This is a genomic window from Paracoccus sp. PAMC 22219 (genome assembly GCF_000787695.1).
Lineage (GTDB): Bacteria > Pseudomonadota > Alphaproteobacteria > Rhodobacterales > Rhodobacteraceae > Paracoccus.
Genome location: NZ_BBPH01000094.1, coordinates 1 through 54,393 on the forward strand (window position 1 = coordinate 1; position 54,393 = coordinate 54,393).

The window sequence follows — 54,393 nt, forward strand, 5'->3', positions numbered from 1 at the left end:
CCGATCTGGCCGACCATCTGTGGCGGACCGAACGGGCGAACCTGGCCCATGCGCGCCATGTGATGGTGCCCAGCCCGCATACGCGCGACATGCTGATCGACCGCTATGGCGTGCCGGCCGACCGGATCACCGTCGCCCGGCCCGGCACCGACCGCCCGGCGCAGGGCGCCACGCCGCAGGACCCGCCGCTGATCCTGTCGGTCGGCATCCTGCACCCGCGCAAGGGCCATGACGTGCTGATCGCCGCGCTGGCGGCGCTGGCCGATCTGGACTGGCGGGCGGTGATCGTCGGCAACCCCTGGGACGCGGCCCATGTCGCCGACCTGCAGGCGCAGATTGCCGCCAGCGGGCTGGACGGGCGCCTGGAACTGGCCGGGCGGGTCGAGGCGGATCGTCTGGCGGACCTGTACGCCCAGGCGTCGATCTTTGCGCTGGCCACCCGGTACGAGGGCTATGGCATCGTCTTCGACGAGGCGCTGTCCCACGGGCTGCCCATCGTCAGCACGCGCGCCGGCGCGGTTCCGGGCACGGTCCCGGCCGATGCGGGCCTGCTGGTCGCGCCCGACGACGCGCCCGCGCTGTCGCAGGCGCTGCGGCAGATGCTGACCGATCCGGCCGACCGTGCCGCACGGGCCGCCGCCGCCGCACGGGCCGGCGTTGCACTGCCCGCCTGGTCGGACACCGCGCGGCTGGCGGGTGCGGTGCTGGACGCGCTGGACTGACCTTGCGGGGCGCGCGATGCGCGTGCATCACTGCCCCGCAACCACGGAGGCCGCGATGAAATCCCTGTTCCACCTTGCCATCCACGTCACCGACCTGGACGCGGCCCGTCGCTTTTACGGCGACATCCTGGGCTGTGCCGAGGGGCGGTCCACCGACACCTGGGTCGATTTCGACTTTTTCGGCCACCAGCTGTCGCTGCATCTGGGCACGCCCTTTCCCACCACCCGCACAGGCAAGGTGGGCGATCACATGGTGATGATGCCGCATCTGGGGGTCGTGCTGCCGCTGGCCGACTGGCTGGCGCTGGCCGACCGGCTGGCCGCGGCGGGCGTGCCCTTCGACATCCCGCCCCAGATCCGCTTCGAGGGCCAGCCCGGAGAGCAGCGGACGATGTTCTTCTTCGACCCCTCGGGCAACCCGATCGAGGTCAAGGGATTCGCTGATTTCGAGGGGCTGTTCGCGGCCTGACCCTCAGTCGGGGTGGCGCGGCAGGTGCAGTTCGGCAGACAGGCCGGGCGCGGTGTTGGTCAGCACCAGGCGCCCGCCCGCCGCCTCGGCGATGTCGGTGACGATGGCCAGACCGATGCCGTGACCGTCGCCGCCCTGGTCCAGCCGCACGCCGCGCTGCGCCAGCCGCGCCAGTTCCGCGTCGGGCACGCCCGGCCCATCGTCGCGAATGATGATGGCCACCCGATCGCCATCTGCGCGCATCCCGACCTGCACCCGCGACCGTGCATGGCGCGCGGCGTTTTCCAGCAGCGCGCCCAAGGCCTCGGTCAGGTCATCGGGATCGATGCGCAGCGCGACCGCCTGCGGCAGGTCGACCTGCCAGTCCAGCCCCGCCCCCGCGGGCGTTCGCCGCAACACCTGCACCAGCCGCGCCACGACCGGCGCGGGATGCGCGCGGGCCTGCGCGGCGTCGGTGCGGATGCGCGCGCGCGCCAGTTCGCGGTCGACATGACGGCGCATGACGGTGACGACATGTTCGATGCTGTCGGCCTGTTCGGTCCGCCCCTGATCGCGCAGCGCCTCGGCATCGCCCAGCAGCGCCTGCAGCGGCGTCTTGAACCCGTGCGCCAGATCGCCGGCCCGGTGGCGCGCGCGGTCGAGTTCGCGGTCGCGATCGTCCAGCAGATGGTCCAGCTGGCGTGCCAGGGGCGCAACCTCGGCCGGCAGATCGTCGCCCAGACGCCGCCTGCGCCCCTGTGCAAGCCCGCGCAGATGCGCGCCGACCTGTGCCAGCGGGCGCAGGCCAAGCGTCACCTGCACGAACGACGCCGCCAGCAGCAACGCCGCCAGACCCGCCAGCCACGGCACCAGATCGCGCAGAAAGGCCGCGCGGGCCTGCGCTGCGTCCTCCATGTCCTCTGCCACCAGCAGACGGATGGGGACCGCGGTCGCGCCCTGCCCGATCAGGACCTGCTGATCCAGCGCCAACAGGCTTTGATTCGCCGGCCCCGCCAGGCGCAGGACCCGCCCTTCGCCCGGCGGTGGCGGATCGGGCGGCACCGGCAGCGTCACGTCCCACAGCGACCGCGACCGCAGCGGCTGGCCATCCAGCCATACCTGCCAGTAATGCCCCGAGAACGGCCGCTGCCAGGACGGGTTGCGGGGCTGGTCGCGCATCTGCGGGGGCGTGCCCGGTTCGATCACCGACAGCAGGACCAGCGCCCGGTCGCGCAGGTCGGACACGGCGACGCGCTGGACGTGGCGGTCGAACAGCACCGCCAGCATGGTCACCGACAGCGCCATCACCAGCAGGATCGTCGCCCCGCCCAGCAGCATCAGCCGCAGGCGCAGCGACAAGGGCCTCATGCACAGCCCTCCAGCAGATAGCCAAAGCCGCGGCGGGTGGCGACGATGCCCGGACCCAGCTTGCGCCGCATGCGGGCGACGACCGCCTCCAGCGCGTTGGCCTCGCGGGCGTCGTCGTCGCCGTACAGGTGCTCCAGCAGTTCGGTGGGCGACACGACGCGGTCGCGATGGACCGCCAGATGCGCGATCAGCCGGAATTCCAGCGGGGTCAGCGCGACCGGCACCCCGTCGACCAGCGCCGACATGCGGTTCAGATCGACGGTCAGGCGGCCCGCCTCGATCCGCGGCTCGGCGCGCCCCCCGGCGCGGCGCACAAGGGCGCGGGCGCGGGCCACCAGTTCCTCCATGCGGAACGGCTTGGGCAGGTAATCGTCGGCGCCGGCCTCGATCCCCTCGACCCGTTCGGTCCAGGCCCCGCGTGCGGTCAGGATCAGCACGGGCGAATCGCACCCCTCGGCCCGCCAGCGTTTCAGCACGGTCAGCCCGTCCAGGTCGGGCAGGCCCAGGTCCAGCACGATCAGGTCGTACCCCTCGGTCCCGCCGCGGAACCACGCGTCCTGCCCCGACGCAGTGCCGTCCACACGAAACCCGGCCGCGGTCAGCGCCCGTCCCAGATCGGCGGCGATCCGGCTGTCATCCTCGACCACAAGGGCGCGCATCAGTCGTCGTCTTCCTCGTATCCCAGGATCGCGCCGGTGCGGGCGTCCAGCTCCAGCTCGATGAGGCGACCCTCGGGGGTCAGCACCTCGATCTCATACAGCCACAGGCCGTTCTCGTCTTCCAGTTCGACCTCGACGATGCGGCCGGGATGGCGCGCCTCGATCCGGGCCAGGATCTGCTCCAGCGGCATCATGTCGCCACGGCCGACGGCTTGGCGGGCGGTTTCATAGTCTGGGGCCACAGGCTGGGCTGCCAGCGTCAGCGGCAGCAGGATCAACATCAGGCCAGCGGTGCATGCGTTCATGGTCCGCGTCCTAGCACCGCCCCGCTGACAGCCCGCTGACAGTGCGCGTCAGTCGGCTGTCAGCGGGCCTGTGGTATCGCGATTCGCACAGGGCCGCCGGATGGGTGGCCGACATCACGAAAGGATCGCTTGAATGGCACGTTACAACGGCACCTCGGGTGCGGACCGGATCAACGGCAGCCCGCTCGCAGACCTGATCTATGGCCGCGACGGCAACGACGTCCTGAACGGCAACCGCGGCTCCGACCGCATCTGGGGCGAGAACGGCAACGACGTGCTGAACGGCGGCATGGGCAATGACAGCCTGTGGGGCGGTGCGGGCAACGACTTGCTGCGCGGCGATGACGGCGATGACGACCTGTGGGGCGGCTTCGGCTCTGACACGCTGTTCGGCGGCCGCGGCGACGATGACCTGGAGGGGAATCAGGGCAACGACGTGCTGCACGGGGGCCTGGGCAATGACGACCTGGAAGGCGACGGCGGCAACGACCGCCTGTTCGGCAACGAGGGCAATGACGAGCTCGAGGGCGACGACGGCAGCGACACCCTGCAGGGAAACCAGGGCAACGACACGCTGGACGGCGGGCGCGGCAACGACATCCTGTCGGGCGGCATCGGCGCGGACCGGTTCGAATTCGACCTGGGCGACGGGCGTGACCGCATCGTCGATTTCCAGAACGGCCTCGACCGGATCGAGATCGACGACCTGGACCGCGGTCAGGTCCAGCGCGCCATCAACGGCGCCGTGCAGCAGGGCGGCGACACGATCCTGACGATCAACCCGTCGACTGTGATCGTGCTGGAGGATTTCAACCGCGCGAACCTGGACCTGAACGACTTCACGTTCTGAACCGGGACGGGGGCGCGTGACGCGCCCCCAGTTTCAGCCCCAGACCGCCTGGAACTCGCGCCATTCGCGGGCGCCCATGCCGGCGTTCTCCTGTGTCACGACCTCGCCGGCCAGACGGCGCCGCAGCGCATCGGCAGCCTGCGCCGAGAGGTTCACGGCATTCATCCGGTAATCCTGGAACGCGCCGAACGCCGCGGGCACCCAGTCGCGGGTGATGTCGCACATGATGTCGGCATAGGCCCGGATTTCGAACTGGGCGTGGCTGTCGGCGCGCAGGCGCAGGAAATGCAGCAGATTGTGCAGATCCACCTTCCAGTACCACTGGGTATAGATGTTGGCGGGCAGGTTCATGCGCGCCAGTTCGCGCGCCAGACCCTTCTGACCGTCCTGGCTCAGCATGGATTCATAGCTGTCATAGCTGCGCATTGCATCCTCGCGCAGCAGGTCCAGCACGCGCTGCGCCTCGTCGCCCTGCAGCACCTCGCCCCGACCCTGGTTGTTCTGCGACGACTGCGCGGCCAGATGTTCCGGCGCGGGGATATAGAACTCCCGGTCCAGGATCGAATAGCGGCCCGAATATTCGTTCACGTTGGCGGTGCGGTGGCGGATCCACTGGCGGGCCACGAAGACCGGCAGCTTGACGTGGAACTTGACCTCGCACATCTCGAACGGGGTCGAGTGCCAGTGCCGCATCAGATAGCGGATCAGCCCCTCGTCGTTCTGGACCGACTTGGTGCCCTTGCCATAGCTGACGCGTGCCGCCTGACAGATCGCCGCATCGTCGCCCATATAGTCGATGACCCGCACCAGCCCGTGATCCAGGACCTGATGGGCCACGTACAGGTGGTTCTCCATCCCCTCGGACACGGCGCGCAGCGTCTGGCGGGGCGTCGCGCGCTGGCTGTCGATCTCGGCCTGCTGTTCGGGTGTCAGGGGCATGGCAGAGTCCTCTCGGGCAGTTCGGTGGCCTTTCTCCTAAGTCAAGATCGCGCCTGCGGCAACCGCCCACCGTGGGTGGCGTTGCACAGTGGGAATGACCATGTCACCCTCGCCGCAACCGTTAAAGGAGACCCCATGAACATCCGCTATCTGCACACGATGGTCCGCGTGAAGGACCTGGACAAGACGATGGACTTCTTCCGCCTGCTGGGGCTGGAGGAAACGCGCCGCATCGACAATGACAAGGGCCGCTTCAGCCTGGTGTTCATGGCGCCCCCGGGCCAGCCGGAATGCCCGGTCGAACTGACCCATAACTGGGACGGCGATGACGGCCTTCCTTCGGACAGCCGCCATTTCGGCCACCTCGCCTACCGTGTCGGAAACATCTACGAGATGTGCCAGAAGCTGCAAGACGCCGGCGTCACGATCAACCGCCCCCCGCGCGACGGGCACATGGCCTTCGTGCGCAGCCCCGACAACGTGTCGATCGAACTGCTGCAGGAAGGCGACCACCTGCCCCCGCAGGAGCCGTGGGCCAGCATGGAAAACACCGGCAGCTGGTAAGGCGCCACGAAAAGGAACACCCGGCCCCGCAGGGCCGGGTTCAATTCAATAGATATAGCGGATCTGCTCGGTCCAGAACCGCTCTATGCGCCGGCATTGCAGGTTCACCTGATCCAGCGGCGGATCCTCCAGCACGCCTGACATGGCCAGGCCTTCGGCGTGGCGGATGAACAGGCGTTGCACCAGATCGCGCACCGCCTGACCTTCGGCCGTCAGGCGCACCCGGACCGACCGGCGGTCCATGTCGCAGCGCTCGTGGTGGACATAGCCCATCGCAACCAGCTTCTTGAGGTTATAGCTGACGTTCGAGCCCTGATACATGCCGCGGGACCGCAGCTCTCCGGCGGACACCTCGGCCTCGCCCAAGTTGTACAGGATCATGGCCTGGACCGGGGTCAGATCGCCCCGGTGCAGGCGTTCGAATTCGTCCTTGACCAGATCCAGCATCAGCCGGTGCATCCGCTCCAGCAGTTGCAGGGATTCCAGATAGGCGTCGGTCATCTCCGACAGGGGCACGTCCAGGGCCGTGGGATCGACTGTCGGATGCTGTTCGCGGGGTGCAGGGGCAAGCATGGGTTCGGGATGTCCTGTCCTGTTCGTCATGAAGACTAAATGACAGACAAAAGACAATCTTCGGTTAATTGCCGCCCGTTCCCGCGCCAGGAATGCCGAAATTTTTAGCGATCGGCCGCGAACCGGGTCGCGGCGTGCTGCGCGATTCGATCCAGCATCGGCACCAGCATCTGCGGCGCCTCGCGCGCGGGGCCGTCGCCGATGCGCGCGGTGACCCACAGGTACAGGTCCTGATCGTTCTCGGCCAACATGCGTTCGTACAGGTCCAGATCGGGGCCTGACAGCGCCGTCAGGCAGTCGTCGGCAAAGCGGCCCAGAATCAGGTCCATCTCCTTCATGCCGCGACGCCAGCTGCGCATGTGCAGGCGCTTCAGGCGGTGTTCGGGGGTTTCCAGCGTTTCAGCCATGCGACAGTGCCTCTTCCAGACGGTCCACGCGGGCGGCGGCCTCGGCCAGCAGGCGGCGCAGGTCGGCCAGCTCGGCGCGCAGGGCCGCCCCCGCGCTTGCGTCTTGCGGTCCCGCACCCTGCCCCGTCAACAGCCAAACCGGCGAGACACCGGTGACCGTGGCGATCCGTCCCATCAGGCTGGCCGTCGGCTCGGCCTGATCGACCTCCCACCCCTCCAGCGTCTCGGGGCGCAGGCCAAGGGCGTCGGCCATCGCGGCAATGTCCAGACCCGCGCCCTCGCGCGCGGCTGTCAGGCGGTCGCCAAGGGTCGCCACCGGTTCGGCATAGCTGTCGATCATCTCTCTCGTCCTTGTGAGGCCGTGCGGCGCAGCGTATGCCATGCGGGCCGACAGTTCAAACCGACAGCAGCAAGGTGTCTCATGGCGTTCATCTCGGACCGGCTGGCCCGCATCAAACCCTCGCCCACCATCGCGATGACGACCCGCGCGGCGGATCTGCGCGCGCAGGGGCGCGACATCATCAGCCTGTCCGCCGGAGAACCCGATTTCGACACGCCGCTGAACGTGCGCGACGCGGCAAAGGCCGCGATCGACGCGGGCCATACCCGCTATACAGCCGTGGACGGCACGCCGTCGCTGAAACGCGCCATCGCCGACAAGTTCGCGCGCGAGAACGGGCTGGATTACGCCACGACCCAGATCACCGTCGGCACCGGCGGCAAGCAGATCCTGTACAACGCGCTGATGGCCACGCTGGACGACGGCGACGAGGTGATCGTGCCGGCCCCCTACTGGGTCAGCTATCCCGACATGGTCCTGCTGGCGGGCGGCCGCCCGGTCGTCGTCGAATGCGACCAGGCGGCCGGGTTCCGCCTGACCCCCGACGCGCTGGAGGCCGCGATCACCCCGCGGACGAAGTGGCTGATCCTGAACTCGCCGTCGAACCCCTCGGGCGCGGGCTATGACCGGGCGCAGATGGCGGCGCTGTGCGATGTGCTGCTGCGCCATCCGCAGGTCTGGGTTCTGGCCGACGACATCTATGAACATCTGGTCTTCGACGGGTTCGAATTCTGCACCCCCGCGCAGGTCGAACCCCGGCTGAAGGACCGCGTGCTGACCATGAACGGGGTCAGCAAGTCCTATGCCATGACCGGCTGGCGCATCGGATATGGGGCCGGTCCCGAACCGCTGATCAAGGCGATGGCCAAGCTGCAGTCGCAATCCACCTCGAACCCCTGCTCGATCAGCCAATACGCCGCCGAGGCCGCGCTGACCGGGCCGCAGGATTACATCACCGACAGCCGCGCGGTGTTCCAGCGGCGGCGCGACCTGGTCGTGGCGGGGCTGAACGAATGTCCGGGGCTGGACTGCCCGGTGCCGCAGGGCGCGTTCTATGTCTATCCGTCGATGGCGGGGCTGATCGGCCGGACCAGCGCCGCCGGCACCCTGATCGACAGCGACGAGGCATTCGCGAATGCCCTGCTGGACGAAACCGGGGTCGCGGTGGTCTTTGGCGCGGCGTTCGGGCTGTCGCCGCATTTCCGCATCTCGTACGCCACCGGCGACGACGTGCTGTCGGACGCGGTGGCACGCATCCGCCGCTTTTGCGAGGGCTGCAACTGACACGACCCGCCTTGCGTTGACCTTGGTAAAGCGAACGCAAGAAGGAGCTGAACATGCTGCCCCACAATGCCCTGGTCGTCGTTGCCGACGGCCATTCCGCGACCCTGTTCCGCAACACCGCCAAATCCGGGCTGGAGCTGTCGGAAACCAACAAGGTCACCCAGGAAAGCCTGGCAGGCGACGGCGCGCAGATCGACGAAGGCTCTCCCAAGGATGACGAAGAGGCGACGTTCGCGGCGCAGCTGGCGCGTCATCTGAACGCGCTGGTGCTCAAGAACAAGTTCGATGACATCGCGATCATCGCCGACCCCTCGACCCTTGGCGTGATGCGCAAGCATTATCACAAGGAGCTGCAGCTGCGCCTGCGCAAGGAGGTCGCCAAGACGCTGACGAATTCCGACCTTCAGACGATCCAGAACAGCCTGTCCTGATCCTGCCGGATAGACAAAGGGCGCCCCGCGTCGCGGGGCGCCCTTTTGCATCAGAAGATGCCAAGCACATACAGGATCACGATCACCACGACCGGAACCCCTAGAAACCACGCCACAAGACCCTTCATCACACTCTCCTCACGTTTGCTTGAGGGGAACGGTCCGGGTCGCGGTGCGGTTCCGCGATCAAAGCGCGGTCCAGCCTCCGTCGACGCTGATGGTCGTCCCGGTGATCTGGGACGCCGCATCGCTGCACAGGAAGACGGCAGTGTCGCCCAGCTGCTCGGTGGTTGCAAATTCCTTGGACGGCTGGCGTTCCAGCAGGACCTTTTCGATCACTTCGTCCCGGCCCATGCCGTACTTCTCCATCGTGTCGGGGATCTGGCTTTCGACCAGCGGCGTCAGCACATAGCCCGGACAGATGGCGTTGGCGGTGATCGCCTCGCGCGCTGTCTCCAGACCCGTCACCTTGGTCAGCCCGACAATACCGTGCTTGGCCGCGACATAGGCGGACTTGTAGGGACTGGCGGTCAGCCCGTGCGCGGAGGCGATGTTGATCACCCTGCCCCATCCCGCCGCCCGCATCATCGGCAATGCCGCCGCGGTCGTGTGAAAGGCCGATGACAGGTTGATCGCAATGATCGCGTCCCATTTCGCGGCCGGAAAATCGGGGATCGCCGCGACATGCTGGATGCCCGCGTTGTTCACCAGGATGTCGCAGGCGCCCGCCTTTTCGATCAGCGCGCGACAGTCGTCGCCCTTGGACATGTCGGCCTGGATGTAACGGACCGTCACCCCATGCTCGCGGGCCATCCTGTCGGCCAGCGCGTGATCCTCGGCCGTGTCGCTGAAGCTGTTCAGCACCACGTCGGCCCCTGCCCGGGCCAGTCGGTCGGCCACGCCCAGCCCGATGCCGGAATTGGACCCGGTGACGACGGCGGTCTTGCCCTTGAGGAATTTCTCGAACATCGGCTGCTCCTTGACGGCCCACGGGGGGCGGTTTGCAGGTGCAGCATGGGCAAAAAAACGCCCGCACAAGGCGGGCGCAAGTTATGAGGCAGGTTTCATACAGGCAAGAAACCTATCGAGCAGTGATTTATTTATACGCGAGGAACAGCCCGAGTCCAACAGCGATCTTGCCACCTTGGTTGACGCCCGCCGGCCAAGCCTGTTGATAATGCGGCCAAACAAGAAACGACGGGGCGGCGGGCAATGCGAATCTTCAAAAACCTTAACAAATCCGCGATCAGGGGGGCCGCCTTGGGTGTGCTGACCCTGACGGGCGGTGTTGCATCTATGCCGCTGGCAACCCTTGCCGAACCCGCCCATGGCATTGCAATCTATGGAGAACCTGCCCTGCAACAGGGGTTTGCACACTTGCCCTATGCCAACCCCGATGCGCCCAAGGGCGGCACGATTCGGATGGCGGAACCGGGCGGGTTCGACAGCCTGAAACCTTGGGTCCTGAAGGGCAACGCGGCATGGGGCGTGGGCGTCCACGTGACGGAGTCGCTGATGATGCGGTCCATCGACGAGCCGTTCAGCCTGTACGGCCTCTTGGCCGAGACGATCGAGGTCGCGCCCGACCGGGCTTGGGTCGAATTCACCCTGCGCGAGGAGGCACGGTTTTCGGACGGCAGCCCGGTGACCGTCGACGATGTGATCTGGTCCTATGAAACGCTTGGGACGCAGGGCCATCCCCGCTATCTGGCCGCCTGGTCGCGGGTCGACCGGATCGAGGCCACGGGTCCGCGCAGCGTGCGGCTGACCTTCACCGAACCCGACCGAGAGCTGCCTTTGTTGATGGGCCTGCGCCCGATCCTGAAGAAGGCCCAGTGGGAGGGGCAGGATTTCACCACATCCTCGCTGGAGGCACCGATCGGCAGCGGCGCCTATGTCGTCGATCAGGTCGAGCCGGGGCGGTCGATCAGCTTTCGCCGCAATCCCGACTATTGGGGTCGCGACCTGCCGCTGATGGCGGGGGTGAACAATTTCGACGTCATCCGCTATGACTATTTCGCCGATGCCAATGCCATGTTCGAGGCGTTCAAGGCCGGCGCGGTGACCGTGTGGCGGGAACTGTCGGCGCAGAAATGGGCCGGCGAATACGGGTTTCCGCTGATGACCGACGGCCGCGCGGTGCAGGCCGAAATCCCCAACGAACGCCCCTCCGGGATCGTTGGCCTGGTAATGAACAGCCGAAACCCGGCATTCGCCGACTGGCGCGTGCGCCAGGCCCTGATCGAGATGTTCAATTTCCGCTTCATCAACCAGACCTTGAACGGCGGTGCCGATCCGCGGATCACGTCCTATTTCTCGAACTCGGTGCTGGCGATGGAGGACGGGCCCGCGACGGGCCGCGTCGCCGACCTGCTGGCGCCTTTCGCCGCCGATCTGCCGCCCGGCACGATGGACGGCTATGCCCTTCCCGAAGGTCGGACCGCGCCATGGACCGCGCCGGCGTGCGCAGGGCGATGGCCTTGATGGAGGAGGCCGGCTGGACGGTGCAGGACGGTCAGCTGCGGAACGCGCAGGGCCAGCCCTTCGCCTTCGAGATTCTGCTGAACCAGAACGGCACTGCAATGCGCAGCGGCTCCGAGGTTCAGCAGATCGTGAACATCTATGTCGAGGCGCTGCGCCCCTTGGGCATCACGCCGCGCATCACCCTGCTGGATTCGGCGCAGTACATCGAACGCACGAACAACTATCAGTTCGACATGACGTGGTACGAACGCGGGCTGTCGCTGTCGCCGGGCAGCGAACAGCGGCTGTACTGGGGCCGCGACGGCGTGACCACGCCCGGCAGCCGCAACTGGATGGGCATCGACAGCCCCGCCGCCGAGGCGATGATCGACGCGATGGTCGCCGCCGACACGGCCGAGGACTTTACCGCGGCCGTTCAGGCGCTGGACCGGGTGCTGACCGCGGGGCGTTACGTGATCCCGGTCAGTTTTTCGCCGATCTCGCGGCTGGCCCATGCCGCGGATCTGAAATACCCTGAGGAAATACCCATGTACGGGGACTGGCCGGGCTTTCTGCCCGAAGTCTGGTGGCAGGAGACGAACTGATGCGGATGTTTTGGGTTACAGTAGCGGCTTGCACGATGCTGGCCGGTTGCAACACCGTCGCCGGTGTCGGCGAGGACATTACAGGGACGGCGCGCTGGTTCCAGGGCAGCCTTCCGACAGGAGGTTATTGATGAAGTGGCACCATGTTCAGGAAAACTGGGCGGCCTTCTATGAAGCGATCATCGACAAGTGGCCCGAGGCCGAGGACACCGAGCTGGACGAGATCGACGGCGACCAGCGCGCCTTCGTCGCCTATCTGGTCGAGGTGACCGGCCAGGAGCCCGCCGAGATCCGCGAGGAGCTGCGCGAATGGCTGGTCGGAGAGATTCCGTCGGACGTCGTGATGGACCCGATCCATGACAACCACTCGATCGCGCTGTCCTCCAAGTTCGTGAACGAGGGCGAGGACGAGTTTTCCGACGACGCCCGGTTCGGCGACGACGACAGCGACAAGAACGACTGAGGGGGCGTCAGCCCCCCTGTCCGGCGGCAGGGCGGCCGATGCCGCCCAGCTTGCCGATGTGCCGCGCCAGCAGCACATAGATCGCCCCGTACAGCCCGGCGACGATCAGCCCGACCCACTGGATCTCGAACGGGGTGAAGACATAGGCCCCGACCAGCCCCAGTTGCAGCAGGAAATGCAGCGGGTAATAGCGGCGATCGCCCAGGGTCTCCCTCGACCAGTTCAGGTTCGTCGAATACAGCCGGATCAAGCTGTCGAGCGAGTTCACGACGAACACCACGCCCACCGCGATCATGAACCAGTTAAGCCAGCCCGGGATCACGATCCCGCCCTGATGATAGACGAACAGCACGCTGAACCACAGCCCCAGGGGAATGGCGGGCAACGCCACCATCGCCAATGCCAGCTGCCAGACCTGCAGCCCGCCGACAAAGCGCGCGACGAACTGGCCGATCATGATCGACCAGGCGAACCACCAGAACAGGTAGAATTCGTGATAATCCGCGATGGGCGTGGCAAAGCGCGGCAGATGCGCGAAATACCCGCCCAACAGGCCCACGCTGTCAAAGAAATCGCCCATCCCCACCCGGCTGTAGACAAAGGCGATCATCGCCAGCGCGGTAAAGGCCAGCATGCCGAACCCATAGCTGGACAGGATCGCCAGCCATTTCATCACCGCCATGTTGCCGCTGGACACGACCGCGGTGGCGATCACCACCACGACCAGTGCCCAGACCGCGCCCTGCGGCAGGTCCGGGGCATAGGTGGGCAGGTTCGACATGAACAGATAGCAGGTGAAGGAACAGGTCGCGATGACCGTCAGGTTGTAGATCCATTTGACCACGGGGATCTGGAACAACTGCAGCCGCGGCTCGATCGCGATGAAATAGAACGTGGCCACGAAATACATCAGCCAGACCAGCGGCCCCCACATGCCGAATTCCACGGCCAAGGCGTTGGTAAAGCCGAAGGCCGGGTCCTCCTCATAGATCGGGAATTCCGCCAGCGGCAGCATGACCAGACCCATGTCCAGTCCGGCGGTGAACAGCAGGGCGATCAGGGTGAACAGGCCGACGGGCTCTTCGCCCTGCAGCCGCAGGCGGGGCCAGCGGATCAGGACGAACAGCGCGCAGGCCAGCACGCTGAGATAGGCGACAGTGATGATCGGCGTCATTCGCGCAATCCTCCTTCGTCTGGTAAATCATCAGGTCGGTTCGGCAGCCGGGAAAAATACCGGCTGCCCGCAGTGATCGCAGCCTGGGGCTGCATGTTTGTTTGATCCCCTAAGGATGCTTTATATTGAGTGACCGGTCAATCAAGAATTACCCCAAACGATATTCCGGCACCGGAACGCCTATTGCGTGCAAATGGCTGCAACCGTGGCTTGAGATTTCAGGACGCATCTGCGACATGCTGCCCCACATACCCATCCCGTCCATGGCCAAGGGGACGACCTGATGTCCAGCAGCCTGAAAATCGCCGTCGGCAGCATCTTTGTCGGCGTGATCGTGCTTGGGCTGAAGGCCCTTGCCTGGCACGTGACCGGATCGGTGGCGCTGCTGTCCGACGCGCTGGAAAGCATCGTCAACGTGGCGACGGCGGTCGCGGCGCTGGTGGCCATTTCCGTGGCACAGCGTCCGGCGGACCAGGCGCATCCCTATGGCCACCACAAGGCCGAGTTCCTCAGCGCCGTGCTGGAGGGGGTGCTGATCATCGTCGCCGCCCTGCTGATCCTGCGCGAGGCGTGGCACGCCTTCCAGAACCCGCGAGAGATCCAGGCCGCCGGCCTGGGCATGGCCATCAACGCGGGCGCCGGGGTGCTGAACGCGATCTGGTGCAGCGTCCTGATCCGTCAGGGACGGCGGCTGCGGTCGCCCGCCTTGGTCGCGGATGGCAAGCACCTGCTGACCGACGTGATTTCGTCGGGCGGCGTCCTGCTGGGTGTGGGCCTGGCGGTCGCGACCGGCTGGTCGATCCTGGACCCGGCGCTGGCGATGCTGGTGGGCGTCAACATCCTGTGGTCGGGCTGGAAGGTCATGGCCTCATCCGTGTCCGGCCTGCTGGACGAGGCGGTGCCCGAAAAGACCTTGGTGACGATCCGCGACATCATTTCGGACAAGGCCAGCGGCGCCCTAGAGGCTCATGACCTACGCACGCGTCATGCGGGGGCGGTGACCTTCATCGATTTCCATCTGGTGGTGGACGGCCGGACGACGGTGTCGGACGCCCACGAGATCTGCGACCGGATCGAGGCCAGCATCAAGGCCACCCTGCCCGAATCGCAGGTGACCATCCATGTCGAACCGGAACACAAGGCCAAGCATTCCGGCGTGCTGGTGATCTAGGCGGCCCGACCTCAGGCTGCCAGCCGCACCCAGACCGGGACATGGTCGCTTGGCTTTTCGCCGGCCCGCGCGTCGCGGTCCACGCCCGTCTCGATCATCAGGTCGGCCGCCTGCGGCGACAGCAGCAGGTGATCGATGCGGATGCCGTTGTCACGCTCCCACGCCCCTGCCTGATAGTCCCAGAAGGTGAACGGTCCCCGCGTGGCCCACGGGTCGCGAATGCGCACCGCGTCTGTCCAGCCCTGGTTCACGATGGCCCGGAACGCCGCCCGGCTTTGCGGCAGGAACAGCGCGTCCTCGGTCCAGCGGTCGGGATGGGCGGCGTCGCGGGGTTCGGGAATGATGTTGTAGTCGCCCAGCATCACGACCGGCATCTCCGACGCCAGCAACTCCGCCGCGCGCAGGCGCAGGCGCTCCATCCAAGCCAGCTTGTAGTCGTATTTCGGCCCCGGCGCGGGGTTGCCGTTGGGCAGGTACAGCCCGGCGATGCGCACCGCATGGGTGCCGACCACCGTCGCCTCGATATAGCGGGCCTGTTCGTCGGCATCGTCGCCGGGCAGGCCGCGGGTCACGTCCTCCAGCGGAAGCCGCGACAGGATCGCCACGCCGTTGAAGCCCTTCTGGCCGTGGGTTTCCACCTGCCAGCCCAGGTCCTGGAAATGCTCGCGCGGGAAACCCTCGTCCACGGACTTGATTTCCTGCAGCACGACCAGATCGGCGTCGGTCGCGGCCAGCCAGTCGGTCAGCGCCTGCACGCGGGCCTTGACGCCATTGATGTTGAAGCTTGCGATTTTCATGGCCGGCATCTTTAGCGCCGCCCGCGCGTTTGGCAACACGAACCGCAAGGGGCCGTGATGATCCGACTGCTGATCCTGCTGATGTTTCTGCCCGCGGCCGCCACCGCGCGCCCGGTCACGGGCCTGCTGGAAAAGACCAGCCCCCTGCCCGCGACGATCCCCTTACAGGTGCGGGCGCGTCAGAGATGGATCACGCGGTCATCCTGATGGATGCGGATGGCGCGCCGGTCATCAGCGCCTATCTGCGTGGCGGGACGGTGCTGGGGCTGCTGGTGCCGCCGGGCGATCATCGCCTGACGGTGGCCAGCGGGGCGGGGCAGGACTGGCAGGGCCTGCCAGACATGTTCGGAACGCCAGCCATTGCCCTGCCCGAACCCCTGCGCTTTCGCATCGACGGCGCGCGGCGCGAGGGGCAGTCGATCACGCTGGAACCGGACGGGGACGGATTGCGCATCACGGACCGGCAGAACCGGGTGATCTGTCAACTGGCAGATCGGGACAGCACGCGGGTGGTCGAGACGCTGCCGTCGGGAACGCAATTCCGCTATCTGGAACAGCGGCTGGATCCCCGCAGCATTCCCTGCGACTAGATCGAGAAGCTGGTTCCGCAGCCGCAGCTGGCGGTGGCGTTCGGGTTCTCGATCACGAAGCGGGCGCCGATCAGCTCGTCGGTGAAATCGATCACCGCGCCGGCCAGATAGGGCAGCGAGACCGGGTCCACGACCACGGACTGTCCCGACTTTTCAAGGATCAGGTCGTCGGATTCCGGCGCGTCCAGACGGATGTCGTACTGGAACCCGGAACATCCTCCGCCCAGCACGGCGACGCGCAGCGGCACCGGGTCCTTGCCCGCATTGATCTGGGACAGGCGGTCATAGGCGCGGTCGGTCACTTTGGGCGGCAGGTTCATGGGGCGTTCCCGTTTTCGTCTGGTTGCTTCAAATATAGGGTCCGCCGGGTGAACCCGCAAGGAAGGCTGACCCCGTGACCGCACTCGCGCCCTATGCCTGCCAGCCGCAAGACAGCCGCGGGCGTCTGCACGACGAAAGTCTGTCCACCTTCCGGTCGCCCTGGCAACGCGACCGCGACCGGATCATCCATTCCAGCGCCTTCCGCCGGTTGAAGCACAAGACGCAGGTCTTTGTCGAACATGACGGTGAGGGCTATCGCGGCGACTATTTCCGCACCCGCCTGACCCACACGATCGAAGTGGCACAGGTCGCGCGCACCATCGCCGGGGCGCTGAACCTGAACACCGACCTGGCCGAGACCGTGGCCTTGGCCCACGACTTGGGCCACCCCCCCTTCGGCCATACCGGAGAGGACGCGCTGTCGGCGCTGATGGCGCCCTATGGCGGGTTCGACCACAACGCCCAGGCATTGCGCATCGTCACGCGTCTGGAACGACACTATGCCGATTTCGACGGGCTGAACCTGACTTGGGAAAGCTTGGAGGGCATCGCCAAGCACAACGGTCCGGTGACGGGCGACCTGCCCTATGCGCTGCGCGACGTGAATGCGCTGTGGGACCTGGAACTGCACACCAATGCCAGTGCCGAGGCGCAGGTGGCGGCCGTTGCCGACGACGTGGCCTATAACCACCACGACCTGCATGACGGGTTGCGCGCGGGGCTGTTCACCGAGGCCGATCTGGCCGAACTGCCCGTGATCGGCCCGGCCTTTGCCGAGGTCGACCGCCTGTATCCCGACCTGGACCCGACCCGTCGCCGCTACGAGGCGTTGCGCCGCGTCTTTGGCGTCATGGTCGAGGACGTGATCGCCGTCGCCCAGAACCGGCTGGCCGGTCTGCAGCCGCGGTCGGCCGACGACATCCGCGCGATGGACGGGGCGATCATCCGGTTCTCCAAGCCGCTGTATCAGAACATCAAGGCCATCAAGTCCTTCCTGTTCCAGCGCATGTATCGTGCGCCGTCAGTGGTGGTGGAACGCCACCATGTCACCCAGATGCTGAATGATCTGTTCCCGCTGTATCTGGATCACCCCGACCGCCTGCCCGACCAGTGGCGCGATGCCGCGGTGCAGTTGAACGACCCGACCGAACGCGCGCGGCTGGTGCTTGATTACGTTGCAGGCATGACCGACCGCTATGCGATTGCTGAACATCAACGCCTGATTATGCCGCAATCCTGAACCTTGGATGGTGTTGCCGCGTTGAGCGCGCAACACTGAACCAAAGAAAAGGATTGATCTCATGATTACCCGCACCGGATCGGCTGAATGGACTGGCGGCCTGAAAGAGGGCAAGGGCCAGGTCTCGACCAAGTCGGGCGCGCTGTCGGCGCAGCCCTATGGCTTCAACACCCGTTTCGAGGACAAGCCCGGCACCAACCCCGAAGAGCTGGTGGGCGCGGCCCATGCGTCCTGCTTTTCGATGGCGCTGGCGATGATGCTGGAACAGGAAGGCATTTCGGGTGTGTCGATCCAGACCAAGTCCGACATCTCGATGGACAAGGAGGGTGACGGCTTTGCGGTCAAGAAGGCGCACCTGACCACGACGATCACCGCCGACGCGGACCAGGCCAAGATCCTTGAGGTTGCCGAGAAGGCCAAGGCAGGCTGCCCGATCAGCAAGCTGCTGAACGCGGAAATCACCATGGACGCTTCGGTTTCCTGATGCGCGTCCGGGTCGGTCACGAGTTCCGTATCAAGGTCGAACAGCCGACCCCCCTGATCTGCCTTGTCGCCCCCGAGGCGGCACGGCACACCGATTTCGTGGCCCCCGAACAGGTCACCACGGAACCGCATGTCGACGTGCATGAGTATCGCGACCTGTTCGACAACATCTGTCGCCGCATGGTCGCCCCCGCCGGAGAGTTCATCCTGCGCGGCGATGTGACCCTGCACGACGACGAGATGTGGGACGATGTCGACTTCGCGGCCCAGGAGACGCGGGTCGAGGATCTGCCCGACGATGCCCTGATCTATCTGATGGCATCACGCTATGTCGAAAGCGACGTGCTGTCGCAGCAGGCGTGGGACCTGTTCGGGCACCTGCAGCCGGGCTGGGGCCGGGTTCAAGCGGTGATGGATCACGGACACAAGGTCCTGCAATTCGACTATGGCACGGCGTCGGTGTTCCGCACTGCCAATGACGCCAGCAAGGGCGGCATGGCCGTCTGTCGCGATTTTGCCCACCTGTCGCTGGCCTATCTGCGGGCGCTGAACATCCCGGCGCGCTATGTGAACGGTTATGTCGGCGACATCGGCGTGCCCAAGGTCGACGCGCCGATGGATTTTGCCGCCTGGATCGAGGTCTATCTGTCCGGCCGCTGGTGGACGTTCGACCCGCGCAACAACGAACGCCGCCTTGGCCGCGTCGTCGTCGCACGGGGTCGCGACGCGGCCGATGTGGCGATGCTGGCCAGCTTTGGCCCGCATCAGCTGGTCGGCTTCACCGTCTGGTGCCACCCGGTGGACGAGAACGGGCAGGAGCTGGACGGTATGGCCTTTGGTCAGGCCACCTAGGTTTTAGACCATCATCTCCTTGGTCGCGGTCAGCCTTAGTTCAGGGTGATCGCGACCGATGCGGTCGATGTCCCATTGCAGGCGGGTCAGATAGACCAGATCGCCGTCATGGTCATGCGCCAGGTGACCCTTGTTCGTCTCCGCGAATGCATCGACGACCGGCTTGGACCCGCTGACCCAACGCGCGCTGGTGAACTGGCTGCCCTCGAACCGCACAGGGATGCCGTATTCTAGCTCGATCCGGCTGGCCAGCACCTCGAATTGCAGCGCACCCACGACGCCGACGATGAAACCCGACCCGATGGCGGGCTTGAAGACCTTGGCGGCCCCCTCCTCGGCGAACTGCATCAGCGCCTTTTCCAGGTGCTTGGCCTTCATCGGATCGGTCGCGCGCACGGTCTGCAACAGTTCGGGCGCAAATGACGGGATGCCGGTGAACCGCAGCGTCTCCCCCTCGGTCAGGGCGTCGCCGATGCGCAGCTGGCCGTGGTTCGGAATGCCGATGATGTCGCCCGCCCAGGCCTCCTCGGCCAGTTCGCGGTCAGCAGCCAGGAACAGAACCGGGTTCGACACCGCCATCGGCTTTTTCGTGCGCACGTGGACCATCTTCATGCCACGTTCGAAATGCCCCGACGCCAGCCGGACAAAGGCCACGCGGTCGCGGTGCTTGGGGTCCATGTTGGCCTGCACCTTGAACACAAAGCCGGTCACGGTCTTTTCCTCCGGCGAAATCTCGCGTTCGGCGCTGTTCTGGGGCTGCGGCGGCGGGCCATAGGTGCTGATGCCCTGCATCAGCTCCTGCACGCCGAAACTGTTGATCGCGCTGCCGAACCAGATCGGCGTCATGTGGCCTTCCAGGAACGACTGGTGGTCAAAGGTCGGCAGCAGCTCGCGCGCCATCTCGACCTCCTCGCGCAGCTTGGCCAGCAGGTCGGCGGGAACATGTTCCGCCAGCTGCGGGTCGTCCAGCCCCTTCATCGAGATCGACTGCGCGACCTTGTTGCGGTCGGCCCGGTCCATCAGCTCCAGCCGATCGCCCAGCATGTCATAGCAGCCGATGAATTCGCGCCCGACCCCGATCGGCCAGGATGCCGGGGCCACGTCGATCGCCAGGTTCTCTTGGATCTCGTCGATGATCTCGAACGTGTCGCGGGATTCGCGGTCCATCTTGTTGCAGAACGTCAGGATCGGCAGGTCGCGCAGGCGGCAGACCTCGAACAGCTTGCGGGTCTGCGATTCGACGCCCTTGGCGCCGTCGATGACCATGATCGCCGCATCCACCGCCGTCAGCGTGCGATAGGTATCTTCCGAAAAATCGCTGTGGCCCGGCGTGTCCACCAGGTTGAAGCGATGTCCGTCAAAATCGAACGACATTGCCGACGCGGACACTGAAATGCCGCGATCCTGTTCCATCTTCATGAAATCCGACCGCGTGCGCCGCGCCTCGCCCTTGGCACGCACCTGTCCGGCCATCTGGATGGCGCCACCGTACAGCAGGAACTTCTCGGTCAGCGTTGTCTTGCCGGCATCGGGATGCGAGATGATCGCAAAGGTCCGGCGGCGGGCGATTTCGGGCGGAAGCTGGGGGCGGTTTGTCATGCCGCGGCTTTAGCGCGCCCGCGCGCCCGACGCAATTCCCGGCATCATGCCGCCAATGGCGCGAATTGTCTGCATCCGGTTCTTGAACATGCGCGTCCTTGACGCATGATCATCACGAAACGGACGAGGGCACAGATGGATGGATCACTGGACCAATTGATGCGGCTGCTGTCCAATCGCGGCCTGGAATGGCTGCGCCAACGCATCATGGCACTGCCCGATCCCTGTCCCGTGGACCATCCCGACATCGGCGCGCTGGCGCTGGTGGGACAGGTCGCGCCGGTGCTGTCGGGCCTGCGCGGACGGATCTCGCCGATCGAGGTCATCGTGCTGCGGCGGCTGACGCCGGACCTGATCCGCCAAGGCGCCCTGCGCGTCCTGGACGGCGCGCGGGACGACGCGATGGTGCGGCTGATGCTGGCGGGAGGCTGGTCGCCCAGACCGACCCCCTGTGGCAATTGGCGTGCGAGGCGCTGGCCGACGATCCCGCCTGCCCTTGCCGCACAGGCTGGCCCTGTGCGACGACCCTGCCCTGCTGGAGCAGGCCGAGACCGCGCTGACCACGCCCCCGGCCCTGATCACCCCCAATCACGTGGCCCAGGTGGCGCAGCTGCTGATGCAGCTTTATCACCACGGCGCCCGGCGCCCCCGCCTGTCGCATCCGCGCGCCTACACGCTGATCTTCGATCACCTGCGGATGCTGGCGGACTGGGCGCAGGGGGCGGGATGCACGGGGTCGGTCGCCCGGATCGCGTTCTGCCTGCGGCTGCTGGACAACGACCATCCGGTGGCCGACATGATGTCGGACCTGATCCAGGTCCAGCGCCCCGATGGATCATTTCCTATCAGGCTGGGCTTTGGCACGGCGGACCAGGCGTTCGCGGACGCGGTCCAGCCGACGGTCCAAGTGGCGATGGCCCTGCACATGGCCGCGTGGAAGCGTTGGCACGGGCCCGCGCCCGTCTGGCTGCAGCCCCACCCCGTCCAGACCGCAGCCCGCCAGCTGGCCGACCGGATCGCGGCGATGGATATTCCCGCCGGCATGGCCCTGTCCGTGGCGACCAGCCTGTCCCGCGCAACCGGAGAGAACTGGTTTCCCCGGCTGGCCCCCCCGCGCCACGTGGCACCCGACGATCTGGCGCGCTTGGGGCGGGTCTGCTTTCGGGATCCGTTCTCGGCCCGGCATCTGCGGGGATGGCTGGGTCTGACCCGCCAGGCGCGCGCCCGACATGCGTCGACGATCAGGAAGCGGCGTGGCTGGCAGGCCGCACCGTGGCCATCGCGACACCCCTGCCCGATGCGTTGGTCCGGATGTGGGACCGCGCCGCCGTGGCGGGCGATGTCGTGTCGTTCATCGATTGCGCGCGGGTGGCACAACACCACATGGACGGCCCGGCCACCCCCGCCATCCGCGCCATGACCCGGCACCTGTGCGTCGCGGCGCTGACGCAGGACGCACCCCTGCCCCAGATGCTGGAGAGCCTCGATCGCCTGACCCTGCTGTCCCGCCTGTTCGAGCCCGAAGCAATGGCTGCAGCGGCCGCCTGATTACGTCAGAACAGCCCTTCGACCTGCCCCAGGTCGTCCAGCCGGATGACCTCGGCCGCGGGATGGCGCGGCAGGCCCGGCATGGTCATGATCTGCCCGCAGATGGCCACGACGAACCCCGCGCCTGCGTTCAGCCGCACCTCTCGCACCGGGATGACATGCCCGGTGGGCGCACCGCGCAAATCGGGGTCGGTCGAAAAGCTGTACTGCGTCTTGGCGATGCAGACGGGCATGTGGCCATGCCCCGCCGCCTGCCACGCCGCCAGCTGATCCAGCACCCCGGGTCCGGGTTCCACCCGTGCGGCGCGGTGAATATGGGTGCAGATCGTCTGGATCTTGTCCCACAGCGGCATCGCATCCGGGTACAGCGTCGCGAATTGTGCGGGCTGATCCGCCAAGGCCACGACCGCGCGGGCCAGATCCTCGGCCCCCGCGCCGCCCATGGCCCAGTGCCGCGCCAAAATCGCCTGCACGCCCTGATCGGCGCAATAGGCCTGAAGGGCCGCGATCTCGGCCGGTGTGTCGCCGTCGAAATGGTTCAGCGCCACGACGACGGGCAGGCCAAAGCTGCGGATGTTCTCGATATGGCGGCCCAGATTGGCGCAACCCGCGGTGACGGCGGCAACATCCTCGGCCCCGAGATCGGCCTTGGCCACGCCACCGTTCATCTTCAGCGCCCGCACGGTCGCGACCAGCACCACGGCCGCCGGCGACAGCCCCGCCAGGCGGCACTTGATGTTCAGGAACTTCTCGGCGCCCAGATCGGCGCCAAATCCCGCTTCGGTCACCACGTAATCGGACAGGCGCAGCGCGGCGCGCGTCGCGATGACGCTGTTGCAGCCGTGGGCGATATTGGCGAACGGCCCGCCGTGGACCAAGGCCGGGTTGTTCTCCAACGTCTGGACCAGGTTCGGCTGCAGCGCGTCCTTGAGCAGGACGGTCATCGCGCCGTCCGCCTGCAGGTCGCGTGCGGTGACCGGCTGACGGTCGCGGTCATAGCCTACGACGATGCGGCCAAGACGGTCCTGCAGATCGGCCAGATCGCGCGACAGGCACAGGATCGCCATCACCTCGGACGCAACGGTGATGTCGAAACCGGTCTGGCGCGAAAACCCGTTCGCCGGACCGCCAAGGCCCACCACGACATCGCGCAGTGCGCGGTCGTTCATGTCCATGACCCGCCGCCAGGTGATGCGTCGCGTGTCGATGTCCAGCGCGTTGCCCCAGTGGATGTGGTTGTCGATCATCGCGGCCAGCAGGTTGTGGGCCGATGTGATGGCGTGGAAATCGCCGGTGAAGTGAAGGTTCATCTCCTCCATCGGCACGATCTGGGCACGCCCGCCCCCGGCCGCCCCGCCCTTCATGCCGAAGTTCGGGCCAAGGCTGGCTTCGCGGATGCAGATGGTGGCGCGGTGGCCGATCCGGTTCAGTGCATCGCCCAGGCCCACCGTCGTCGTGGTCTTGCCCTCTCCCGCAGGGGTAGGGTTGATGGCGGTGACCAGGATCAGCCGGCCTTCGGGCCCGGTCAGACCGGCCAGCGCGTCATGGGTGATCTTGGCCTTGTCATGGCCATAGGGCAGGATCTGGTCGGGCGTCAGGCCAAGACGGGCGGCGATGTCGTTGATCGGGCGCTTGGTCGCCTCGCGCGCGATCTGAAGGTCGGTCTGCATGTTTCAGCGCACCACCATGACCGAGACCGGCGAATGGCGCACGACCGCGTTCGCATCGCGGCTGACCAGGATGCTGCGCAGCTCGTCCGGCTTGTCGCTGGCCATCACGATCAGGTCGGCCTTGTGGCGGGCCGCGGCGCGCAGAATCGTTTCCGCCACGTGCCCGTGGCCCACATGGACCTGCACCCGCGACTGGTCGGGGAAATGCTGGCTGGCGAAATCGTCCAACGCGCCCTTCATCTTCTGAAGGGCCTTCTGCTCGTATCCCTTGGGCAGGAAGGTCGCCACCATCGAGCTGCCAAAGTCGTGCACGATCCCCAGCAGGTGGATCACGCCATGCTCGCCCGCCAGCCGCATCGCGGCAGGCAGGGCCTTTTCCCAGCTTTCGGGATGCTGAAGGTCGATCGGCAACAGCACGACGTCATGCATGGCGCGGTCCTTTCACGGGCTGGGGGCGCGTCTCGCGCCGACGCTGCGACCAGATCACCAGACCCATCAGCAGGAAGGCCGGGATATAGATCCAGTACCGCGACGGTGCGGCCGCCGGGGCATTCACGGCAAGCACGGTCTGATCCCAGTCCAGCCCCGCCGCCTGCGCCGGGCTGTCGAAGGCCACGTTGTCGATCAGCGTGCGGTCGCCATCCTGGATCAGGGTGATTCCCGTGGCCTCCAGCCGCTCCTCGCCGGTTGCGCCTTCTGGGACGGCCAGCAGGGCAGTGAATTCGACCGGGTTGCCGATATCGTTCAGCCCGGCGATGCGCAGGCGCAGGCCGTCGCCGACCTCGCTGGCGTCAAGGGCCTGCACCAGCTCCGACCCGGGACGTTCCTCGAACGGCGGGAAGACATAGCCCCAGAAGAAGCCGGGCCGGAAGATCGTGAACGCGATCAGCAGCAGCATCGCCGTCTCCCACAGCTTGCTGCGGACCAGGAACCACCCCTGCGTCGCCGCCGCGAACAGCAGCATCGCGATGGTCGCGGTGATGAAGACAAAGATCCCCTGCCCCCAGCCCACATCGATCAGCAGCAGGTCGGTGTTGAAGATGAACAGGAACGGCAGCACCGCCGTCCGCATGCTGTAGCCGAAGGCGATGACACCGGTCTTGATCGGATCGCCCCCCGACACGGCCGCGGCGGCGAAGGACGCCAGGCCCACGGGCGGGGTCACATCGGCCATGATGCCAAAATAGAACACGAACAGGTGCACCGCGATCAGCGGCACGATCAGCCCGTTCTGCTGGCCAAGCGTCACGATGACCGGCGCCAGCAGCGCCGAGACGACGATATAGTTCGCCGTGGTCGGCAGCCCCATCCCCAAGATCAGCGACAGGACCGCGGTCAGGCCCAGGATGGCCAGCAGGTTGCCGCCCGACAGGACCTCGACGACCTCGGCCAGGGCCGATCCCACGCCGGTCTGGCTGACCGCGCCCACGATGATGCCCGCGGTCGCCGTGGCGATGCCGATGCCGATCATGTTGCGCGCGCCGGAAATCAGGCCATCCACCAGGTCGTCGAACCCGGCCCGCAGCGCGCGCCCGGTGCGGGCGTTTCCGGTGCGGTCCGATCCGCGCAGCATCACCATCAGCGGCCGCTGCGTCAGCAGGATAAAGATCATGTAGGCCGTCGCCCAGAAGGCCGACAGGCCCGGCGACAGACGGTCCACCATCAGCGCCCAGACAAGCACGACGACGGGCAGGATGAAATGCAGCCCCGACCGGACCGTCGGCCCAGGCAGCGGCAGTTCCGTCACCGGCGCGTTGGGATCGTCGATCTGCAGCGGTTCCTCGCGCGAGGCGACCCACAGCAGGCCCACATAGGCCGCGGTCAGGATGCCGAAGACGACATAGGGCGCGGCGGACCCAAAGGCCGGACGGATCCAGCCCATCAGGTAATAGACCGCCAGCGACAGCGCGCAGATGCCCGCGATCAGAAAGGCCGTGAACATCAGCCGGCGCAGCAGCGGCGGCGGCGTATAGGCACGCGGCAGGCCCTGCATCCCGGCCTTCATCGCCTCCAGGTGCACGATATAGACCAGCGCGATATAGCTGATCGTGGCGGGCAGGAAGGCGTGCTTGACCACGTCGAAATAGGGGATGCCCACGTATTCGACCATCAGGAAGGCCGCGGCGCCCATGACCGGTGGCATGATTTGACCGTTGACCGATGACGCGGTTTCCACCGCACCTGCCTTTTCGCTGGAAAAGCCCACCTTCTTCATCAGCGGGATGGTGAAGGTGCCCGTGGTCACCACGTTGGCGATGGAGGACCCGGAAATCAGCCCGGTCATGGCGCTGCTGACGACGGCGGCCTTGGCCGGTCCGCCCCGCAGGTGACCCATCAGCGAAAAGGCGACCTGGATGAAATAGTTGCCGGCCCCGGCCTTGTCCAACAGGGCGCCGAACAGCACGAACAGGAAGACGAAGCTGGTCGATACGCCCAGGGCGATACCGAAGATGCCCTCGGTCGTGACCCATTGGTGGTTGGCGACCTCGGCCAGCGAATTGCCGCGATGCGCGATGATCGACGGCATGTAGGGACCCAGGAAGGTATAGGCCAGGAACACCGTGGCCACGATCATCAGGGCCGGGCCAAGGCTGCGACGCGTGGCCTCCAGCAGCAGCAGGATGCCCACCACGGCCACGATCAGGTCGATGGTGATCGGCGCGCCGACCCGGCGGCCAAGCGCGTCGCTGTTGACAAAGACGTACATGGTGACGGCCACGCCCAGCAGCGCCAGCGCCCATTCCCAGGGCGGAACGCGGCTCTTGGGACTGCCCAGCAGCACCGCCGCAACGATGCCCCCACCGGCCAGCGCCAGCCACCAGATCGGCATGGTCGCGGGCGCGCCATAGATGAACAGGCCCGACAGGATCACCGGAACCGACACCCCAAGGGCCAGCTGGAACGGTGATTTTTCAGCGGGGTAGGCCATGAAAGCCAGAAACAGCGCGAAGGCCAGGTGGACCGCGCGGGCATCCGTGGCGCTGATGATGGCAAAGTTCAGCATGAAGGGCAGCGGAGAGGCGATCCACAGCTGGAACAGCGACCAGCACAGGGCCACGCCCAGGATCAGCTTGCCCACCACACCCGGCGGCGTGCGCGCGCCGGTATCCGCGGAGGCGACGAGTTCGTCCAGTTCTTCCTGGGTCAGGGCACCGCGGCCCGCGGCCTGCATCTCGACCGCGCTGGCCTGCTGCTGGCGCTCCCTGGTCTTGTTGTCGTCGCTCATCACGGCACCCCCTGCGATGCGTCTTGTTGTTCGTTGATCATGATGAAGGGCGGCCCGTTGGGGCCGCCCCGGTCAGGCGTGGATCACTCGACCCAGCCCTGTTCGCGATAGTAGCGCTCGGCACCGGGGTGCAGGGGCGCGCTGTTGCCGTCGGCGATCATCTCCTCGGGGGTCAGCGAGGCGAATGCCGGGTGCAGGCCCTTGAAGCGGTCGAAGTTGTCGAAGACCGCCTTGACCACCTGGTACACCGTCTCGTCCGGAATCGCGGCCGAGGTTACGAAGGTCGCCTTGACGCCGAAGGTCTCGGTATCCTCGTCGTTGCCGGCATACATGCCGCCGGGAATCACCACCTTGGAGTAGAACGGGTTGTCCGCGATCAGCGTGTCGATCGCCTCTCCGGACACGTCGACCAGGGTCGCGGCCACGGTCGAGGTCGCCTCCTGGATCGAGCCGTTGGGATGGCCCACGGTATAGCTGATCGCATCGACCTGGTTGTCGCCCAGGGCGGCCGACTGTTCGGCGGGGCGCAGTTCCGACGACAGCGCGAAGTCGTCCATGCTCATGCCCATGGCGTCCAGAACGACCTCGAACGTGCCGCGCGATCCGGAACCGGGGTTGCCGACATTCACGCGCTTGCCCGCCAGATCGGTGAAAGTCTCGACCCCGCTGTCGGCGCGGGCGACGACGGTAAAGGGCTCGGGGTGGACGGCGAACACGGCGCGCAGGTCGGTGAAGGCGTCGCCTTCATAGTCCGAGCTGCCGTTATAGGCGTGGAACTGCCAGTCGGACTGGGCCACGCCCATGGTCATCCCGCCGGACTTGATCTGGTTGATGTTGTCGATCGACCCGCCCGTGGCGGGCGCGGTGCAGCGCAGGCCCGTGGTGGCCGTGTCGCGGTTTACCAGGCGGCAGATCGACTGACCCACGACGTAATAGACGCCGGTCTGGCCGCCCGTGCCGATGGTGATGAACTGTTCTTCCTGCGCCATCAGCGGCGTGGCGCCCAGCACCATGACGGTGCTCAGCAGGATCGGTTTCAATTTGACCATGTCGGCTTCTCCCTAATCTTGTTTGGCAGGCAAGCGCGATCGGCGCGTCCCCGCTGGATGATCTTATCGTCACGGATGCGTGTGTGAAACACAAGCCCGGCGCGCGGTCAAACCGGGTTTAGAACGCCTCATCAGCCCAGAAGGGTCGCAACCCGGTCCCGCAACACCGGCAGCAGGTCGGACGCGAACCACGGATTGGCCCGCAGCCATCCGGTGTTGCGCCAGCTGGGATGGGGCAGCGGAAAGACCGCAGGCGCATGGGTGCGCCAGTCCCGCACGGTCTGCGTGACATTGCGCGCGCCCAGATGCCAGCGCATCGCGTGCCCGCCGACCAGCAGGGTCAGTTGCGGATCAAGCTGGTCCATGACCTGCTGCCGCCAGGTCGCCGCGCAGATCGGCGGGGGCGGCAGGTCCGACCCCTTGGCGTCGTATCCCGGAAAGCAGAAGGCCATCGGCACGATGGCGATGCGGTCGCGGTCGTAGAAGGTCGCGGGGTCCACCCCCATCCATTCGCGCAGCCTGTCACCGGATCGGTCGGTGAACGGCTGCCCGCTGTCATGGACCCGTGCACCCGGTGCCTGCCCCACGATCAGGATACGCGCCCCGGGTCAGAACCAGACCACGGGACGCGGCGCATGGCGCGTGGCGGTCACGGCAAAGCGGTCCGCGCACAGCCGGCAGGCACCGATACGGTCGGCCAACGGGGCGTCTGAATGCGACATGCATCGCATTTATGGCGAAATTGCGGTGATATAAGGCTGGTCAGATCACAAATTATCGGGCCCGATGGCAAGGCTGGACACCCTGTCCGGCCCACCCTAAGGTCGCCTTGGCAGTCGAGGCACCCGGCATGGCACGCCTCGTGCCGAAATTCGTTGGTAAAGCAAGGCCATGCTTGAATTTGACAATGTGTCCAAGTCTTTCTGGACCGGCAAGCAGCACAAGATCATCCTCGAGCAGGCCTCGTTCCGGGTGGAGCTGGGCCAGTCGCTTGGCATCCTTGCCCCCAACGGCACCGGCAAGACCACTCTTGTGAACATGATGTGCGGCCTGGAAAAGCCCGACGAGGGCAAGATCCGCCGCGAATGCCGCATCTCGTTTCCTCTGGGATTCATGGGCGGCCTGGTCACGCGCCATACCGGCAACGAGAACGCCCGCTATATCGCGCGCATCTATGGGCTGGACCCGGATTACGTGTCGGCCTTCACGCGCTGGCTGTGCGACATCCACGAATATTTCGACATGCCGGTGGGGACGTATTCGACGGGCATGAAGCAGCGTTTCAACTTTTCCCTGCTGCTGGCGCTGGATTTCGACATCTACCTGATCGACGAGGGCATGCCCCAGACCACCGACGTGGAATTCAACCGCAAGGCCGGTCGCGTGCTGTTCGAGCGGCTGCAGACCGCGACCACGGTGATCGTGTCCCACCAGCCCAGCACGATCGAGAAATTCTGCAACCGTGCCGCGATCCTGCGTGATGGCAGGCTGTATCTGTTCGAGACCCTCGACGAGGCCAAGCAATATTATGACTACACCTCCTAAAGCGCGCCGGTACAACACGCAGGCGATGGCCTCGGTCACGCCGCAGACGCCCCCGCCGGGGGATCAGCCTGCGGCGGACACCCCCGCCCCACCCCGGCTGGAGGTCGCACGCCGCAGCGACGCACCGCCGTCGGACACGTCCGAACGCCAGGCCCGGCTGGAACGGTTCCTGTCGACGGAACCAATCGACGACGGTCTTGGCGATTTTCGCCTGACCCCGCCCGCCCCCGCCAAGGACACCCCTGCCGCACCTGCTGCGGAGACTGGCGATATCGAGGCTCAGCTGGCGGCCATCCGTGCCGAAAAGCTGTCCGAGCGCCAGCTGCGCATCGCCAAGCGCATCGCCGCCCTCCACCAGATCGAGGTTTCCTCAGCAGAGGAAGCCGTGCTGCGCCTGCGCGAACGCGGGATCGACCCGTCGCACCGCAGCGCCGTCGGCAGCATCCTGTCATCCGAGGGCACGCGCGCACAGGCGGCACCCTCGCCCAACGCGCCGGCCGTGCGGCAGGCCCCTGTTCCGTCGATCCTGCCCAACCGCAGCCCGGCACCCCCCGGCCGCCCCGCTTTGCCGTCGCGAGAGGAGCTGACCGAAGAAAAGCGCTCCGCCGAGATCTATCGCATCCAGCGCGACCTGGCCCGCCGCCGCCGCCGCCGCATGGCGATGCTGGCGATGCGGCTGGCGCTGTTCGTGTTCCTGCCGACCGCGCTGGTGGGCATCTATTACGGGCGCTATGCCTCTCCACTGTTCGCCACGGTGTCGCAGTTCCAGATCCAGTCGGCCGAAAGCGGGTCCAGTGCCGGCGGTCTGGGCGGGATGCTGGGCGGGTCCGGCCTGGGCACGAACCAGGATGCGGTCGCGGTGCAAAGCTATCTGACCTCGCGCGATGCGATGCTGCGCCTGGACGAGGATCTGGGGTTCCGCCGCGCGTTCCAGGACCCTTCCGTGGACGCGATCAAGCGCCTGCCCGCGGATGCCACGAACGAGGCGACGTTCAGCCTGTACAAGGATTCCGTCAAGATCGGCTATGACCCGACCGAAGGCGTGTTGAACATGGAAGTCATCGCCCCCGATCCGCAGCTGTCCGAACAGTTTTCCCGCGCGCTGATTTCCTATGCCGAACAATTAGTTGACGCCCTGACCTCGCGCATGCGGGCCGACCAGATGGACGGCGCGCGTGAGACCTATCAGGATGCCGAGGAAAAGATGCTGGCAGCCCAGGTCCGCGTCCAGGAGCTGCAGGAGAGGCTGGGCGTGCTGGACCCGGTCGCCGAAAGCGGTGTGGTGATGGCGCAGGTCAGCATGCTGGAAGGCCAACTGGCCGAAAAGCAGCTGGAACTGGGCCAGCTGCAGGCCAATGCCCGCCCGCTGCAAAGCCGCGTCGCCACCGTCGAGGGTGACATCACCCGCCTACGCGACCTGATCGCCCAGACCCGCCAGCAGCTGACGCAAGGGAACGATACCCGCAGCTCGCTTGCCGCCATCGGCGGAGAGCTGCGCGTGGCCGAGGCCGAGATGCTGACCCGCCAGGAAATGCTGGCCGCCGCCGCCGCCCAGATGGAGACCGCGCGCATCGAGGCGAACAAGCAGGTCCGCTATCTGTCGCTGTCCATCGCGCCCATCCCGCCGGACGAGGCCACCTATCCCCGCGCCTTCCAGAACACCCTGGTGGCATTCCTGGTGTTTTCGGGTATCTATCTGATGCTGTCGCTGACGGCCTCCATCCTACGCGAACAGGTATCGACATGACGACTGCCAAGCATATCCCCATCGGCTCGATCACCTGCGGCAACGACCTGCCGCTGACGGTGATCGCCGGACCCTGCCAGCTGGAAAGCCTGGATCACGCGCTGATGATCGCCGAGGTCATGGCCAAGGCCTGCGCCGATGCGGGTGCGTCCTTCGTGTTCAAGGCCAGCTACGACAAGGCGAACCGCACATCGCTGTCGGGCCGCCGGGGCCTGGGCATCGACGAGGGGCTGGAGATCCTGGCCGCGGTCCGCGACCGGTTCGGCTGTCCGGTGCTGACCGACATCCACGACGCCGACCAGGCGGTGCGCGCCGCACAGGTGGTGGACGTGATCCAGATCCCGGCGTTTCTGTGCCGCCAGACCGACCTGCTGCTGACGGCGGGACGCACCGGCGCGGTGGTCAACATCAAGAAGGGTCAGTTCCTGGCGCCGTGGGACATGCCCAATGTCGCCGACAAGGTCGCGTCGACCGGCAACGACAACATCCTGCTGACCGAACGCGGGGCCAGCTTCGGCTACAACACCTTGGTGGCCGACATGCGGTCGCTGCCGATCATGGCACGCACCGGGTATCCGGTGATCATGGACGCGACCCATTCGGTCCAGCAGCCCGGCGGCCAGGGCGGCAGTTCCGGCGGACAGCGCGAATTCGCGCCGGTCATGGCTCGCGCCGCGGTGGCCCTGGGCGTCGCCGGCGTCTTCATCGAGACGCACGAGGCTCCCGACACCGCCCCATCGGACGGGCCGAACATGATCCCGCTGGACCAGATGCCGGCATTGATCGCGTCGCTGATGGCCTTCGACCGGCTGGCAAAGGCCGACCCGCTGTCCGCATGATCCGCATTCTGCTGATCCTGCTGGCGCTGGCGGGACCCGCTGTCGCGCAGGTGCCCGACCCTTCCGCGCCGCAGTCGCCAAGCGGCGCGATCTCGACCCAGGACAATCGCGCGACGGATCTGGCGATCCTGTCGCGCATTTCCAGCATTTTGGCACAGGTCCCTGAATTCGATGGCGTTCGCGCGCGCGTCGATGCCGGGATCGTCACGCTGATCGGCGAGGTGACGGAACAACAGACCATTGCCCGCCTGGAATCGCTTCTGGCCCGCGTCGAGGGCGTCGTGGCGATCGAGGATCAGGTGATCCTGTCCACCGACTTGGGCACACGCCTGGTTTCCGTCCGCGACCGCTTTCAGTCGCGCATGACGGCGGTGATCGCCGGCCTGCCCTTCATGGCGCTTGGCTTGGCCGTTGGGGCTCTGATCGTGCTGGCGGGCGGCTGGCTGTCGCGGCGGGAACGGACCCTGTCGGGCATCGCGCCCAACCCGTTCATCGCCGGATTTCTGGCGCAGACGATCCGGCTGACTGCGTGGATCGTGGCGCTGGTGGTGGCGCTGGACCTGATGGGGGCACGGGCGCTGTTGGGGACGCTGCTGGGCGCGGCGGGTATCTTTGGCCTGTCGCTTTCGTTTGCGGCCCGCGACACGATCGAGGGGTTCGTCGCCACGATGCTGCTGTCGCTGCGTCAGCCCTTCAACCCCAACGACCTGATCGAAGTCAACGGTCTGCGCGGTCGGGTGATCCGCCTGACCAGCCGTGGCACGACCCTGCTGACGCTGGACGGCAACCACATCCACATCCCGAACCAGATCATCTACAAAGCCGTCCTGACCAATTACACGCGCAACCCGGAACGCCGTTTCATGGTCGATCTGACCATCGATCCGGCCGCCGATCTGGGGCGCGCCCGCGATGTGGTGCTCAAGGCGCTGGCAGGGATGGATTTCGTGCTGAAACGCCCCGAACCCGTCGCCTGGCTGGACGCACAGGGGCCGGATCATGTGATGATCCGCGCCGGCGGATGGGTGTCCCAGGACGGCACCGATTTCGACCTGGCCCGGGGAGAGGCGTTCCGGCTGCTGCGCCATGCGTTGGACACCAAGGGTTATCTGGTGCCGGAACCGGTCCACCGTATCCGCCTGGAACAGCCCGAGGCCGAGCCCGCCCGACCCCTGCCCGCCCCTCGCGTCCCGCGGATGCGCGTCTGTCAGACCTGAATTCCGACGCCGCCTTCGAGGAGATGGTCGAACGTGGCCGCATCGACGACGGTCGCGACCTGCTCAGCCCGACGCCGCGGGCCTAGGCCGCGCGCCCGGCGGCATCCGCCGACGCCCAGGCCCACTGGAAGTTGTAACCACCCAGCCAGCCCGTCACGTCGACGCATTCCCCGATGAAGGCCAGCCCCGGCACCTGCCGCGCCTGCATGGTCCGCGCATCCAGATCGCGCGTGTCCACGCCGCCAAGCGTGACTTCGGCGGTGCGATAGCCTTCGGTGCCCACCGGCCGGACCTGCCAGCGGTTTACGCGCGCTCCAAGCGCATCCAGCCGGGCGTTCGGCTGATCGGCCAGCCGCGCCTGCGCCAGCCCTGCGTCCGCAGCGACGGATTGCGCCAGCCGTTCCGGCAGCATCTGGGCCAGGACCGTCGCCACCTGCGCCTTGCCGCCGCGTGCGGCCTTCAGCTCGGCAGCGATGTCACGGTCAGGGGCCAGATCGACAGTCAACACCTCTCCGGCCTGCCAAAAGCTGGAGATCTGCAGGATCACCGGCCCGCTGAGCCCGCGATGCGTGAACAGAAGCGCATCGCGAAAGCTGCCCTTGCCGTGGGTGATCCGCGCCTCGACCGACAGACCGGCCAAAGGGCGACACAGCGCCAGATCCTGTTCCGCGAAGGTCAGTGGCACCAGCGCGGGGCGCGTGTCGATCAGGCGCAACCCGAACTGGCGGGCAAGGTCATAGCCCAGCCCCGTCGCCCCGATCTTGGGGATCGATTTGCCGCCTGTCGCGACCACGACCCGCCCCGCGGTGATTGGCCCGCCCGCGGTCGCGACCACGAAACGGTCACCATCCTGCGCGACCCCGTCGATGCGCGTGCCAAGGCGCAGCTCCGCCCCGGCCATGCGATCCAGCAGCATCTCGGTGATCTGGGTGGCCTTGCCGTCGCAGAACAGCTGTCCCTGGGTCTTTTCGTGCCAAGCGATTCCCGCGCGGTCGACCAGATCGACAAACGCCTGCGGGCGATAGCGCGCGAGGGCGCTGGCCGCAAAGCGAGGGTTGTCCGACAGGAATCGGTCCGGCCCCGTCGCAAGGTTGGTGAAATTGCACCGCCCTCCGCCCGAAATACGAATTTTTTCGGCGGGCGTGGGCGCATGATCCAGCACGATGATCTGCCTGCCCTGCGCAAGGGCAGAGCCCGCGCAGAACAATCCGGCCGCCCCGGCCCCCAGAATGACGATATCGGCGTGTTCCATGGCGCGTCGATACCGGGGCTTTCGGACGGGGGCAAGATTTCTGCATTTTTCGTCTTGCACCCATCTGCGGGCTTGGGTAATCACCCTCCACAGTTGGGGCGTGGCCAAGTGGTAAGGCATCGGTTTTTGGTACCGTGTACCGTAGGTTCGAATCCTACCGCCCCAGCCAACATCGTCTAAGATATTGGAAGATAAGCAGGAAGCAGCCGCCAGGCACGCTATTGGACCGATGTCCTCCATGCCTGTCTTCCAGACCTACCGCGCCCCAGCTTCGAGGGCCACGAATGGGCATCGCAAACTTCGTCTTTCGCCGGGCCGCTATCTACACATGGCGCCGTCGCATTCCCACACGTATCGGTTGCGAAAGCCTCCACCTTCAGGTCAGTCTGGGAACGGCCTGTCCGGCAACCGCACGGCGCCTCGCGGGCATCCTGACGCATGAAAGTGACGAGGTCTTCGAAGCGATGGCACTGGACGGACTTTCCAAAGAAGCGGCCAGGCAATGGCTGGAGCAGGTTGTCCGGGACGAGATGGCCCGCATCGAACGCCGCAAGCGGGCACAGTCAGACAGTCGCGAAACCGGCTATGCCCGTATGAATGCAGAAGAGGACCGGGCCATGGGGCACGCACTCAGGCTTTTGGCGCGGGATGGGGTCAGCGCCGAACTCGGCGATGAGGAAAAGCAGGAACTGGTCTCCGAAGGCGTGCCAAAGTCTTCCTTCGAGCGGGTCGAGGCCTACCTTTCGCAGGCGGCAGGTGAGGTGCTGGCTCCGAGCGTGGAAAGCAAGATCCAGAACGGGATCTCAGCGATCACAGGAGATGCCCTCCCGAGCGCTCACGATTTCCTCGACGCGCGGACCATCTATCTTCGGGGTCGCGCCGCTGTCTATCTGAACGCGTCGCAGCGCCGGGACCCAGCCCTTGCCGAGGCGCTGAAGGTCGCGGAGGCCCTTGAGCAAGGAGGCTCCGAGCCTACCACCCCAGTCACCCAGGAGACTGAGCCGGCCTTTGATCCCGCGATTGCTGCCATCGCAGATCGCTTGACAACCAAGAAAATGAAACTCGGGCGAGCGACGGAGAAGACGGCCTACCAGATCCGCAACACTGCCGCGCTTCTGGTCGAGGCCACCGGGGTGACCGATATCAGGCGCCTGAAACAGTCGGACATTGCCGTTTTTTGCGACGTGATGTCCCGGCTTCCTCCAGCCTATCGAAAAAGCCCCAAAGAAAAGTTGGTGCCGCTGGCTGACATCATTGCGGCTGCGGCCGAAACGTCTGCCAAAGTCGGTTTGTCGCCCGCGACGGTCAATAGGAACCTTGGCTTCGTTGCCCAGATCGTCAAGCATGCAAATGCCGAAGGACTTCCGACGCAGGGGACCATCGACGTCAAGGACCTTCGAGAGTCCGATGTAGAGGATGATCAGGACAAGGTTCCCCCATTTGAGCGTTCTGATATCCGCAAGCTGTTCGAAGGATCCATCTGGTCAGGATGCCGCAGTTCGGCCCGACGCACATCGCCTGGAGCCTTGGTTATCAAGGATGGTCTCTACTGGATCCCGATGATCGCGGCATATACCGGCGCGCGCAGGGAGGAAATTGCCGGGCTGTGCAGATCGGACATTATCAATGAAGACGGGGTATGGGCGTTCGAATTCGCCTTTACTGAGGTTCGCCGTCTCAAGAACCTGCAATCGAAAAGAAAGGTGCCTATCCACGAACACCTGATTGAACTCGGTTTCCTGAAACATATTGCCCAAGTCGAAACCGGCAGAATTTTCCCTGAACTCAAGCGAAAGTCGGCACGGGCAAATCTCGGCGACGACATCCACTACAACTTTAGAGCAATGCTGGACAAGCAGCTTGGGCCAACCGCCAGAGATAAAAGGTTTCACTCTTTCAGGCACTACGTGATCGATGAATTGAGATTTAAGCAAAGAGTTGAAAAGCTGACCCGCCACCACATTCTGGGCCATTTGGTAGACTTGACGGAGGATCGCATCTACGGAAAGCGAACCCCGCTCCCGATCATGAAGGAGGCGGTAGATGCTTTGCCGCGTGTGTTTTAGCACTCATTGGGCCCCAGCCGTCGAGACGTGTTCCCTTCCGGCGAAGCCGCTGCCTTCCGGGTCGATTACGGCGCGGTTCGACAGTCGGCGGCACAGCATCAGCTTTCCACTTCGTGACATATTTTCGCCGGTGCATTCGGCCCGAAGCCGACGTCCATCTATTGTTGGGGCTGGAGTGCTGCATCGCGAGGTTAAACGGTGGTGCAACGCGCAGCGACATCTTTATGCTGTTTCCGCCGCTTGAGAAACGGGCAAAGCGGCTCCGCGGCTGGTCGCCGCCACCATCCACGGCTGCACGGACTGTCCGCCGAAGATCACCTCGCGCGGCAATTGGAAAATTGAGTAGGGGTTCAGCGCCGGCAGAGCGCCGGCCTCGTGCAGTCGGACCTTCTGTTCCGGCGACAAAGTGATCTCCAGCGCCTTGATATTGGCCATTACCTGCCCCGGCCGGCTGACGCCCATCAGCAGTGTGCCGACGCCCGGCCGCGACATGACCCACGCCAGGGCCGCCTGCGCCATCGGGACGTCCAATTCTGCCGCTACGTCGCGCAGGGATTCCACGACCCCGAAGTTGCGCTCGGTGAACAGCATGCCGCCATAGGGGTTGTCGCCGCTCAGCCGGTCGCTCCTGCCCGCTTCGGCATCCATGGCGCGATCCGGCACCGCGGAGGTGCGGCCGGCCTCGGCCAGCATCTCGCGGCCATACTTGCCGGTCAGCAGGCCGCCGGCCAGCGGGCTCCAGGGCATGATCCCCAGCCCGAAATGCTCGGCCACCGGCGCGAGGTCCAGCTCGACCCCGCGCTTGATCAGCGACCAGGCGTTCTGCAACCCGATCGGCCCCGGCAGACCATGCGCCGCGGCCAGCGTGGCCACCTTGGCGACATACCAGGCCGGCGTGTTCGAGAAGCCGTAATAAAGGATCTCGCCGCGCGCGACCGCGGCGGCCAGCGTCCGCAGCACCTCTTCCGGCGGGGTCGTTCGGTCCCAGACATGCATCCAGTAGAGGTCGATCCGATCGGTCCCGAGACGCCGCAGCGAGCCCTCGATCCCCAGACGGATGTTGATCGCGCCGTTTCCGCCATGCAGCGGATGGCCCTGCGACCGGGCAAAGCCGGACTTGGTGGACAGCACCAGACGGTCGCGCAGCCCGCTCTCCGCCACGAACTGGCCCAGCATCCTTTCACTCTCGCCGCCGCTATAGACGTCGGCCGTGTCGATGACATTGCCGCCCGCCGCCACATAGGCGTCGAAGATGCTACGCGCCTCGGCCAGGTCGCTGCCCCACCGGCCCGCGCCGAAGGTCATGGTGCCAAGCGTCAGCGGGCTGACGATCAACCCCGATTGGCCAAAGCTGCGGTAGTCGGTCATCTGCATGGATCATGCTCCTCGCTGCGGTGATGCCGTGAGCGTAGAGCCGCGCGGCGCGGCCCATTAGCCGCTTTCCGTGGCATGAGCCTGTGAGTATTCTTCACAGATGACACGGCAGAACCTCAACGATCTAGCGGCCTTCGCGGTCATCGCCCGGACGCGCAGCTTCACTGCGGCGGCTGCGGAGCTTGGCGTATCGCCCTCGGCCCTCAGCCACGCGATACGGGCGCTGGAGGAACGGCTCGACCTGCGACTCCTGGCGAGGACCACCCGCTCGGTCGCCCCAACCGAGGCCGGCGCGGCGCTGCTGGACCGCCTGGCTCCGGCGCTGGCCGAGATCGATGCAGGTCTCGCAACGTTGGCCGAATGGCGTGCCTCGCCTGCAGGGACGGTGCGGCTGACGACCTTCCACTGGCTGGCCTCGACGCTGCTCTCGCGCAAGCTGCCCGGCTTTCTCAGCAGCCATCCGGGCGTTACGGTCGAGGTGAATGTCGATGACGGCCTGCGTGATCTGGTGTCTCTGGGCTTCGATGCGGGCATCCGGTTCGGTGAGAGCGTCGAGCGCGACATGATCGCCGTGCGGATCGGCCCGTCGCTGCGCATGGCTGTGGTTGCGACGCCGGATTACTGGAGCACCCACGGCCGCCCCCGCCATCCGCGTGATTTGCTCGGCCATCCGTGCATCACGTATCGCAACCTCGGCAACGGATCGTTGTTGCCGTGGGATTTCGAAAATGACGGCAAAGAGTTGCGCATTCAGGTTCGCGGCCCGCTTGCCTGCAATTCGGCGGACTTGGCGCTTGCCGCGGTGCGGGCGGGCTGTGGAATCGGCTGGACCGAACAGCAAGATGTGGCCGCGGACCTTGCCACAGGACGGCTGGAGCGGGTGCTGGACGACTGGTGCCAACTTTATCCCGGCGCCTTTCTATTCCACGCGAGCCGACGACAGGTCCCCGCGCCGCTGCGCGCGTTGATTGACCATCTCAAGGAATAGTGGGCAGGGGCTGCACCGCGCGGGGCCGGCACGGTCGCGCCAACCTTGGGGACCCGTTCAGATCGCTTGCCCGCCCGAGACCTCGATCCTCTGCCCCGTGACCCACCGGTTGTCGTCGGAAAGCAGGCGCGTCACCATCGGGCCGATGTCGTCAGGCACGTCCACGCGGCAGAGAGCCGTCATTCCGGCACAACCCGCCTTCAAATCGCCGTTGATCCGCACGATGCCACCGCCGAAATCAGTCTCGATGGCGCCCGGCGCCACCTTGTTCACGGCGATGCCGTGGGGCCCAAGCTCCTTTGCTGAATAGCGCGTCAGCACCTCGATTGCCCGCTTAGCCATGACGTAGCCGGGGAAGTCCTCGGCCGAACACCGCGTAAGACCGGAAAAGATATTCACGTTCCTCGCGCCATCGGCGGTAAGCGCCCGCACGGCCTGCGTCAGGAAGTCGACGCCTTTGACATGCATGTCGAAGAGCGTGTCAAACTGCGCCTCGGTGGTCTCGGCGAATGGCATGAGCTTTCCATGCACAGTGTTGTTCACCAGACGATCGAAGCTGTCACGGCTCCAAACATCGCTTAGGCAACGCTGCAAATCGCTGGCAAACGTCGAAAACTCAGCCAGCTCTGAGATATCCAGCCTGATCGTCACGACTTCGCGACCGAGCGCCTTGATCTCCCCAACGACGTCCTCGGCCTGTGCAGCATTGCTGCGATACGCCACAATGACATCGCCACCGCCGCGGGAGATGGAGTGTGCGGTGTTGTAGCCAAGGCCACGGTTGGCGCCCGTCACAAATGCGATCTTGCTCATGTCTTGCTCTTATCATCAGCGAATAAGAAGAAGATGAGCTACTATGGCCGGCGGTTGTTGCATGTTTCTCGGGAACCTTTGGCTGGTCCACCGAAGTTCGGACAAAAACTTCGCTCGGGGCGGGCCGTTATTACGTGATGCTGCACGCCTCTCTGACTCGCTGGTGCAATGCCCAGCCTCCTCACCCTCGTTCGCCGCCATGCCGAGGCACATGCCAACCGCTTAGGTCATCTCCGTCTTCCTGTCGATCTGGCCAACCGATCGGCGGCAACGGCAGGCGGGCGTCCTGTCATTCGGTGGTCGGCCGAGGGCCGGAGGCACGGATGAGACTTGCGGATCCGATTAAGGACAAGGCGGCGGCCGCGTGGCATTTCGGGCGCCTGCGCCGGCTGGTGCGGGCCGAGGCTGGGCTGGCACCTCAGGTGCTGGTCAGCGTTGCCGCGTTCCCCTGCCAAGATCCCTCCTGTCCGGGGCCGGCGACACAGATCACGATCCTGAGCATGGACCTGACGCGGCGGTCGATGGTGATCCACCGTCCCGCCACCGAGGTAAGCGCCGCCGATATCGCTGCGGCCCTTTGGGGAGGCACCCGGCCTGTGACAGGCCGGGTGCGCTGATGTCAGTGGACAACGCCGCTGCCGCCGGCGACGGCGATGTTATAGGGCATGCCTTCGACCTCGATCGTGCCCAGTTCGGACAAGTCGCCCGTGCTGATGCGACGGATCAGGCCGGCATTCGGGTCGGTCACGACGACCTCATCCCCGGCCATGGCGATGCGCGGGCGGGCGTCGCTCCAGTGGCCGTCCATCGAATAGGGCTCGGTCACGCGGGCGGACTGCTCGATCTGGGCCGACAGCAGGTCGATGCGGTGCAGGCTGCCATCCTCGGTCAGCACGAAGGCGTTCGCGGGCTTGGGCATGTGAGCCCGACCGGTATCCCCCACTCTGCCGGTTCGGGGCGCTGCAGCGCATAGAAGTCCCAAGCCCGGGCTATTGTCCTGACGCGCCGAACAGATCGGCGTCGGCCGTGCGAATCATTCGTCCAGTCGATAACCCATCATACCTTTAATCGATTGGATTGATTTATCGCCGCGTATCATGGTCGCGCCAGTTCCCTATGCCGAGGCAGCCATGACCCAAACCCTTGTTCTTGTCTTCCACCCTGACCTAAGCCGATCCCACGCGAATGCCGCTTTAGCCAGTGCCGCCAGGACGGTGCCGGGCGTGACCGTCATCGATATGACGGCGACGCGCGCCGATGGCGGGGTCTCGTTTTCCGATGCCGACGCCCAGGCCGCGATGCTGATGGCCGCCGACCGGATCGTGCTGCAATTCCCGCTGCACTGGTATTCGACGCCGCCCCTGCTGAAGGCGTGGCAGGACGCGGTCCTGACGCGGATGGTCTATCTGGCCCCCGAAGAGGAAGGACGCCATCTGCGCCGAAAGCCCTTGATGCTGGCCGTGACGGCGGGCAACAAGGCCAGCGCCTATCGCCCGGGCGGCGCGAACCTGATGCCGCTCACGGATCTTCTGGCGCCCCTCTGGGCGACGGCCAACCGCTGCGGACTGGTCATGGACGCGCCGTTCTTCCTTTACGAAGCCGACCGGCTGACCCCGGCCGAGCGCGATGCCGCCGCCGGTGATTACGCCACGGCACTGGAACGCTGGATCAGCGCCACCACCCCGGCCGAGGTCTGAGCCATGATCAGGCCGCATGACACGCTAGGCGATCTGCATCGCGGCACACCCCTCTGGTTCACTCTGTCGGCCTGAATGCTTCCAGCGGGGCTGTTCCTGCAATTCCTGCTGGCCGGAGGGGCGCTGTTTCAAGATGCACGGCTATGGGGCCTGCACGGTGCGGTCGGCGGCCTACTGGCCGTTCCCGTGATGGCGATGCTGGCCGGAGCACTTTGGGGCCGTCATCTGCGGGGCTTTGGCTGGTGGGCCGGGGTGATCCTTGTCCTTTACGGGGTGCAACTGGCGCTGGCCGCCGAAGCCCAGCCGCTGCCCCTGGCCTTTCACCCCTTCAACGCCGCGCTGCTGCTGGCCGCCAGTCTTGTCCAGCCGGCCAAGGTCGAGCGGCGGCGCGCCAAGAACCACCACATCAACGGAGACCAGTGATGACCCTTTCCAGACGCCAACTGCTGCGCATGGCAAGCGGACTTGCCGCCGCCACTGTCGCAAGCTCGATGACGACGTTCCGCTCGATGGCCGAAGGGGTGGGCACGCCCAGCTTTCTGTCCGGCCATTTCCGCCCCGTGGACACCGAAGCGACGGCTTTCGACCTGCCGGTGCGCGGGGCGATCCCCAAGGCGCTGTCGGGGCGGTATTTCCGGAACGGCCACAACCCGCAGAACGGAGAGAACCCGGGTGCCTGGTTCTATGGCGCCGGCATGATCCATGGGCTGCGCATCGCGGGCGGCCACGCCGAATGGTATCGCAACCGCTGGATCCGGACCCCCGCGCTGGAAGGCGCACCGCTATTTCGCGAGGATGGTTCGATGGACCTGACCGCCAGCACCGCCGCGACCAGCGTGATCGCCCATGCGGGCCGCATCCTGGCCCTGCAAGAGGTCAACCTGCCCTTTGAGGTCACCCCCGAGCTGGAGACCTTGGGGGTCCATGATTTCAACGGCGCGCTCGAGACGATGATGACCGCACATCCGCGTGTCGATCCCCGGACGGGCGAGTTGCTGTTCTTCGGGAATTCGCCGCTGCCGCCCTTCCTGACCTATCATGTCGCGGATGCGAACGGGCGGCTGACTCACTCTGAGGTGATCGAGGGGCCGGCCGGATCGGTGATCCACGACTTCGCGATCACCGAGAATTACGTCATCTGGTTCGACCCCAACGTGACGCTCGATCTGGGCAGCGGGCTGCATTTCCCCTACACGTGGAACGACCGCTATCCGGGCCGGATCGGCATTCTGCCGCGCGACCGGTCCAAGGGCGACATCATCTGGATCGACGTCGATCCCTATTATGTGCTGCATTTCACAAATGCATGGGAAAATGCGGACGGCACGATCACTGTTGAATGCCCGCATTTTGACAAGGCCAGCTGGTCGGCCGCCTCGGCCTTCATCGAGGGCGTATCGGGTCACGGATCGCTGCCGGTCCAGGGCAGCCGCCGCTCGCGGTGGACAATCGACCTTGCCGCACGCACCGCCCGGTCCGAGATCAAGGACGAGACGACGATTGAGTTCCCCAAGATCAACGATGCCTTCACGGGCCGCGCCAACCGCTATGCCTATGCGGTGTCGTTTCCGGGGCCGGGGCAGCAGACCTGCGGGCTGGTGAAATACGACATGCACAGCGACCGCGTGGACCGGCTGGTCCTCCCCGAGGGCGTCTATGCGGGCGAGCCCTGCTTCGTGCCTGATCCCGAGGGCCAGGCCGAGGATGACGGATGGCTGCTCAGCTTCGTCACCGACCTGCGCGCCAATATCGGCGAATTGTGGATCATCGATGCGCGCGACATCCGCAAGCCTGTCGCCAGTATCGAAATCCCCGTCTGGACCCCGGCCGGCGTTCACGGATCGTGGATCGACGACAGCGCGATCTGACAAGGCACCCGAGCACGGGGCCAAGGCGGGTCCAGTCACCCAGGCCAGCGGCGCACATGATCCACAAGCGCGCGCAGCTTGGGGGCGATGTGCTGACGCTGCGGGTAATACAGCAGGAAGCCTGGAAAGGGCGGCAGATACGGTTCGAGTAGCGGCACCAACGCGCCGCTCTCGACATGCGGCCTGAAGCACTCCCACGGGCCGAAGGTGATGCCACCGTCGGCCAGCGCCATGCGGATCATGAGGCGCAGGTCATTCGTCGTCACCTGCGGCTCGACCGCGACATCGAAGGGCTGCCCGTTCTCGACGAACTCCCATCGCCAGGGCGCCGTGTCCGGCCTGGGCCGCCAGCCGATGCAGCGATGCGACAGCAGATCGCGCGGATGCTGCGGCGTGCTGCGGCCTTCCAGATAGCGGGGCGTGGCAACGGCGGTCTCGCGCTGCGCGCCGCCGATCGGCACGGCGATCATGTCCTGTTCGATCACCTCACCCAGCCGGACCCCGGCATCAAATCCATGGGCCACGATGTCGAATTCCTCGTCCGTCACGGTCACGTCCAGAATCACCTCGGGGCAGGCTTCGGCAAAGCGCGTCAGCAAGGGGCCCGACAGGAATTCCTCGGCGATCGAGGTCACGGCCAGGCGCAACCGCCCGCGCGGCACATCGTCCCGCATCTCGAGCGCGGTCATCACCGATGCCATCGGACCCCGAAGGCCCTCGACCAGCCGCTCTCCGGCCTCGGTCAGCCTGACGGAGCGCGTCGTGCGCGCCACAAGCTGCTGGCCAAGTATGTCCTCCAGACGGCGCACGCCTTGGCTGACGGCCGAGCGTGCGATCCCCAACCGGTCAGCAGCAGCGGTGAAGTTCCGCTCTTCGGCGACGGCCAGAAGAAGCGGCAGCAGGTTTAGGTTCATTGTTCAGATTTGCTTACCACCGCGTCCATCATCTGCATGATACCGAAACAGGTCCGATGCGTCCATCCTGGAGGGACACACAAACCAAAGGAGGCAAAGGATGGACAAGGTCATTCTGATCACCGGCGCATCAAGCGGCATCGGCGAGGGGCTGGCCCGCGCGCTGGCCGGGGCTGGCGCCAAGGTTCTGCTAGGCGCAAGGCGGACGGACAGGCTGGAGGCGCTGGCCGACGAACTGCGTGCCAGGGACGCCGTGGTCGAGACTGCGGCGCTGGATGTCACCGACCGGGCGGACATGCAGGCCTTTGCGCAGCGTGCGCTTGCGCTTTGGGGACGGATCGACGTGCTGATCAACAATGCCGGGATCATGCCCCTGTCGCCCCTTGAGGCCTGCAAGTTCGAGGAATGGGACCGGATGATCGAGGTGAACATCAAGGGCGTGCTGTGGGGCATTGGCGCGGTGCTGCCCACGATGGAGGCGCAGGGTCACGGCCAGATCATCACCATCGGCTCGATCGGGGCGCTGCAATCGGTGCCAACGGCGGCTGTCTACTGCGCCACGAAGTTCGCAGTGCGGGCGATATCGGACGGGCTGCGTCAGGAAAGCAGCACGATCCGCGTGACCTGCGTCAATCCGGGCGTCGTGGAAAGCGAGCTGGCCTCGACAATCACTCATGCCGAGTCGCGCGCCTTCATGGACACGTATCGCGCCATCTCGCTGAGACCGGCGGATATCGCCCGCGCGGTGCGCCACGTGATCGAGGCGCCCGACAGCGTGGACACGTCCGAAATCACCATCCGGCCTACTGGGGCGACATGACCATGCCGCTCATCGCGCAGCGGCCGCGCCACGCCGCATGGCAGGGCCGGATGTCCCGCAAGCCGCAGGAGGGCCGCCGATGATCGCCCTGGTGCTCTCACTCTTTTCCGCGCTCGAGGCATCGCCTGCGACACGGGCGGCAGAAATCCCGAACAGGACAGAGAAGGCTGAGATGCAGCAACATCCCTATATCGGCATGTGGGTCACCGCCGACGGACGCATCCGCCAGGAGCTTCTGGCGAATGGCCGATACGACGAGGCCCGCGGCACGCGACAAAGCGCCTATCAGGGCCGCTACGAGATCACCGGCAACCGGATCCATTACTGGGACGATACCGGTTTCGAGGCAGGAGGCACGTTCGTCAGCGACGATGAGCTGCATCACGCCGGAATGATCTTCTTTCGCCAGCGATGATCCGCAAGACGAAGCCGCCGAGCCGACCGGACGCGGCCGGGATCGCCCCGGCCGCGTCCATCAAGACGGGCCCTCACATGATACCGTGATCAAACCGCAAGATGTGCCTGAAAGCCCAATGAAGGAAGCTTTTCGACATTATTCCTGGAGGCCGACAGCGGACAGGGCCGCGACAATCGCACCCGCCTCGGCTGCCAGCTGGGTCCGCGTCGGCGTGATCCCCAGAACCACCATCCGCCAGTAAAGCGGCGCGGGCAGCAGATCCAATGCGAGATCGCGATCCAGATCGCCGGGCAGCTCGCCCCGGGCGATCGCACGGTCCAGCAGAACCTGCGCGAGGTTCCGGCGCGATCTGGCCACGCGGTCGTTCAGGTCCCGCATCGCCGGCGACCGGGCGGCCTCGGCGTGAAGGTCGGGCAGGATGCGGCGGATCAGGGGATGGCGCAGGACAGCCCGCAGGCGGGTCAGAAAGACCAGGACATCGGCGTGAAGGCTGCCACGATCCTCAGGCATGGCGATCTGCACCCCAAGCGCCGAAACCGCAGCTGCGGCAAAGTCTTGGTGCGACGAAAAGCGGCGGTAGATCGCCGCCTTTCCGGCGCCGGCCCGCGTCGCCACCCGCTCAATGCTGATCGCCGCAAATCCGCGTTCGGCCCATTCCTGGAAGAACGCGCGGTAAAGCGCCTCTGTCAGCGCGACGCTCGGCACGGCCGCGCCCGAGGGCGTCCGTCTAGTTTTTTGGACGGAACGGTTGCGTTCCAACGTAAGCTCTCCCATATGGTCGATACGTAACCGTTCCGACCATAAGAGGTTTCGACATGAGCGACAAGTTCAACAGCTTCGCCGATCTTCTGCGCGCTGCGCTCGGGCCCAGGCTGGCCCCCGCAGACAGCCTGTCCGGATTCTTCACAGAGGACGTCATCTTCGAGTTTCCCTACGCGCCCAACGGGCTGCCGAGACGACTGGACGGCCGGGCGGCGCTGGAGGCCCATCTCGCGCGGCTCGGCCCGCTTCTCAACTTCGGGCTGATGCGGCTCAGCAGCGTCCACTCCGACGGCGACACTGTGATCTTCGAGTTCTCATGCACCGGCACTGGCACGCGCACTGGGGCGCCCTATCATCAGGACTACATTTCGGTGGTCACGCTGCGGGACGGGCACATCGCGGGGTATCGCGACTACTGGAACCCGCTGGTCGTGCTGACGGCCCTGGGCGGCCCCGAGGCCGCTGCGGCGCCTTCGCGGAGGCGGCGGCATGACGGCGCGCGTCCTGATCACCGGCGGCCGGGGCAAGACTGGCCGGCGCGTCGCCGCGCATCTCGCCGCGCACGGGGTCGACGTCGTCCTTGGCACGCGACGGCCGTCCGGCCCGCAGGACTGGCGCTTCGATTGGGCGGACCCGGGCTCGGCCGCGGCCTTCGACGGATGCGAGGCGGCCTATCTCGTAGCGCCGACCGACCGCACCGACCATCTGACCGTCATGGAGCCCGTTCTCGATGCGGCGATGCAGCGCGGCGTGCGACGCTTCGTGCTGCTTAGCTCGTCACTGCTGGAGGCCGGGGGGCCGATGATGGGGCAGGTCCATGCCTGGCTGGCGCGAAACGCACCAGAATGGGCCGTGCTGCGCCCCTCGTGGTTCATGCAGAACTTCTCGGAAGGGCCGCATACCGCGACGATCCGGGACGAGGGCGTGATCTACTCGGCCACGGGCACCGGGCGGGTCGGCTTCATCGACGCCGATGACATCGCGGCCTCGGCGGCGGCCTGCCTGGTCGCATCGGCGCCCCTCAACGCCGACGTCGTGCTGACCGGGCCTGAGGCGCTGAGCTATGACGACGCGGCCGCCCTCATCGCGGCGGCGCTCGGCCGGCCGGTGCGCCATGTCTCACTGGAGCCCGCCGCGCTGACCGCACGCTTCGTCGCCCAAGGGCTGCCGGCGGGCTATGCCGAGACGCTGACGGATCTGGACCGAGCCATCGCGGCCGGAGCCGAGGAAGCGACGACGGACGGGGTCGAACGGGTAACCGGCCGGCCCTCGGCCCCGTTCCGCGTCTTTGCCGCAAGGGCCGCCGCAAGCTGGACCTGAGAGCGGGCCGCCCGCCCCTCACGCCTCGCTGTCCGGGATCGTGATGGAATTGCGCAGCTCGAAGAGGCCCTTGGTGAAGTTCTGGACGAGCGTGGCGCGCTGATTGTCAGGACGGAACAGCAGCAGGCTCTTAAAGGCGATCTTGGGGCGGAACGGGCGCAGGATCAGACTCCTCTCGACGAAGCCCTCGGTCGCTAGGGGGTTCGTCATGCGACCCGGACGCGGCCCCGACGGAACCGAGGCGATGCTGGAGGACAACCTGGTCCTGATCCGGCGACGACGGGTATAGGATATGGGGCACCTATGCCGCAGCACGTGACATATGGGTGTCCGCGATCCGGAGTTACGGCCCACCCCGTCCGGACGACATCGAGGCAGTTCTTAGATCGCCGCCGTTCAGGATCCGACGCAGCCGGGGCGCCGCGAAATCGAGGAAGGCCCGGACCTTGCCTGCGGCACGGCGGCCTTCGACATGGACCATATGAACCGGCAGCGGCGTCGGCTCAAATGGCGCAAGTAGGATGCGCAGACGATCCTGCTCGACATCCTCCGCAATCTGGTAGCTCAGCGCCTGCGTCAGGCCCCAGCCCCTCCGGGCAAGGTCCAAAGAGGCCGCGACGCTGTTCATCGTCAGGCGCGGCTTGATCCTCAGCGCAAAGGTCTCGTCCGCGCCGAACCGCCATTCCAGCGGGGCGGCGTCCGTTCGCGCGGCGATCAGCCGGTGCCCCGGCAAGTCAGAGGGGACGGACGGCAGCCCGTGCGCCTCGATGTATCCGGGTGCGCCACAGATCACCCGCCGCACCTCGCCTACCTTGACGGCAGTCAACTCTGACGACGGCAGCGGCCCGATGCGCAGCGCCAAGTCGAACCCCTCTTCAACCAGATTAACTATGCGGTCCAGCATGATCAGTTCGGCGCTGATGCCGTCATGTGCTTCAAGGAAATCGGTGACCAGCGGTGCAAGGTGCAGCCGCCCGAATTCCTGCGGGCAGGTGATGCGCAGCGTGCCGACGGGTTGCGCCGCTGCGCCCGAGACCGCATCGTCGGCGGCCTGCAATTGCCGGAGGATATCGCGCACCTCTTCGAGATAGGCGCGCCCGGGCTCGGTCAGGCACAATTGCCTCGTGGTGCGGATGAAAAGGCGCGCCCCGGTCGCGGCCTCGACCTCGGCGACGCCCCGTGTGGCCGAAGGCGCGCTGATCCCCAGGGACCGGGCGCCCCCGGAAAAGCTGCCCGCATCGGCAACCGCGACGAAGACCCGCAGGGATTGCAGCTTGTCCATGCCTCCATTCTTTCATTTATAGAAACAGTACAATACAGAGGAAGCGTATTAATTCGGTATCTGTTTATCTCTATTTTGCCCTCAGCACACAAGGAGCAAGACAGATGACAGATGACGCAAAGCGCAGCCCGTTCATTCTCTATCGCCATCCGAAGTCCGGGCATTGCCATCGGGTGGAACTGATGCTGTCCCTGCTGGGCCTGCCCTACGAGACGGTGGATCTGGATATGGCAGTAGGGGCACACAAGGTGCCGAGTTATCTCGCCATCAGTCCCTTGGGTCAGGTTCCGGCCATAGACGATGACGGCGTGACGTTGTCGGATTCGAATGCGATCCTGGTCTATCTTGTCGCGCGCTATGGCGCGGCGTCGGCTTGGCAGGGCCGCAATCCGGTCGAGGCGGGGGAAATCCAGCGCTGGCTGTCCATCGCTGCCGGAGAGATCGCGTCGGGCCCCTGCGCCGCGCGGCTGGTGACCCTGTTCGACGCGGATCTGGATCACGATGCTGCGGTCGCCCGCAGCCATGCCCTGCTCTCTGTTATGGAGGCACATCTGCGCGCCCGCGACTGGCTGGCGGCGGACCGCGTGACGCTGGCCGACATCGCGAGCTACAGCTACATCGCGCATGCCCCCGAAGGCGGGGTCGGCCTTAGCGCCTATCGCGCAATCCGCACCTGGCTTACGCGCGTCGAGGCGCTTGAGGGCTTCGTCGGCATGGCCCGCTCGCCCGCCCTGGCGTGAAGGAGCGCGCGATGGCTCAGCCCACCCCGTTTCACACAGGCGAGCAGGCCGCCCAGAGGCTGGCCGGCACGACCGAGAGCGCCGCGTCCGGCGGCGCCTTCATCCGCAAGGCCATGCCCGACCAGCATCGCGCGTTCTTCGCCGATCTGCCCTTTCTGGTCGTCTCGGGCGCGGGGATGGACGGGCGGGTCTGGGTCTCGATCCTCGAAGGGCCGGGCGGTTCGTCTCGTCGCCCGACCCGGCCCGTCTGACCATCGGATCCCGCCTGCCCGAGGACGATCCGTTGGCCGCCGGGCTTGCCAGGGGCGGGCCGGTCGGGCTGCTGGGGATCGACCTGGCCAGCCGCCGCCGCAACCGGCTCAACGGCACGCTGACACCGACCGCGCAGGGCTATGGCCTGCAGGTCGAGCAGAGTTTCGGCAATTGCCCGCAATACATCCATTCCCGCGACTGGTCCCGCGTGACACACAGCGGGGCCCCCGCGCCGCGTATCTCAGAGCGGCTCGATGCCGGGCAGGCCCGGCGGATCTCAGCGGCGGACACGCTGTTCATTGGATCGGGGCTTCCCGGACCGGACCGCGCGACCGGATCGGGGGGATTTGACGCCTCGCATCGCGGCGGCGCGCCGGGCTTCGTTAAGGTTCAGGATGACGGCTCGCTGCTGATCCCGGACTATTCCGGCAACAACTTCTTCAACACTTTGGGGAACCTGCTGCTCAACCCCCGTCTGGGATTGCTGTTCGTCGACTTCACCACGGGCGGACTGCTGCATGTCGGCGGGCTCGCCCGGATCGACTGGAACCCACAGGACAGCCACGATCCGGCCGCGCGGCGCATGATACGCGTCGCCGTCGACAGCGTGGTCGACCGCCCCGGCGCCCTGTCGCTGCGCTGGCGGTCGGCCGACAGCTGGCTGCGGCTGAAGATCGTGGACAAGGTTCCCGAAAGCGCGGGCATCACCTCATTCCATCTGGCCCCGGCCAAGGGATCCTTGCCAGGCGGATCCGAGGCGGGACAGCACCTGCCCGTGCGGCTGAATACCCCCGGCCATGCGGCGGGGGTCGAGCGCAGCTATTCCCTGTCGGGCAGCCCGGCGGCCCCGACCTGGCGCATCAGCGTGAAGCGTGAGACCTACGGCATCGCCTCGCGCTTCCTGCACGACCGGATCGGCATCGGAGACGAGATTGACGCCCGCCCGCCGCAGGGCGATTTCACCCTGCCCCAAGGCGATCGTCCGCTTGTTCTTGTCAGCGCCGGGGTCGGGATCACGCCGATGCTGTCCATGCTGCATGCGACGATCAGCACCCGGCCCTCCCGGCCGGTGCGTTTCGTCCATGTCACAAGGAACGGCCGCGATCACGCCTTCGCAGCCGAGCTGCAGCATCTGCTGGACCAGAGCGACCGCGCCACCCGCCAGATCCATTATACGGCGCCGATCGAAAGCGACGATATCGCCGCCTTCGACCGAACCGGGCGGGTCGGAGCAGCCGAACTGGCGGCATTGCCGTCGGCGACCGGGGCCGATTTCATGCTCTGCGGTCCGACCCGGTTCATGGCCGAGATCCGGGCCGGGCTTGAGGAACACGGCATCCACGCCGATCGCATCCATGCCGAAACCTTCGGCCCTGCCGCACCCGCCGTTGATGGCGCAACCTCGACAGCGGCGCCCTGACGCGGGACCCCGCCGATCATGCAGAGGTGAGTTGCATCCCTCTGACGAAAAACCGTTAATTGGGGAAATGCAGCGGCCCTCCCGATGCAGGGCCTGCCGGTGGGTAAACCGCGCGACCGCCGCGCCTCGCCAGATCGCGCGCCTAGAACGGGTGTAGATTGGGCTTTTTATCGGGGAACAGTGAGTGATGAAAAGAGTTGGCGCCAGCAGGGCGCATCCGGCGCCATTGCGCCCCTCAACCTTCGGGGCCGCCCTGCGGGCTGAATCCACCGGCAGGGCGCTCAGCCTGCTGTGCGGCGCGGTCCTGATCCTGTGCCTCAATGTTACGCAAGCCGTGGGAGGAGACCCCTTGACCGTCGAGACCGAAATCACCGCCCCCGGCCCGCAAGGTGCGCTGGCGGGAACGTTGACCCTGCCCGATGCCGGGCTGGCCGATGATATGCCGGTCCTGCTGATCGTGCCCGGATCGGGGCCGACCGACCGCGACGGGAATTCGCCGCTTGGCGTCACCGCCGCGCCCTATGCGTTGCTGGCCAAGGCCCTGGCCGAACGGGGCATTCCCTCGGTCCGCATCGACAAGCGCGGGATGTTCGGCTCGGCCGAGGCCGTCAGCGATCCCAATGACGTCACCATCGCGGGCTATGGCGACGACCTGCTGGCCTGGGCCGAGAACATCCGCGACAGCCTGCCGGGCACCAGCGGCCCGCGCTGCGTCATCCCCTTAGGCCATAGCGAGGGCGGTCTGGTCGCCCTGGCGGTGATGGACCGTCTTGCCGCGTCCTGCGGGCTGGTCCTTGCCGGCGCCCCCGGACGGCCCATTGCGGATGTCATGCGCCAGCAATTCCGCGACAATCCGGCCAATGCCCCGCTTGCCGAGGCCGCCGAGACCGCCTTACGGTCACTGGAGCGGGGCGAAAGGCTGAATGCCTCGACGCTGCCCGCCGCGCTGCAGCTGATCTTTTCGCCTCAGGTGCAGGGGTTTCTCATCGATGTCTTCAGCCATGATCCAGCCCGGCTGATTGCGGATCTGCAGGTGCCCGTCCTCGTCGTGCAGGGCGGCCGCGACGTGCAGGTGCCCGAGGATGACGCCCGCATTCTTGCCGATGCCGCGCCGCAGGCCGATCTGGCGATCCTGCCCGAGGTGAACCACGTGCTGAAGACCGTCCCGTCGGATGGATTGCCAGAGAATATCGCCACCTATTCGGACCCCGACCTGCCCATCGCCCCCGAGGTTGTTGAGGCGGTCGCGGATTTTGTCACCCGCATCAGGCCAAGCGCCGGCCCGGATGGATCGCCCTGACCCGGGCGCGGGTCTGAGGCCGATCAGCCGAGGCTGCCGCACCAGCGGCGTGCCAGCCAGCCCGAACAGCCGGACAGGATCGCTGCCGGAATGGCCAGCACGACAAGCAGCAGCAGGCCGACCGCGATCATCGGCCCGCCCCCGCTCTGAACCAACAAGACCGGAAGCTGCCCCATCGTCAGCACCAGCCCGGCAAGCCAAGCCCTCCGGTCAAAGGCGGCTCCCGCCACTGCGGCCATCAGGATGGACAGCGGATAGGCCAGCGTCCAATAGTCTTCCGCGTCCCAAGGTTCGGGCGTCTTCGCCAGACTCGCCACAAGGGTCCAGTAACCCACACTCAGAATCGTCAATACAAGGAAGGGACGTGTGGTCATTGTCGGCCCGATTCCACAGGACCGCATGAAGTTCTTTGCATGATCATGATAAGCAAGCCATTTTCATATTTGAGCCGGTCGGACCGGGCGGATGTCGAAAGGCTCGTGACCGCGCAAGATTGCACCAGCATGACGCTGGCCGGAAAAGTCTGGCCTATCGGAAGGATTGTTCGGCATAAGGCAGGCTTATGCGCCCCCATGCATTTTCTGGCTTGGTCGGGCTTTCTGCGCACCATAAAAGCGTTTCCTTGGTCGAGCCTGATGACCCTCGGGCGGCCGCGCAAGGCTCTTCAAGAGCGGCAATCATCGAACGCAGGCGCAAGGAGCAGTCAGTGACCTCATCGACAGACCCGCCTGCGGACGGAATCCGGATGGACGCGCGCGTCATTCCAGTGCCGGCTTCGCTCAGCGTCGAAGCGCAGGCGCGACTGCCGGCGGCCGTGATCGGTGGCGTGCCGGCCAATGCGGCGCAGGCCCTGCCCGATCCAGCCGATCATGATGCCTGGCGCGCCCTTCGCGTGCAGGTGGACGCGGCCTATCGCAAAGCCCTGCTGACGCAGGAAGCCGGCGAGGCCGAAATCACGACGATCAGCGTCGACCGCGCCACGGTCCATGTCGCGCGGCCCGCGAACCTCGTGCATCACGACGCGGTCTATCTCGACCTGCACGGCGGCGCCTTCGTATTCGGCGGGGGCGAGGTCTGTCGCGCGGCGGCAGGCGCCGCGGCCGCCCAGCACGGCCTCTGCTGTCACGGTGTCGATTACCGGATGCCGCCCGAGCACCCCTTCCCCGCCGCGCTTGACGATAGCCTCGCGGCCTATCGGCGTGCGATCGCGGAGGTCGGCAGCGGCCGCATGGTGATCGGCGGGCGCTCGGCGGGGGGCAACCTAGCGCTGGCCACGGTGCTGCGCGCCCGAGACGAGGGCCTGCCGCCGCCCGCCGGGCTGGTGCTTCTTTCGCCAGAGGTGGACCTGACCGAGTCGGGCGACAGCTTCCGAACCAACCGCGGTCTCGACGTCAACCTCCACGGCTCGCTGATGCGGGCGAACCTGCTCTATGCCGGAGACGCCGATCTGACCCATCCCTATCTGTCGCCGCTCTTCGGGCGCTTGGCGGCGGATTTTCCGCCGACCTTCATCCAGACCGGCACCCGCGATCTGATGCTGTCGAACGCGGTCCGCCTGCACCGGGCGCTGCGCGAGGCGGGCGCGCCGGCCGAGCTGCACGTCTTCGAGGCGATGCCC

Annotated in this window: 58 protein-coding genes, 1 tRNA gene and 3 pseudogenes (1 of these 62 only partly in view); 36 read left to right on the forward strand and 26 right to left on the reverse strand. The window is 66.2% G+C overall.

Going from position 1 to position 54,393, the window contains the following annotated elements:
- A partial coding sequence (locus tag TY51_RS11190) for a glycosyltransferase (RefSeq protein ID WP_042249684.1) occupies positions 1-722 on the forward strand: 722 nt, incomplete at its 5' end.
- Between the two features lie 55 nt (positions 723-777).
- The gene (locus TY51_RS11195; protein ID WP_042249686.1) at positions 778-1,191 is read left to right on the forward strand and encodes a VOC family protein; all 414 of its coding nucleotides are present in this window, start codon (positions 778-780) and stop codon (positions 1,189-1,191) included.
- 3 nt (positions 1,192-1,194) lie between these two features.
- Here TY51_RS11195 and TY51_RS11200 read toward each other — a convergent pair whose 3' ends face one another.
- The 3 genes from TY51_RS11200 to TY51_RS11210 are packed head-to-tail and all read right to left on the reverse strand — an operon-like array spanning position 1,195 to position 3,502.
- On the reverse strand, positions 1,195-2,538 hold the full coding sequence (locus TY51_RS11200; RefSeq protein WP_042249689.1) for a HAMP domain-containing sensor histidine kinase: 1,344 nt from the start codon (positions 2,536-2,538) through the stop codon (positions 1,195-1,197).
- A complete protein-coding gene (locus TY51_RS11205) occupies positions 2,535-3,197 on the reverse strand; it encodes a response regulator transcription factor (RefSeq protein ID WP_042249692.1) in 663 nt (220 codons plus the stop codon). Before TY51_RS11205 ends, TY51_RS11200 begins: the two co-directional genes overlap by 4 nt.
- Positions 3,197-3,502 carry a PepSY domain-containing protein gene (locus TY51_RS11210; RefSeq protein WP_052650070.1) on the reverse strand — a complete coding sequence of 102 codons (306 nt, stop codon included), beginning with the start codon at positions 3,500-3,502 and terminating at the stop codon, positions 3,197-3,199. Before TY51_RS11210 ends, TY51_RS11205 begins: the two co-directional genes overlap by 1 nt.
- Positions 3,503-3,635: 133 nt before the next feature.
- Here TY51_RS11210 and TY51_RS11215 point away from each other — a divergent pair, with 133 nt between their 5' ends.
- Positions 3,636-4,352 (forward strand): calcium-binding protein, encoded by a 717-nt coding sequence (locus TY51_RS11215; protein WP_081994915.1) that lies wholly within the window; start codon positions 3,636-3,638, stop codon positions 4,350-4,352.
- Positions 4,353-4,385: 33 nt separating this feature from the next.
- On the opposite strand, the gene thyX is transcribed toward TY51_RS11215, so the two are convergent.
- A complete protein-coding gene (gene thyX, locus TY51_RS11220; RefSeq protein WP_042249694.1) occupies positions 4,386-5,291 on the reverse strand; it encodes an FAD-dependent thymidylate synthase in 906 nt (301 codons plus the stop codon).
- A 135-nt stretch (positions 5,292-5,426) separates the two neighbouring features.
- On the opposite strand from thyX, the gene TY51_RS11225 reads away from it, so the two are divergent.
- Positions 5,427-5,855 carry a VOC family protein gene (locus TY51_RS11225; RefSeq protein ID WP_042249696.1) on the forward strand — a complete coding sequence of 143 codons (429 nt, stop codon included), beginning with the start codon at positions 5,427-5,429 and terminating at the stop codon, positions 5,853-5,855.
- A 45-nt stretch (positions 5,856-5,900) separates the two neighbouring features.
- Here TY51_RS11225 and TY51_RS11230 read toward each other — a convergent pair whose 3' ends face one another.
- The 3 genes from TY51_RS11230 to TY51_RS11240 form a co-directional block, all read right to left on the reverse strand.
- Positions 5,901-6,356 carry a MarR family winged helix-turn-helix transcriptional regulator gene (locus TY51_RS11230; protein ID WP_127899388.1) on the reverse strand — a complete coding sequence of 152 codons (456 nt, stop codon included), beginning with the start codon at positions 6,354-6,356 and terminating at the stop codon, positions 5,901-5,903.
- 176 nt (positions 6,357-6,532) lie between these two features.
- Entirely contained in the window at positions 6,533-6,835 is a 303-nt protein-coding gene (locus tag TY51_RS11235; RefSeq protein WP_042249701.1) for a succinate dehydrogenase assembly factor 2, read from the reverse strand.
- The gene (locus tag TY51_RS11240; RefSeq protein ID WP_042249702.1) at positions 6,828-7,175 is read right to left on the reverse strand and encodes a helix-turn-helix transcriptional regulator; all 348 of its coding nucleotides are present in this window, start codon (positions 7,173-7,175) and stop codon (positions 6,828-6,830) included. The genes TY51_RS11235 and TY51_RS11240 overlap by 8 nt, the downstream gene beginning before the upstream one ends.
- Positions 7,176-7,256: 81 nt before the next feature.
- Here TY51_RS11240 and TY51_RS11245 point away from each other — a divergent pair, with 81 nt between their 5' ends.
- Together TY51_RS11245 and TY51_RS11250 are read left to right on the forward strand one after the other, a co-directional pair.
- Complete coding sequence (locus TY51_RS11245) at positions 7,257-8,459, forward strand: pyridoxal phosphate-dependent aminotransferase (RefSeq protein ID WP_042249704.1); 1,203 nt, start codon at positions 7,257-7,259, stop codon at positions 8,457-8,459.
- A gap of 53 nt (positions 8,460-8,512) precedes the next feature.
- On the forward strand, positions 8,513-8,890 hold the full coding sequence (locus tag TY51_RS11250; RefSeq protein WP_052650073.1) for a host attachment protein: 378 nt from the start codon (positions 8,513-8,515) through the stop codon (positions 8,888-8,890).
- Between the two features lie 186 nt (positions 8,891-9,076).
- Here TY51_RS11250 and TY51_RS11255 read toward each other — a convergent pair whose 3' ends face one another.
- Positions 9,077-9,859, reverse strand: coding sequence for a 3-hydroxybutyrate dehydrogenase (locus TY51_RS11255; protein WP_042249711.1), 783 nt, complete (start codon positions 9,857-9,859; stop codon positions 9,077-9,079).
- 243 nt (positions 9,860-10,102) lie between these two features.
- On the opposite strand from TY51_RS11255, the pseudogene TY51_RS11260 reads away from it, so the two are divergent.
- Both TY51_RS11260 and TY51_RS11265 read left to right on the forward strand, forming a co-directional pair.
- Positions 10,103-11,958, forward strand: a pseudogene (locus tag TY51_RS11260) (extracellular solute-binding protein).
- Positions 11,959-12,088: 130 nt separating this feature from the next.
- A complete protein-coding gene (locus TY51_RS11265; RefSeq protein ID WP_042249714.1) occupies positions 12,089-12,421 on the forward strand; it encodes a hypothetical protein in 333 nt (110 codons plus the stop codon).
- Positions 12,422-12,428: 7 nt separating this feature from the next.
- On the opposite strand, the gene TY51_RS11270 is transcribed toward TY51_RS11265, so the two are convergent.
- The gene (locus TY51_RS11270; RefSeq protein ID WP_042249717.1) at positions 12,429-13,595 is read right to left on the reverse strand and encodes a choline transporter; all 1,167 of its coding nucleotides are present in this window, start codon (positions 13,593-13,595) and stop codon (positions 12,429-12,431) included.
- A gap of 283 nt (positions 13,596-13,878) precedes the next feature.
- Between TY51_RS11270 and TY51_RS11275 the strand changes: the two genes are divergently transcribed.
- A complete protein-coding gene (locus TY51_RS11275) occupies positions 13,879-14,766 on the forward strand; it encodes a cation diffusion facilitator family transporter (RefSeq protein WP_042249718.1) in 888 nt (295 codons plus the stop codon).
- 11 nt (positions 14,767-14,777) lie between these two features.
- Here TY51_RS11275 and xth read toward each other — a convergent pair whose 3' ends face one another.
- Complete coding sequence (gene xth / locus TY51_RS11280; RefSeq protein WP_042249721.1) at positions 14,778-15,563, reverse strand: exodeoxyribonuclease III; 786 nt, start codon at positions 15,561-15,563, stop codon at positions 14,778-14,780.
- Between the two features lie 57 nt (positions 15,564-15,620).
- Here xth and TY51_RS21905 point away from each other — a divergent pair, with 57 nt between their 5' ends.
- The gene (locus tag TY51_RS21905) at positions 15,621-15,770 is read left to right on the forward strand and encodes a hypothetical protein (protein ID WP_156117989.1); all 150 of its coding nucleotides are present in this window, start codon (positions 15,621-15,623) and stop codon (positions 15,768-15,770) included.
- The gene (locus tag TY51_RS11285; RefSeq protein ID WP_042249724.1) at positions 15,749-16,153 is read left to right on the forward strand and encodes a hypothetical protein; all 405 of its coding nucleotides are present in this window, start codon (positions 15,749-15,751) and stop codon (positions 16,151-16,153) included. Before TY51_RS21905 ends, TY51_RS11285 begins: the two co-directional genes overlap by 22 nt.
- On the opposite strand, the gene TY51_RS11290 is transcribed toward TY51_RS11285, so the two are convergent.
- On the reverse strand, positions 16,150-16,473 hold the full coding sequence (locus TY51_RS11290; protein ID WP_042249727.1) for an iron-sulfur cluster assembly accessory protein: 324 nt from the start codon (positions 16,471-16,473) through the stop codon (positions 16,150-16,152). The two genes, TY51_RS11285 and TY51_RS11290, sit on opposite strands and share 4 nt — an antisense overlap.
- 74 nt (positions 16,474-16,547) lie before the next feature.
- Here TY51_RS11290 and TY51_RS11295 point away from each other — a divergent pair, with 74 nt between their 5' ends.
- From TY51_RS11295 to TY51_RS11305, 3 genes are all read left to right on the forward strand, one after another.
- Positions 16,548-17,714: a deoxyguanosinetriphosphate triphosphohydrolase gene (locus tag TY51_RS11295; RefSeq protein ID WP_042249730.1), complete on the forward strand. Its 1,167-nt coding sequence runs from the start codon at positions 16,548-16,550 to the stop codon at positions 17,712-17,714.
- Positions 17,715-17,775: 61 nt separating this feature from the next.
- On the forward strand, positions 17,776-18,198 hold the full coding sequence (locus TY51_RS11300; protein WP_042249732.1) for an OsmC family protein: 423 nt from the start codon (positions 17,776-17,778) through the stop codon (positions 18,196-18,198).
- Positions 18,198-19,049: a transglutaminase family protein gene (locus tag TY51_RS11305; protein ID WP_042249734.1), complete on the forward strand. Its 852-nt coding sequence runs from the start codon at positions 18,198-18,200 to the stop codon at positions 19,047-19,049. The genes TY51_RS11300 and TY51_RS11305 overlap by 1 nt, the downstream gene beginning before the upstream one ends.
- A 3-nt stretch (positions 19,050-19,052) precedes the next feature.
- Here the strand turns inward: TY51_RS11305 and TY51_RS11310 are convergent, their stop codons facing one another.
- Positions 19,053-20,648, reverse strand: a complete 1,596-nt coding sequence (locus tag TY51_RS11310; RefSeq protein ID WP_042249736.1) for a peptide chain release factor 3 — start codon at positions 20,646-20,648, stop codon at positions 19,053-19,055.
- A gap of 496 nt (positions 20,649-21,144) precedes the next feature.
- Here TY51_RS11310 and TY51_RS20315 point away from each other — a divergent pair, with 496 nt between their 5' ends.
- Both TY51_RS20315 and TY51_RS22715 read left to right on the forward strand, forming a co-directional pair.
- The gene (locus tag TY51_RS20315) at positions 21,145-22,068 is read left to right on the forward strand and encodes a hypothetical protein (protein WP_052650075.1); all 924 of its coding nucleotides are present in this window, start codon (positions 21,145-21,147) and stop codon (positions 22,066-22,068) included.
- Complete coding sequence (locus TY51_RS22715; RefSeq protein ID WP_197054741.1) at positions 22,032-22,196, forward strand: hypothetical protein; 165 nt, start codon at positions 22,032-22,034, stop codon at positions 22,194-22,196. The genes TY51_RS20315 and TY51_RS22715 overlap by 37 nt, the downstream gene beginning before the upstream one ends.
- 5 nt (positions 22,197-22,201) lie before the next feature.
- Here the strand turns inward: TY51_RS22715 and TY51_RS11330 are convergent, their stop codons facing one another.
- The 5 genes and pseudogenes from TY51_RS11330 to TY51_RS11350 form a co-directional block, all read right to left on the reverse strand.
- A complete protein-coding gene (locus TY51_RS11330) occupies positions 22,202-23,866 on the reverse strand; it encodes a formate--tetrahydrofolate ligase (RefSeq protein WP_042249743.1) in 1,665 nt (554 codons plus the stop codon).
- Between the two features lie 3 nt (positions 23,867-23,869).
- Positions 23,870-24,295, reverse strand: a complete 426-nt coding sequence (locus TY51_RS11335; protein ID WP_042249744.1) for a universal stress protein — start codon at positions 24,293-24,295, stop codon at positions 23,870-23,872.
- Positions 24,288-27,092: a TRAP transporter permease gene (locus tag TY51_RS11340; protein ID WP_081994917.1), complete on the reverse strand. Its 2,805-nt coding sequence runs from the start codon at positions 27,090-27,092 to the stop codon at positions 24,288-24,290. Before TY51_RS11340 ends, TY51_RS11335 begins: the two co-directional genes overlap by 8 nt.
- A gap of 83 nt (positions 27,093-27,175) precedes the next feature.
- Positions 27,176-28,141, reverse strand: a complete 966-nt coding sequence (locus tag TY51_RS11345; protein WP_042249746.1) for a TAXI family TRAP transporter solute-binding subunit — start codon at positions 28,139-28,141, stop codon at positions 27,176-27,178.
- Between the two features lie 131 nt (positions 28,142-28,272).
- A pseudogene (locus TY51_RS11350) lies at positions 28,273-28,863 on the reverse strand (uracil-DNA glycosylase family protein).
- A gap of 169 nt (positions 28,864-29,032) precedes the next feature.
- On the opposite strand from TY51_RS11350, the gene TY51_RS11355 reads away from it, so the two are divergent.
- Genes TY51_RS11355 through TY51_RS11370 form a run of 4 tightly spaced genes read left to right on the forward strand, consistent with a single transcriptional unit; the run spans position 29,033 to position 33,489 of the window.
- Entirely contained in the window at positions 29,033-29,686 is a 654-nt protein-coding gene (locus tag TY51_RS11355) for an ABC transporter ATP-binding protein (RefSeq protein WP_042249748.1), read from the forward strand.
- On the forward strand, positions 29,670-31,433 hold the full coding sequence (locus TY51_RS11360) for a capsule biosynthesis protein (protein ID WP_042249749.1): 1,764 nt from the start codon (positions 29,670-29,672) through the stop codon (positions 31,431-31,433). The genes TY51_RS11355 and TY51_RS11360 overlap by 17 nt, the downstream gene beginning before the upstream one ends.
- Positions 31,430-32,272: a 3-deoxy-8-phosphooctulonate synthase gene (kdsA, locus tag TY51_RS11365; RefSeq protein ID WP_042249751.1), complete on the forward strand. Its 843-nt coding sequence runs from the start codon at positions 31,430-31,432 to the stop codon at positions 32,270-32,272. The genes TY51_RS11360 and kdsA overlap by 4 nt, the downstream gene beginning before the upstream one ends.
- Positions 32,269-33,489 carry a mechanosensitive ion channel family protein gene (locus TY51_RS11370; RefSeq protein ID WP_052650079.1) on the forward strand — a complete coding sequence of 407 codons (1,221 nt, stop codon included), beginning with the start codon at positions 32,269-32,271 and terminating at the stop codon, positions 33,487-33,489. The genes kdsA and TY51_RS11370 overlap by 4 nt, the downstream gene beginning before the upstream one ends.
- A gap of 82 nt (positions 33,490-33,571) precedes the next feature.
- Here TY51_RS11370 and TY51_RS11375 read toward each other — a convergent pair whose 3' ends face one another.
- Positions 33,572-34,741: an NAD(P)/FAD-dependent oxidoreductase gene (locus tag TY51_RS11375; protein WP_042249753.1), complete on the reverse strand. Its 1,170-nt coding sequence runs from the start codon at positions 34,739-34,741 to the stop codon at positions 33,572-33,574.
- Between the two features lie 94 nt (positions 34,742-34,835).
- Between TY51_RS11375 and TY51_RS11380 the strand changes: the two genes are divergently transcribed.
- Together TY51_RS11380 and TY51_RS11385 are read left to right on the forward strand one after the other, a co-directional pair.
- A tRNA-Gln gene (locus TY51_RS11380) sits at positions 34,836-34,910 on the forward strand.
- A 115-nt stretch (positions 34,911-35,025) separates the two neighbouring features.
- Positions 35,026-36,807, forward strand: coding sequence for a site-specific integrase (locus TY51_RS11385; protein ID WP_042249756.1), 1,782 nt, complete (start codon positions 35,026-35,028; stop codon positions 36,805-36,807).
- Positions 36,808-37,029: 222 nt separating this feature from the next.
- Here TY51_RS11385 and TY51_RS11390 read toward each other — a convergent pair whose 3' ends face one another.
- Complete coding sequence (locus TY51_RS11390; protein ID WP_042249758.1) at positions 37,030-38,181, reverse strand: aldo/keto reductase; 1,152 nt, start codon at positions 38,179-38,181, stop codon at positions 37,030-37,032.
- A 100-nt stretch (positions 38,182-38,281) separates the two neighbouring features.
- Between TY51_RS11390 and TY51_RS11395 the strand changes: the two genes are divergently transcribed.
- Entirely contained in the window at positions 38,282-39,169 is an 888-nt protein-coding gene (locus tag TY51_RS11395; protein WP_042249761.1) for a LysR family transcriptional regulator, read from the forward strand.
- Positions 39,170-39,226: 57 nt separating this feature from the next.
- Here TY51_RS11395 and TY51_RS11400 read toward each other — a convergent pair whose 3' ends face one another.
- The gene (locus tag TY51_RS11400; RefSeq protein WP_042249762.1) at positions 39,227-39,982 is read right to left on the reverse strand and encodes an SDR family NAD(P)-dependent oxidoreductase; all 756 of its coding nucleotides are present in this window, start codon (positions 39,980-39,982) and stop codon (positions 39,227-39,229) included.
- A 323-nt stretch (positions 39,983-40,305) separates the two neighbouring features.
- Between TY51_RS11400 and TY51_RS11405 the strand changes: the two genes are divergently transcribed.
- On the forward strand, positions 40,306-40,599 hold the full coding sequence (locus TY51_RS11405) for a hypothetical protein (protein WP_052650082.1): 294 nt from the start codon (positions 40,306-40,308) through the stop codon (positions 40,597-40,599).
- Positions 40,600-40,601: 2 nt separating this feature from the next.
- Here the strand turns inward: TY51_RS11405 and TY51_RS11410 are convergent, their stop codons facing one another.
- Positions 40,602-40,901, reverse strand: coding sequence for a hypothetical protein (locus TY51_RS11410; protein ID WP_042249764.1), 300 nt, complete (start codon positions 40,899-40,901; stop codon positions 40,602-40,604).
- Between the two features lie 211 nt (positions 40,902-41,112).
- Between TY51_RS11410 and TY51_RS11415 the strand changes: the two genes are divergently transcribed.
- The 3 genes from TY51_RS11415 (at position 41,113) to TY51_RS11425 (ending at position 43,547) form a co-directional block, all read left to right on the forward strand.
- A complete protein-coding gene (locus TY51_RS11415) occupies positions 41,113-41,679 on the forward strand; it encodes an NAD(P)H-dependent oxidoreductase (RefSeq protein WP_042249768.1) in 567 nt (188 codons plus the stop codon).
- A gap of 75 nt (positions 41,680-41,754) precedes the next feature.
- Positions 41,755-42,102 (forward strand): DUF6220 domain-containing protein, encoded by a 348-nt coding sequence (locus tag TY51_RS11420; protein ID WP_231559020.1) that lies wholly within the window; start codon positions 41,755-41,757, stop codon positions 42,100-42,102.
- Positions 42,102-43,547 (forward strand): carotenoid oxygenase family protein, encoded by a 1,446-nt coding sequence (locus TY51_RS11425; protein WP_197054742.1) that lies wholly within the window; start codon positions 42,102-42,104, stop codon positions 43,545-43,547. The genes TY51_RS11420 and TY51_RS11425 overlap by 1 nt, the downstream gene beginning before the upstream one ends.
- Before the next feature lie 35 nt (positions 43,548-43,582).
- Here the strand turns inward: TY51_RS11425 and TY51_RS11430 are convergent, their stop codons facing one another.
- Positions 43,583-44,461 (reverse strand): LysR family transcriptional regulator, encoded by an 879-nt coding sequence (locus TY51_RS11430; RefSeq protein WP_042249771.1) that lies wholly within the window; start codon positions 44,459-44,461, stop codon positions 43,583-43,585.
- Positions 44,462-44,561: 100 nt separating this feature from the next.
- Here TY51_RS11430 and TY51_RS11435 point away from each other — a divergent pair, with 100 nt between their 5' ends.
- Together TY51_RS11435 and TY51_RS11440 are read left to right on the forward strand one after the other, a co-directional pair.
- On the forward strand, positions 44,562-45,281 hold the full coding sequence (locus TY51_RS11435; protein ID WP_042249778.1) for an SDR family oxidoreductase: 720 nt from the start codon (positions 44,562-44,564) through the stop codon (positions 45,279-45,281).
- A 79-nt stretch (positions 45,282-45,360) separates the two neighbouring features.
- Positions 45,361-45,696, forward strand: coding sequence for an Atu4866 domain-containing protein (locus tag TY51_RS11440; RefSeq protein WP_081994922.1), 336 nt, complete (start codon positions 45,361-45,363; stop codon positions 45,694-45,696).
- A gap of 138 nt (positions 45,697-45,834) precedes the next feature.
- On the opposite strand, the gene TY51_RS11445 is transcribed toward TY51_RS11440, so the two are convergent.
- The gene (locus TY51_RS11445) at positions 45,835-46,404 is read right to left on the reverse strand and encodes a TetR/AcrR family transcriptional regulator (protein WP_231559021.1); all 570 of its coding nucleotides are present in this window, start codon (positions 46,402-46,404) and stop codon (positions 45,835-45,837) included.
- Between the two features lie 110 nt (positions 46,405-46,514).
- On the opposite strand from TY51_RS11445, the pseudogene TY51_RS21060 reads away from it, so the two are divergent.
- Both TY51_RS21060 and TY51_RS11450 read left to right on the forward strand, forming a co-directional pair.
- Positions 46,515-46,850: pseudogene (locus tag TY51_RS21060) on the forward strand (nuclear transport factor 2 family protein); the annotation flags it as partial.
- 100 nt (positions 46,851-46,950) lie between these two features.
- Positions 46,951-47,781, forward strand: a complete 831-nt coding sequence (locus TY51_RS11450) for an NAD(P)H-binding protein (protein WP_042249784.1) — start codon at positions 46,951-46,953, stop codon at positions 47,779-47,781.
- Between the two features lie 18 nt (positions 47,782-47,799).
- On the opposite strand, the gene TY51_RS22720 is transcribed toward TY51_RS11450, so the two are convergent.
- Together TY51_RS22720 and TY51_RS11460 are read right to left on the reverse strand one after the other, a co-directional pair.
- A complete protein-coding gene (locus TY51_RS22720; RefSeq protein WP_042249787.1) occupies positions 47,800-48,039 on the reverse strand; it encodes a hypothetical protein in 240 nt (79 codons plus the stop codon).
- An 85-nt stretch (positions 48,040-48,124) separates the two neighbouring features.
- Positions 48,125-49,063, reverse strand: a complete 939-nt coding sequence (locus tag TY51_RS11460) for a LysR family transcriptional regulator (protein ID WP_042249789.1) — start codon at positions 49,061-49,063, stop codon at positions 48,125-48,127.
- A gap of 104 nt (positions 49,064-49,167) precedes the next feature.
- Between TY51_RS11460 and TY51_RS11465 the strand changes: the two genes are divergently transcribed.
- The 4 genes from TY51_RS11465 (at position 49,168) to TY51_RS11475 (ending at position 52,775) form a co-directional block, all read left to right on the forward strand.
- Positions 49,168-49,803: a glutathione S-transferase family protein gene (locus TY51_RS11465; protein WP_042249791.1), complete on the forward strand. Its 636-nt coding sequence runs from the start codon at positions 49,168-49,170 to the stop codon at positions 49,801-49,803.
- Positions 49,804-49,814: 11 nt separating this feature from the next.
- Positions 49,815-50,054, forward strand: coding sequence for a hypothetical protein (locus TY51_RS23430; RefSeq protein ID WP_231559022.1), 240 nt, complete (start codon positions 49,815-49,817; stop codon positions 50,052-50,054).
- Positions 50,055-50,086: 32 nt separating this feature from the next.
- Entirely contained in the window at positions 50,087-51,475 is a 1,389-nt protein-coding gene (locus tag TY51_RS11470; RefSeq protein ID WP_231559023.1) for a pyridoxamine 5'-phosphate oxidase family protein, read from the forward strand.
- 349 nt (positions 51,476-51,824) lie between these two features.
- Positions 51,825-52,775 (forward strand): alpha/beta hydrolase, encoded by a 951-nt coding sequence (locus TY51_RS11475; RefSeq protein WP_052650084.1) that lies wholly within the window; start codon positions 51,825-51,827, stop codon positions 52,773-52,775.
- Positions 52,776-52,798: 23 nt separating this feature from the next.
- Here TY51_RS11475 and TY51_RS11480 read toward each other — a convergent pair whose 3' ends face one another.
- Positions 52,799-53,092, reverse strand: coding sequence for a hypothetical protein (locus TY51_RS11480; RefSeq protein WP_052650086.1), 294 nt, complete (start codon positions 53,090-53,092; stop codon positions 52,799-52,801).
- A 428-nt stretch (positions 53,093-53,520) separates the two neighbouring features.
- Here TY51_RS11480 and TY51_RS11485 point away from each other — a divergent pair, with 428 nt between their 5' ends.
- Positions 53,521-54,393, forward strand: the 5' portion of a protein-coding gene (locus tag TY51_RS11485; protein WP_197054743.1) for an alpha/beta hydrolase. Its footprint extends 171 nt past the window's final position; only the first 873 of its 1,044 coding nucleotides appear in the window; its start codon is at positions 53,521-53,523; its stop codon lies beyond the right edge, outside the window.

Excerpts from the sequence above, each read along its gene's own strand:
- TY51_RS11420 (WP_231559020.1), top strand. The coding sequence starts at position 41,755 with ATGCTTCCAGCGGGGCTGTTCCTGCAATTCCTGCTGGCCGGAGGGGCG.
- TY51_RS11385 (WP_042249756.1), top strand. The coding sequence starts at position 35,026 with ATGGGCATCGCAAACTTCGTCTTTCGCCGGGCCGCTATCTACACATGG.
- TY51_RS11370 (WP_052650079.1), top strand. The coding sequence starts at position 32,269 with ATGATCCGCATTCTGCTGATCCTGCTGGCGCTGGCGGGACCCGCTGTC.
- TY51_RS11250 (WP_052650073.1), top strand. The coding sequence starts at position 8,513 with ATGCTGCCCCACAATGCCCTGGTCGTCGTTGCCGACGGCCATTCCGCG.
- TY51_RS11200 (WP_042249689.1), bottom strand. The coding sequence starts at position 2,538 with ATGAGGCCCTTGTCGCTGCGCCTGCGGCTGATGCTGCTGGGCGGGGCG.
- TY51_RS11305 (WP_042249734.1), top strand. The coding sequence starts at position 18,198 with ATGCGCGTCCGGGTCGGTCACGAGTTCCGTATCAAGGTCGAACAGCCG.
- TY51_RS11205 (WP_042249692.1), bottom strand. The coding sequence starts at position 3,197 with ATGCGCGCCCTTGTGGTCGAGGATGACAGCCGGATCGCCGCCGATCTG.
- thyX (WP_042249694.1), bottom strand. The coding sequence starts at position 5,291 with ATGCCCCTGACACCCGAACAGCAGGCCGAGATCGACAGCCAGCGCGCG.
- TY51_RS11225 (WP_042249696.1), top strand. The coding sequence starts at position 5,427 with ATGAACATCCGCTATCTGCACACGATGGTCCGCGTGAAGGACCTGGAC.
- TY51_RS11450 (WP_042249784.1), top strand. The coding sequence starts at position 46,951 with ATGACGGCGCGCGTCCTGATCACCGGCGGCCGGGGCAAGACTGGCCGG.
- TY51_RS11270 (WP_042249717.1), bottom strand. The coding sequence starts at position 13,595 with ATGACGCCGATCATCACTGTCGCCTATCTCAGCGTGCTGGCCTGCGCG.
- TY51_RS11345 (WP_042249746.1), bottom strand. The coding sequence starts at position 28,141 with ATGGTCAAATTGAAACCGATCCTGCTGAGCACCGTCATGGTGCTGGGC.
- TY51_RS11390 (WP_042249758.1), bottom strand. The coding sequence starts at position 38,181 with ATGCAGATGACCGACTACCGCAGCTTTGGCCAATCGGGGTTGATCGTC.
- TY51_RS11415 (WP_042249768.1), top strand. The coding sequence starts at position 41,113 with ATGACCCAAACCCTTGTTCTTGTCTTCCACCCTGACCTAAGCCGATCC.
- TY51_RS11430 (WP_042249771.1), bottom strand. The coding sequence starts at position 44,461 with ATGAACCTAAACCTGCTGCCGCTTCTTCTGGCCGTCGCCGAAGAGCGG.
- TY51_RS11285 (WP_042249724.1), top strand. The coding sequence starts at position 15,749 with ATGGATCACGCGGTCATCCTGATGGATGCGGATGGCGCGCCGGTCATC.
- TY51_RS11355 (WP_042249748.1), top strand. The coding sequence starts at position 29,033 with ATGCTTGAATTTGACAATGTGTCCAAGTCTTTCTGGACCGGCAAGCAG.
- TY51_RS11400 (WP_042249762.1), bottom strand. The coding sequence starts at position 39,982 with ATGAGCAAGATCGCATTTGTGACGGGCGCCAACCGTGGCCTTGGCTAC.
- TY51_RS11340 (WP_081994917.1), bottom strand. The coding sequence starts at position 27,092 with ATGAGCGACGACAACAAGACCAGGGAGCGCCAGCAGCAGGCCAGCGCG.
- TY51_RS11245 (WP_042249704.1), top strand. The coding sequence starts at position 7,257 with ATGGCGTTCATCTCGGACCGGCTGGCCCGCATCAAACCCTCGCCCACC.
- TY51_RS11255 (WP_042249711.1), bottom strand. The coding sequence starts at position 9,859 with ATGTTCGAGAAATTCCTCAAGGGCAAGACCGCCGTCGTCACCGGGTCC.
- TY51_RS23430 (WP_231559022.1), top strand. The coding sequence starts at position 49,815 with ATGGCTCAGCCCACCCCGTTTCACACAGGCGAGCAGGCCGCCCAGAGG.
- TY51_RS11465 (WP_042249791.1), top strand. The coding sequence starts at position 49,168 with ATGACAGATGACGCAAAGCGCAGCCCGTTCATTCTCTATCGCCATCCG.
- TY51_RS11195 (WP_042249686.1), top strand. The coding sequence starts at position 778 with ATGAAATCCCTGTTCCACCTTGCCATCCACGTCACCGACCTGGACGCG.
- TY51_RS21905 (WP_156117989.1), top strand. The coding sequence starts at position 15,621 with ATGATCCGACTGCTGATCCTGCTGATGTTTCTGCCCGCGGCCGCCACC.
- TY51_RS11435 (WP_042249778.1), top strand. The coding sequence starts at position 44,562 with ATGGACAAGGTCATTCTGATCACCGGCGCATCAAGCGGCATCGGCGAG.
- TY51_RS11335 (WP_042249744.1), bottom strand. The coding sequence starts at position 24,295 with ATGCATGACGTCGTGCTGTTGCCGATCGACCTTCAGCATCCCGAAAGC.
- TY51_RS11240 (WP_042249702.1), bottom strand. The coding sequence starts at position 7,175 with ATGATCGACAGCTATGCCGAACCGGTGGCGACCCTTGGCGACCGCCTG.
- TY51_RS11410 (WP_042249764.1), bottom strand. The coding sequence starts at position 40,901 with ATGCCCAAGCCCGCGAACGCCTTCGTGCTGACCGAGGATGGCAGCCTG.
- TY51_RS22715 (WP_197054741.1), top strand. The coding sequence starts at position 22,032 with ATGGACGGCCCGGCCACCCCCGCCATCCGCGCCATGACCCGGCACCTG.
- TY51_RS11375 (WP_042249753.1), bottom strand. The coding sequence starts at position 34,741 with ATGGAACACGCCGATATCGTCATTCTGGGGGCCGGGGCGGCCGGATTG.
- kdsA (WP_042249751.1), top strand. The coding sequence starts at position 31,430 with ATGACGACTGCCAAGCATATCCCCATCGGCTCGATCACCTGCGGCAAC.
- TY51_RS11275 (WP_042249718.1), top strand. The coding sequence starts at position 13,879 with ATGTCCAGCAGCCTGAAAATCGCCGTCGGCAGCATCTTTGTCGGCGTG.
- TY51_RS11330 (WP_042249743.1), bottom strand. The coding sequence starts at position 23,866 with ATGCAGACCGACCTTCAGATCGCGCGCGAGGCGACCAAGCGCCCGATC.
- TY51_RS11300 (WP_042249732.1), top strand. The coding sequence starts at position 17,776 with ATGATTACCCGCACCGGATCGGCTGAATGGACTGGCGGCCTGAAAGAG.
- TY51_RS11360 (WP_042249749.1), top strand. The coding sequence starts at position 29,670 with ATGACTACACCTCCTAAAGCGCGCCGGTACAACACGCAGGCGATGGCC.
- TY51_RS11235 (WP_042249701.1), bottom strand. The coding sequence starts at position 6,835 with ATGGCTGAAACGCTGGAAACCCCCGAACACCGCCTGAAGCGCCTGCAC.
- TY51_RS11210 (WP_052650070.1), bottom strand. The coding sequence starts at position 3,502 with ATGAACGCATGCACCGCTGGCCTGATGTTGATCCTGCTGCCGCTGACG.
- TY51_RS11265 (WP_042249714.1), top strand. The coding sequence starts at position 12,089 with ATGAAGTGGCACCATGTTCAGGAAAACTGGGCGGCCTTCTATGAAGCG.
- TY51_RS11460 (WP_042249789.1), bottom strand. The coding sequence starts at position 49,063 with ATGGACAAGCTGCAATCCCTGCGGGTCTTCGTCGCGGTTGCCGATGCG.
- TY51_RS11405 (WP_052650082.1), top strand. The coding sequence starts at position 40,306 with ATGAGACTTGCGGATCCGATTAAGGACAAGGCGGCGGCCGCGTGGCAT.
- TY51_RS11440 (WP_081994922.1), top strand. The coding sequence starts at position 45,361 with ATGATCGCCCTGGTGCTCTCACTCTTTTCCGCGCTCGAGGCATCGCCT.
- TY51_RS11230 (WP_127899388.1), bottom strand. The coding sequence starts at position 6,356 with ATGACCGACGCCTATCTGGAATCCCTGCAACTGCTGGAGCGGATGCAC.
- TY51_RS11290 (WP_042249727.1), bottom strand. The coding sequence starts at position 16,473 with ATGAACCTGCCGCCCAAAGTGACCGACCGCGCCTATGACCGCCTGTCC.
- xth (WP_042249721.1), bottom strand. The coding sequence starts at position 15,563 with ATGAAAATCGCAAGCTTCAACATCAATGGCGTCAAGGCCCGCGTGCAG.
- TY51_RS11310 (WP_042249736.1), bottom strand. The coding sequence starts at position 20,648 with ATGACAAACCGCCCCCAGCTTCCGCCCGAAATCGCCCGCCGCCGGACC.
- TY51_RS11425 (WP_197054742.1), top strand. The coding sequence starts at position 42,102 with ATGACCCTTTCCAGACGCCAACTGCTGCGCATGGCAAGCGGACTTGCC.
- TY51_RS11215 (WP_081994915.1), top strand. The coding sequence starts at position 3,636 with ATGGCACGTTACAACGGCACCTCGGGTGCGGACCGGATCAACGGCAGC.
- TY51_RS11395 (WP_042249761.1), top strand. The coding sequence starts at position 38,282 with ATGACACGGCAGAACCTCAACGATCTAGCGGCCTTCGCGGTCATCGCC.